The organism is Geothermobacter hydrogeniphilus (assembly GCF_002898515.1).
GTDB lineage: Bacteria > Desulfobacterota > Desulfuromonadia > Desulfuromonadales > Geothermobacteraceae > Geothermobacter_A.
Genome location: NZ_PPFX01000034.1, coordinates 1 through 42,271, shown reverse-complemented (window position 1 = coordinate 42,271; position 42,271 = coordinate 1). Strand labels below are relative to the sequence as shown.

Here is a 42,271-nt window from a genome sequence, read left to right as displayed (position 1 = left end):
GCCTCCAGCCTCCAGCCTCCAGCCTCCAGCCTCCAGCCTCCAGCCTCCAGCCTCCAGGCGCGAAGCGCGAAGCGCCTGCCTAATCCCCTTCCTTGGGGTTGAGCGGTGCCTTCATGTCACGTGGCCGCACCATCCAGAAATAGGCCAGTTCCTCGCGGTAGTTGTCGAGGATGTGGCGCGCTTTGGGGCTGCGGGTGCGGTTGTGGAAACTGGTGAGGATCTTTTTCAGGTAGAGTTTCCCTTCGTTGTCCTCGTCGACATCGATGCGCCGGGCCTCGACCAGTTCGCTGTTGAGCTTGTCAATGAAGTTCTTCTGCCGGTCATAGATGAACGCGACCCCGCCGGTCATTCCGGCGCCGAAGTTGATGCCGGTCTCGCCGAGGATGACGACGGTGCCGCCGGTCATGTATTCGCAGGCATGGTCGCCGGTTCCTTCCACCACCGCCAGGGCGCCTGAGTTGCGCACCGCGAAGCGTTCGCCGGTGGTCCCGGAAATGAACAGCTTGCCGCCGGTGGCGCCGTAGAGGCAGGTGTTGCCGGCGGCGGCGACGCCCGGGTAGTAGTTTTTCGGGATGATGATAATCCGTCCGCCGCTGATCCCTTTGCCGACGTAGTCGTTGCCGACCCCGTCGAGCAGGATGCTGACGCCGTGAATCAGGAAGGCGCCGAGCGACTGGCCGGCGACGCCGTCCAGCTTGAGGGTGACCGCCTCCTTGGGCAGCCCCCGGTCGCCGTAGTATTTGGCGATCTCACCGCTGATCAGGGCGCCGATCGAGCGGTTGGTGTTGAACACCCGGCGCTCGATGACGATCTCTTCCTGCGGGTTCTTGATCACCGGGTAGATCTCTTTCAGGATCTGTTTCTCGAAGGTGTTGTCGTCAAAGGGGGGATTGGAGCGGGTCTTGACATTGACGCCGGGGACAACGCGCAGCAGCTCGGAAAAATCGAACTGCGAGGCTTTCGGTGAGTCGCTGACCTTGAGCAGGTCGGCGCGGCCGATGATTTCATCGAGGGAGCGATAGCCGAGTTCGGCAAGGATCTCCCGCACATCCTCGGCGACGTCACGCAGGTAGCTGACCACCTTTTCGACCGTGCCGACGTAGTGGGCGCGCAGGTTCTCGTCCTGGGTGGCAACGCCGACGGTGCAGCGGTTGAGATGGCAGACGCGCAGCAGCTTGCAGCCGAGCATCACCAGCAGGGTGGTGCCGAAGCCGTAGAACTCGGCGCCGAGCAGCGCCGCCTTGACCACGTCGCGGCCGATTTTCAGTCCGCCGTCGGTCTGCAGCTGCACCAGTTCGCGCAGGTTGTTGGCCTTCAGGCTCTGGTTGGCCTCGGCCAGACCCGGTTCCCAGGGATTGCCGGCGAACTTGATCGAGGTCTGCGGTGCCGCGCCGGTGCCGCCGTCGCTGCCGGAAATAACGATCCGGTCGGCGTAGCACTTGGCCACCCCGGCGGCGATGGTACCGACTCCCTCGCTGGAGACCAGCTTGACGCAGATGCGCGCCTCGGGGTTGACCTGCTTGAGATCGAAGATCAGCTGGGCGAGATCTTCGATCGAGTAGATGTCGTGGTGCGGCGGTGGTGAGATCAGGGTGACGCCGGGGATGGTGTAGCGCAGCGAGGCGATCAGCGGTGTTACCTTTTCGCCCGGCAGCTGCCCGCCTTCGCCGGGCTTGGCGCCCTGGGCGACCTTGATCTGGATCTCCTCGGCGCTGCGCAGGTAGGCCGGGGTGACGCCGAACCGGCCCGAGGCGATCTGCTTGATCCGGCTGTTGTGAATCGATTTCAGGCGTTCCGGGGCTTCCCCCCCCTCACCGCTGTTGGAGCAGCCGCCGAGGATGCCCATCGCTTCGGCCAGCGCCATGTGTGCTTCCGGGGAGATCGAGCCGAGGGACATGGCGGCCGAATCGAAGCGCCGGGTGATCGCTTCGACCGGTTCGACCTGGTCGAGGGGGATCGGTTGGCGGTCGCTGGAAAATTCGAGAAAATCGCGGATGAACTGCTGGCCGCGCTGTTCCAGCATCTGTCGCACCCTAAGATAGTCCTCGCGTCTGCGGCTGGCGGCGTAGGTGTGCAGGCCGGTGATGACGCGGGCATGAAAATCGTGGTACTCGCCCCCCGGGTTGTTGCGGTTGACGCTGCCGACCGCCAGCGGGTAGACCGGCAGCATGTGGTTGCGGGCAAACTCCCGGTCATGGACCCGGCGGATGCGTTCTTCGATGGCGGCGAAATCGAGACCGGGAAGCAGGGCGCTGGAGGCCGGAAAACAGCTTTCCACCACTTCGGTCGAGAGGCCGATGATGTCGAACAGGGCCGCGTTGCGGTAGCTGGTGACGGTACTGATGCCCATTTTCGAAATGATTTTCAGGATTCCCCTGGTCAGGGCTTCGTAAATATTTTTCAGGCCGATGCGGGTTTCCCGCGGGCTGGCATTCTGGCGCCGCAGTTCCTGCAGCCCGGTGGCATAGGCGAGCCAGGGATAGATGGCGACGGCGCCGTAGCCGATCAGCACGCAGGCATCGTGGGGGTGGGTTACCTCGCCGGTGATCGCCACCAGGCTGGCGAGGTGGCGCAGGTTTTCGGCCAGCAGCCTCCGACTGAGATAGCCGACCACCATCGCCATCGGCATCAGCCGGGTCTGCTCATCGAGGCAGCGGTCATCGAGCAGCACCACCCGCACCCCCTCGTCACGCACCGCTTTGCAGACCTGGTCACCCAGGGCATCCAAAGCGCCCCTGAGATCCTTTTTAAATCCGGTGGAGAAGCTCTGGTGTCGGTACATTGGTTCGAAGCGCGGCCTGCTTGGATCGCCGAAGGAGAGCAGGGCGTCGAAGATGTCCCGCGACAGGATCGGTGAGATGCTTTTCAGCCGGCCGGCCCTCTCGGGGGTTTCGATCAGCGGGTTGCCGATCTCGCCGATGCCGATGGTGGTCGACATCACCACCTTTTCCCGGTAGGGATCGATCGGCGGGTTGGTGACCTGGGCGAATTTCTGCCGGAAGAAGTGGCTGAACTTGCGCTGGACTTCGGAAAAGGCCGCCATCGGGGTGTCGTCCCCCATCGACCCGGTCCCTTCCTTGCCAAGGCGCAGCATCGGCTTGAGAACCTGCTCGACCGTCTCGTTGGTGACATTGTGATAGCGCTGCAGCCGGTCGAGATCCGGGTAGCTGTAGTCGGAGAGGTCCTCGAACTGCAGTTCGATGAATTCCTGCAGGTAGTAGGTGCGGTCGGTCAGCCATTCACTGTAGGGCTGGGAGTTCATCAGGTAGCGGTCGATGTCGCGGGTGAAGAAGATCTCTCCTTGTTCAAGGTCGGCGGCGATCATCTCGCCGCTCTGCAGCCGACCGCGGGCCTTAACCTTGTCCGGCGGAGTGCCGAGGACGCCGTACTCGCTGGTCAGCAGCAGCTTGTCATCGCTGGTGATGACGTACTTGGCCGGCCGCAGGCCGTTGCGGTCGAGCACACAGCCGACATAACGGCCGTTGCTGAGGCAGACCCCGGCGGGGCCGTCCCAGGGTTCCCAGGCGGCCGAGGTGTACTCGTAGAAGGAGCGCAGCCTGGCCGGCATGTGGGCGACGTTGTGGCGGGCCGGCGGAATCAGCATCCGGACCGCCTTGAAGAAGTCAACGCCGTTGATCAGCAGGAATTCAAACATGTTGTCAAGGCTGGCGCTGTCAGATCCCTCCGGTTGCAGGATCGGCAGCAGGCGTTGCAGTTCCTCATCGGAGAAGACCGGGCTGTGCATCGCCGCCGACTTGGCCAGGGTGTTGATCCGGTTGGCTCGGATCGAGTTGATTTCACCGTTGTGGGCGAGGTTGCGCAGCGGTTGGGCGAGGCGCCACTGCGGCAGGGTGTTGGTGGAGAAGCGCTGATGAAAAAGGACGAAGCTGGACTTGAATTCTTCCTGCCCGAGGTCGGGGTAGAGTTCTTTCAGGTAGGCCGGCATCACCAGCCCCTTGTAGGAGATCAGGGTGCGGGAGAAACTCGGGATGTAGAACCGGTCGTCGTTGCCGAGTTGGTGTTCGGCCTCCTTGCGGGTCAGGTAGAGCAGCGCGTCGAAGCGGCGAGTGGCGATCAGTTCGGCGGGGATGACAAAAGCCTGGACGATGTTCGGCAGCCGTTCCCGGGCGTAATCGCCGAGGGCTTCAGTGTTGATCGGAACCTCGCGGAATAGCACCACCTGCAGGTCATTACGGGTGCAGATTTCGCTGAAGACCGCCTGCTGGGACTGCGGATCGGAGAGAAACAGGGTGGCGATGGCAAAGCTGTCCGGCAGGGAAACACCTTCTTCCCGGGCCGCCCGGCGCATCAAATCGACCGGCAACGAGCAGAGCAGCCCACAGCCGTCGCCGGTTTTGCCGTCGGCGGCGACCGCTCCGCGGTGAACCATCCGTTCCAGGGCGCGGATGGCATCTTCGATCAGTCCATGGCTCGGCCGGTTGCGCAGATTGGCAACCAGACCGACACCGCAACTGTCCTTGAATTGTTCAGCCAGGTTCATTGAAATCCTCAGGAAAAAGAAAGGAAGAGAATCGCGTGCCCGATGCCGGGATGCCTGACCCGAGATGTTCGCAAAAGGTCAAAAATCACGCTCAGTTGAGTTGCCCCTGATTCAGGTTGAAAGTATACCGCAGAAATGAAACCTTTGGCAGGTCAGCTTTCAAGGGTGTTCAGAAAGCGACCCAAATTAAGATTTTCCCCGGTTTATGCCGAGGGCGAATGGAGTTACAGCACTCAGCCGGAACGCCTGCCGGATTTCATCGTTTGAATGATGTTCTGCGGGAGATAGAACTGGCGTTGCTTAATCATCGGATCGATCAGGGGCGAGACGGCTGAAGGTCAAGTGTCGGGAACGGCATCCCGTTGACCCTGATGATTCCAGGCCTGCTGCCAGTTTGCGCGGATCGTGCCATAGCTGAGTTTGCCCGGCAGCCGACAGTGAATCTCACCGCTGGTCAGGGTTTCGAGTTCGGGGATCAGCCCCAGGCACTGGCAGGGACGCTGTTCTTCATCCAGTCTGCAGCCCCGCTTGCCGAGGAAAACACAGCCCTGCTCATTGCTGCGCGGCGCCGGTACCGGTACCCCGCTGTAGTCCCGCAGCTGCAGGCCGAGGTCCGCGATCCGTGTCCGCAGTTTCTCAAGGGACGGCAGGTGGCCGGCAAAAAAGAGCGCCGCGAAGCGTTGCGGATCGGCCCAACAGCCGGGATGTCCCTGGCAGCAGAGCCCACCGCACTGGCGGCAGAGCTGCGGATCGAGATGAATCTGCATGCGTTCCCGGTTCACTGTCTGTTCCTGCTGTTGCGGCGGCGGCCCGTTCCCCGTTTCCCCCTCCTTCTTTGCTCCCCTCCAGCATTCGTTTCGCTGAATTGACGCGCCAGCCGCTCCAGCCCCGCCGCGTGCAGGCTGCGGACGATCTTCGGCAGCTCTTCCGGTCGGTACCAGAACAGCATCCGGTGCTGCTCCTGCCGTCGGTGGTCGGTTGTGGCAGAGGTGATCGGCCGGCCGCTGTGGGGATCGATGCCGGTGGCGTACATTTCCGAGGCCAGGGTCATCGGCGTCGGGGTGAACAGCTGCACCTGTTCGACCCGGTAGCCGAGTTCACGGGTCTTCAAGGCCAGTTCAGCCATCTCTTCCAGTCCGCAGCCGGGGTGTCCCGAGATCAGGTAGGGGATCAGCTGCTGGTTCAGGTTATGTTCGCGGCAGATCTGCTCGAAACGGCGCTTCAGTTCCCGGAACATGGCGAAGGAGGGTTTGCGCATCAGCGCCAGCACCGTATCCGAGGCGTGTTCCGGGGCGACCTTGAGACGTCCGGAGACATGCCGGGTCACCAGCTGCTTCAGGTATGCGGCGTGGTCGGCGGCAAGGCCTTTGTCGTCGGTGGGATGCATGAACAGATCGTAGCGCAGGCCGGAGCCAATATGGACGTGGCGTACCGCGGGGTGGCTGGCGACCTTGCGGTAGAGGTCGATCAGCGGCCGATGGCGGGTGTCGAGGTTGGCGCAGACCGCCGGGTGCAGGCAGCTCGGGCGGGTGCAGTGACGGCACGGTTCAAGATCCTTCCCCTGCATGCGGTACATGTTGGCGCTCGGGCCGCCAAGGTCGGAAAGGGTGCCGTTGAAGCCGGGGCGGGCGGTCAGCTGCTCCAGTTCGGCCAGGATCGAGGCCTCGCTGCGGCTGGTGATGAATTTTCCCTGGTGAGCGGAGATGGTGCAGAAAGAACAGCCGCCGAAACAGCCGCGATGCAGGGTGATCGAATCCTTGATCATCTCGAAGGCGGGAATTGTCTTCCCCCGGTAGCGCGGGTGCGGCAGCCGGGTGTAGGGCAGGGCGAAGCTGCGGTCCAGTTCCTTTTCGTTCAGGAGAGCGGCCGGCGGGTTGATGACCAGCATCTTTTCATTGACCCGCTGCAGGAAACGCACCCGGCTCTGCAGGCGGTTACTCTCAGTTTCTATCCGGGCGAAATTTTTTGCCTGCAGTTTTTTGTTTTTCAGACAGTTTTCGTGGGACGCCAGTTCTTCATCCCGCCAGTTGCGGCACCGTGGTATGGCGTCCACGGGACGCAGCAGGGCGGTTTGTTCGAGAGTGTCGAGACGCTCGAAGGGAACGCCGCGCTGCAGCAGCCGGACGATTTCGGTCAGCGGTTTTTCGCCCATGCCGTAGACCAGCAGGTCGGCGCCGCTGTCGGCGAGGATTGTCGGTTTGAAGCTGTCGGACCAGTAGTCGTAATGCGTGACGCGCCTGAGACTCGCCTCGATGCCGCCGATCACCACCGGGGTTTCGGGATAGAACCGCTTGAGGATGCGGCTGTAGACGCTGACCGCGTAGTCGGGTCGCATCCCGGACCGGCCTCCGGCGGTGTAGGCGTCGTCGGAGCGTCGCCGGCGGTTGGCGGTGTAGTGGTTGACCATCGAATCCATGCAGCCGGCGGTAACGGCGAAGAACAGCCGGGGGGCGCCGAGCTTACGGAAGTCGCGCAGGTCGTCACGCCAGTTCGGCTGCGGCAGCACCGCCACCTTCAGCCCGAGATCTTCCAGCAGCCGGCCGATGACCGCGCCGCCGAAACTGGGGTGGTCGACGTAGGCGTCACCGGAGACGATGATCACATCGGCCTGTTGCCAGTCGCGGGCCTGCATCTCGGCCCGGCTGGTCGGCAGCCAGGCACTGAGGGGAATATCGCGGGGGATCTCGGTCATCGGGAGATGGGTTCGCTTGATCGCATTTTTTCAAGATACCCGGCCGGCGCCAGAGGGGTCAAGGTGAATGGCGTGGTCGAGGTCTCTGGAACCTTGTCCTTTGGACAGTCATTGTGAGGAGTGACCTGGAGGGGGCAATGAAGGCTGTCCCGCTCTGTCGACCCCCTGCTCGCTGTTCTACAGGGGGGATTGAGGGGGGGGGGGCTGCTCAGCCCTCATCGTCAATTCGCAGCTCTATCACCGGCGGGATGGCCTCATTCTCCAGGCTCTCCCTCATCCGGGTGACAAAAGGTGGCAGTTGCAGTCCGAAAAAGACTTCGGGCTCGGTCGGCAGTTTTTCGATCCCCAGTTCGACCAGCATCCGGGCGTTGTCCGGTTCGCCGCCCGCCAGCTTGAGGAATCCGGCGGCGATCTGGATCAATCCCTGGAAAAAAAGACCATTGACCGTTTCGCGCCCCTCCGCCAGCCAGACCTGCTCGAAAGCGGTATGGGCTTCCCAGAAATAGCCGTGGTTGAAAAGGTCGACGCCATAGAGATAGGGTTCACAGCCGGGCCAGTTTCGTTGCGAACAGGAGAGGGGGATCGGTTCGGGCAGCCCGTAGCTGTGACCGCGCGGGTCGCGGGTCGGGTGCGGGGTCCGGTCGAGCCGGTGACGGTAGGCGGGGAAGGGCTGGTCCGAGTAGCGTCGCATGGCGGTCTCCTGAAATCAGTCCTGAGTTTCACCAGAAGCATACCAATTATCAGGGCGGGTGGTTTGCCGTCCATGAAAATGTCTTGATTTCCTGGTCGAGGCTGGTAACCTGCGGCGGTGCTGTCAACCTACCTGAAGCTCTTCGCCGCCGCCTTCTTCTGGGGTGGGACCTTCGTCGCCGGCCGGTTCCTGGCTGCTGACGTCCATCCGGCGACGTCGGCTTTCTTCCGCTTCCTGTTCGCCTCGCTGCTGCTGGTGGCGGCCACCCGGCGTCTGGAGGGACGGCTGCCGAAACTCGACCGCCGGCAGCTGCTGGCCGTCAGCTCGCTGGGGCTGACCGGTATCTTTGCCTACAACCTCTTCTTCTTCAACGGATTGACCGAGATCGGTGCCGGTCGGGCGGCGCTGATCATCGCTCTCAACCCGGTCGCCATCACCCTCTGTTCGGTCCTGGTCTACCGGGAATCCCTGCCCTTCAGCCGGCTGCTGGGCATCCCCCTGTCGATCTTCGGCGCCATGCTGGTCATCACCCGGGGCAACCCGGAGCTGATCCTTCAGGGCGGCATCGGTCGCGGCGAGTTGCTGATTTTCGGCTGCGTTCTCTCCTGGACGCTCTACTCGGTGATCGGCAAGACCGCCATGCGGGGGTTGTCGCCGCTGGCCGCCGTCTGCTGGTCGTCCCTTGCCGGGACTCTGTTGCTGCTGATTCCGGCGCTGCTGCAGGGCAGCTTCGCCGAAGCCCTCGGGCTCGCCTTCTCCTCCTGGCTGAGCATCGGCTATCTCGGCCTGTTCGGCACCGTGGTCAGTTTCCTCTGGTACTTTCAGGGGATTGAGGCCATCGGTCCGTCGCGGGCCGCGGTCTTCATCAATTTTGTCCCGGTCAACGGGGTGCTGCTTGCCACCCTGCTACTCGGTGAAGCCCTCAGCCCGTCGCTGCTGGTCGGCGGCATCCTGGTTGTCACCGGTGCCTGTCTGGCCAATGCCCCCCGTCCCCTGTTCCGGCGCTGTAAATAATCCTTCTCTCTTTTTTTTGACAAAGCCCGGCTCACTGCTAAGATTTACTGGAATAGTCAGGAATACAGGGGAGGGGTGGCTGAACTGACGACAGTTTCCCGCCTGGCGAACTCTTTTCCTCTTGACGAATTCAACCTGTTGCCGAACCCGGCAGATGGGACTTCATATTCCGCGACGGGTTCACACCTCGATACACCCGTGAGGAGGCAGAAAGATGAGACGAACATTTTCCGCAATCGCCATGCTGTTGGCAAGTAGTGCGTTTCTTTTCGGTTGTGCCGCTCAACAGGCCGGGATGGCGCCGATGACTTTCAACCCGGCGACTTTTGAGGCTGGTAAGTACCAGCCCAAGGTGAACAATGCGCTGTTCATCCTGGACAGTTCGATGACCATGGCTATGGAAGGAAGCGGCACCAACTTCCAGGATGCCAAGGGGGTGATCGGCGGGATCAATCGCAGCCTGCCCGCCGACCTTGGTTTCAATGCCGGGTTACGCCATTTCGGTCTCCATTCAAAGCAGATGGCCGCTGAAACCGAGTTGATCTATGGACTTGCCCGATACAGCCGCAGTGGTTTGCAGCAGGGTCTCGATGCTGTCAAGGAGGCCGGCGGCAACAGCCCGCTGGCGGAGGCCCTGATGGCGGCCGGGCAGGATCTCGGTGGAGCTGGCGGCAAGAATGCCATCGTGGTGGTCAGCGATGGACTGCAGATGAGTGACGCCCCGGTTGCGGCCAAAAAACTGGTTGAGGCCTTTGGCGGCAATCTCTGTATTCATACCATCGCTGTCGGTGGTTTCCCCCAGGGGGAAAAGGCCCTGCAGCAGGTCGCGGCAGCCAGTAGCTGTGGTTCGTCACAGACCGCGGCGAGCCTCGCCGACTCCGGGGCCATGGCGGCTTTTGTTGAAAAGGCGTTCCTGCAGCGCAAAGCGGCTCCGGTGGATGGGGATGATGATGGCGACGGCGTACCCAACAGCCGTGACAAGTGCCCGAATACACCGCGTGGAGAATTCGTCGATGAGGACGGCTGCAGCCTGAAGCTGACCCTGCACATCAATTTCGATTTCGACAAGGCTGAAATCAAGCCGGAGTTCAAGGCCGATCTCGATCGGGCGGCCGCCTTCATTCGTGAGCACAGTCAGGTGCCGTTCATCCTGATCGCCGGTCACACCGACCATACCGGGAGTGCGGAGTACAATCAGAAACTCTCCGAGGCTCGTGCCAGGGCCATTCGTGATTACCTGATTGCCAATTATGGGATTGACAGCAAGCGGCTGCTCTCCAGGGGCTACGGCAAGAGTCGGCCGGTTGCCGACAACAAGACCAAGGAAGGGCGCTATCAGAATCGGCGGGTGGAGATTATCTGCTGTGTTCTGCCGCCCGAGTAGGAGACTGATGTTGACGGATCAAAAAAGCAGGGGCCTTCGGGCCCCTGCTTTTTTGATGGCGTGAGGACGCCGGCTTTTTCATCAACTCTGCGTTGCTGCCCCGCTTCGCTTGTGCGACGTGGCTTCCGCTACGCCTCCGCGCTCAGCGAGGCAGCGCCTTGATTTGATAAAAAATCCAGCGTCTTGGAACTGTGGTGTGGATGGGGCTGGTTGTGATAAGTGAAACGTGCCATTGCAGCCTGCAGTCGAATTCTGTACACTCGGCGTGAATTTTCGGACGAAGGATCTGTGATGATACTTGGATTTGCCGGCAAGGCCGCCTCGGGGAAAACCACCGCCGCCCACCATCTTGCTCCCCTGCTTCAACGTGAAACGCTGATTGTGCCGATGGCGATGCTGCTGCGCGACGAGGTCGAGGGTTTTCTGCGTCAGGTTGGCGCCGTCGACCATGTGCCCCTGGTCTACGGCAGCCAGGAGGATAAGGTTCGTACCTTTTATATCGATCAGGAAAAAGCCCTTGAGGTTTGCCCGCCTTGGGCGGATTTTATCCGTATCAACAGTGCCATCCAGGATCGTCCGGGACAGACGGCCCTGACCGTGCGCCTGATTCTGCAGTGGTGGGGGACCGAATACCGCCGCGCCCGGGAGCCCGATTACTGGACCCGGGCCTGGACGCGGAAGGTGCGTGATTACGATCTCGACAGGGTTCACATCCTGGTCGATGATGTGCGTTTCATGAACGAACTGCGCTCCATCCGGGAACTTGACGGCAGGATTATCAAGATCGAGCGTCCTGGCTACGCCGCCGCCGGAAATCACGCCAGTGAAACCTCGCTCGACGGTTTCGACGCCTGGGACGACATCATTCTCAATGACGGCAGTCTTGAACTGTTCAAGTCCAGGGTGGCCGAGTTGCCTCGGGTTCTGTCCATTGACAGCTGATTCCGGGAACGGGGCATCCGTGAGAAAACCGCCGGCAAATCATTTCAGCTCTCATGATCTGATCGTCATCGGCGGCGGTCCCGCCGGGATCTTCGCCGCCGGCTTTGCCGCTCTCAACGGTGCCCGGGTGATGTTGCTCGAAAAGAACCGACGCTGCGGCGCCAAGCTGCTGATCACCGGCAAGGGACGTTGCAACGTAACCCACGACGAGGATGATCCGCGGCACTTTGCCGAGGCGTTCGGGCGCAATGGCAAGGCCCTGCTGACGGCTCTCTATGCCTTCGGGCCACGGGATGTTGTCGATTTTTTCAGGCAACGCGGACTGGACCTGAAAACCGAGCGGGGCGGGCGGGTTTTTCCGGCCCGTGGCGGGGCGGTCGATGTGCAGCAGATCCTGGACCGCTTTCTGCGTGACTGCGGAGTCGAACTCCGCACCGGCTGCGAGGTCAGGCGCCTGCAGGTGGAGGATGGCCGCATAAGCGGGGTGGTGACCGGCCGCGGTGTTTTCCGGGCGGCCCGCTACCTGGTTGCCACCGGCGGGCTCTCCTATCCCGAAACCGGCTGTACCGGTGACGGTTACGCCTGGGCTGAAGCGAGTGGTCACCGACTGGTCAAACCGGAAGCGGCATTGATGCCGATTCGGCTGGCCGAAGACTGGACCGGGGAATGGTGCCGCCTCAATCTGAAAAATATCCGCATCGTCGTCCTGCTCGACGGCTCGCCGCTCGATGAACGTTTCGGCGAGGCTTTCTTCACCCGCACCGGCATTGGCGGGCCGATCATCCTCGATATGAGTTCCGCTATCCGCGAGGCTTTGACAAAGGGGAAAGTTTCGCTGGAGGTTGATTTTAAACCGGCGGTCAGTGAAGAGTTGTTCGACAAACGCCTGCAGCGCGAACTTGCGGATCATGCCAACAGGGATTTCCGCAATGCCCTCGGCAAGCTGCTGCCGCGCGACATGATCCCCCGTTTCATCCTGCTTTCCGGCATCGATCCCGGCAAGAAATGCCACTCCGTCACCCGCGCCGAACGTCGGGGGCTGCTGGAGTTGTTCAAGCGCCTGCCGCTGCGGGTCACCGGTCACGAAGGGATGAAGAAGGCGATCGTCACTTCGGGCGGCGTTTCTCTCAAGGATGTCGACATGCGCAGCCTGCGCTCGAAGAAAATCGAGAACCTCTATTTCGCCGGCGAAATGCTTGATATCGACGGGCCGACCGGCGGTTTCAACCTGCAGGTCTGCTGGTCGACCGGCTACCTGGCCGGAGTCAGCGCCGCCCGGATGGAATCCTGAATCCGGATTGATTCAGTACATTCTTCGGCCAGCCTGCCGAGGGTTTTTACGCGCTTCCCACGCCTTGAAGAAATAGTCGACCGTGTCGATGCCTGGCGGCAGCTCGACCCAGATCGCGGCCCCGCCGGATGGAAAGCCGGCCCGGGTTTCAGCCGGGAAATGGCGGTGCAGGCTGAGCAGCAACGCTTCCATCTGGTTGTGGATAGCCCCGCGCAGGCGGCGCAGGTGGCGCTCGAAGTAGCCTTCACGCAGGAAGGCGGCAATTGCCATCTGAGTGGGAGAGGCGGTGCAGATGTTGGTCGTGGTTTTAAGGTCCAGGGCCTTGCCGTAGTGGCGGCCGGGAATCATCCAGCCGACCCGGTAGCCCGGCGCGATGGTCTTGGAGAAGGAGGAACAGTAAATCACCTCGCCCGCGTCATCGAAACTCTTGCAGCATCGCGCCCGCCCGGCACCAAAGTAGATTTCGCCGTAGACATCATCCTCGATCAGGGGAATACTCCGTTCGCCGAGCAGACGCACGATCTCTTCTTTGCGTGTGTCCGTGGTCAGACTGCCATCGGGGTTGTTGAAGTTCGGAACCAGGATCGCCGCGCGGATCTCAAAGCGTTCGATGGCGCGGTGATCTGCTTTTCGACCCTGCGGTAGCGGAATTCATTGTGGTCCATCTCTGTCTCCCGAAAAACTGTTATGTTTGTTTTTTATGTTATCTGTATCTGTTTTGTAAACAGTTTTCGGGTTTGAATGGAGCATTCCAAAACCGGGAGGTGTTATGAAAACAGTTGGTCTGTTGGGCGGCATGAGTTGGGAATCGACCCTTTTGTACTACCAGATTCTCAACCAGGGAGTGCGTGAACGACTCGGAGGATTACATTCGGCCAAAATCATCATGCACAGCGTTGATTTCGCCGAGATTGAGCAGCTGCAGGTCAGCGGCCGCTGGCAGCAGGCGGGAGCAATGCTCGGTGCCGCCGCCCGGGGACTGCAGCAGAGCGGCGCCGATATGGTGCTGATCTGTACCAACCTGATGCACAAGGTGGCGCCGCAGGTCGCAGCCCGGATCGATGTACCGTTGCTGCACATCGCCGATGCCGTCGGTCGCGATTGTTTGGCCAGGGGCGTGACCAGGGTCGGCCTGCTTGGTACCCGTTACACCATGGAGGAAGGTTTTTACCGGGATCGACTGCGGGAGGGTTTCGGAATCGAGGTGGTCATCCCCGAAGAGGAAGAGCGGGAACTGGTGCATCAGGTTATCTTCGCGGAGCTCTGTCGCGGGCAGTTCACCGACTCCTCGCGTCGAGCCTACCTGCAGATTATCGACCGGTTGCGCGGACTCGGAGCGCAGGGAGTTGTTCTCGGTTGTACTGAAATCCCGCTGCTGATCAGGCCGGAACACACCGACATGCCGTTGTTCAATACCACCGAACTGCACGCGCGTTATGCCCTGGAGCGGATGTTCGCCGACGAGTGAATTGCTGACCGCTGATGAGGCAGGAAAAACCGGCAAAAAGGGCCGGTGCTGTTTGTTCACTGCACTGACCCTTTTTGCCGGCAATATGTTTTTCAGAGTTCCTTGGGCATGCAGACGTTGGCCGCATCGTGGACCTTGACACCGCAGTTGGTGCAGGCGAAACGGGGGTTTTCAAATATCTTGTCGACTTCGGGGTTGCGTTCCTTGCCGGCCAGCTGGCAGGCGTGCAGGTCGCAGTGTTCTTCGGGGTTCTGGCAACTGAATTCAGTCATGCTGTTCTCTCCCTTGTCAGTGTTTGCGGTCGGCGGGCTCCAACCTCTGAAGGTTGGACTGAACACCATTATAACCGAAAAGCACGCTTGTTGCCGATGACGAATCCCCGGCTGCTGTGATAGGATAGACTCCTCTATCCCCTACCGGTTCGAGGCGACTGTCGATGGTCAATCTGCTCCGCAATAACCCCCTGACTCATTTTTCACGTGGTTTCTTCTACCCCTTCGCCGGTGGGCGCTTCCTGATGAAGACGCCGCGATTGTGGAAATATGTACTGATTCCCTTTCTGATCAACACGGTGATTTTCTCTCTGGCCGTCTGGCTGGGGCTCGATTTTTTCAACAACCGGGTTGAGACGATGATTCCGAGCGGCGATGCCTGGTACTGGGCGACGCTTTATTACTTTCTCTGGCTGGTGGCGGTGGTGCTGACGGCGGTGCTGGTCTTCTTTTCTTTCACCGTGGTCGGCAACCTGATTTCGTCACCCTTCAATGATCTGTTGTCGGAGAAAACCGAGCTGGCGATTCGCGGAAAGGCTGAAGGTGTACCCTTTTCACTGCGTGAAATCGGGCGTATCCTGGTCGACGAATGCAGGAAACTGGTCGTTTTTGTCATCGGCATGGTGCTGCTGCTGCTATTGAATTTCATCCCCGGGTTCGGCACTCTGCTTTACTCAGTTCTCTCCTTCCTGTTCACCGTCTATTTTCTCGCCATCCAGTACACCAGTTATGTTTTCGGCCGCAAGGGACAGGGGTTTCGTGAACAGCGCCGCTTTATCGGCGGGCGCATGTTCATGGCCTTCGGCTTCGGTACCGGGGTTCTCTGCCTTCTGGCCATCCCTTTTCTGCAGTTTTTCTGTATCCCGTTGGCGGTGGTCGGCGCAACCCGGATGTGGTGTGACCAGCTTTCACCGACCGGGCCAGGGGAGGTTCTATGAAAGAAATTGCCCTGCAGGCGGCAGTCGCGGGGGGGAAGGTGCTGCTGGAGAAATTCGGCCGGACCCTGCAGATTCGTCACAAGGGTGAAGTCGACCTGGTGACTGACGCCGACCAGGCGGCCGAAGAGATGATCGTCAATGTCATCCGGGGTATTTTCCCGCGCCACGACATCCTTGCCGAGGAGGGGGATTATGGTGTCCGGAAATCACCGTACCAGTGGATTATCGACCCGCTTGACGGCACCACGAACTTTGCCCACGGGTTGCCCTGGTGGACGGTTTCCATCGCCCTGGCAGTTGATGGTGAGGTCGTGCTCGGTGTTGTCTACAACCCCGCGATGGGCGAGTTGTTCATCGCGGAAAAGGGACAGGGGGCCAGGCTCAATGACCGGCGGTTCCAGGTCTCAAAGACTGACCAGCTTGACCAGGCATTGCTGGCAACCGGATTCCCCTATGACCGGAAACAAAGCCCGGTCAATAATTACGATCACTTCGTTGCTTTCCAGCAGGCCGCCCAGGCCTGCCGTCGTCCCGGAGCGGCCAGCCTTGACCTGGTTTATACCGCCTGCGGTCGTTTCGACGGTTACTGGGAGATGAAACTCAAACCCTGGGATATCGCCGCCGGTCAGTTGATTGTCCGCGAGGCAGGGGGGCGGGTGAGTGATTTTTCCGATGCGCCGCTCGATATTCACGGTGCTGAAATTCTTGCCAGCAACGGCCTGCTGCACCAGGCGATGCTGGAGATTCTCGCCCGGGGGAAGCGTCCTTGAACGGGGCGAGGTGGGCAAGAACGATCCTGTCGCTGGTTTTTCTCCTGCTGTCGACTTCGTTCTGCTGTGCCGCTCTGAATGCCTCACAGAACAACCAGCTGGGTGTTGAGGCCTATCGGGTCGGTGATACCGCCAGGGCATTGGACTACCTGCGTCAGGCCCGGCAGGACCAGCCCTACGATGAGCAGATTCGAAAAAACCTCGCCGTCGTTCTGTTGGCCCGCGGTCATGAACTGCTGCGCCAGGGGAGATATCGTCAGGCCGGTGCCCTTTTTCATCAGGGGCAGGAACTGGCGCCGGACGATACCCGCTTTCTGCTCGCCCGGGCTCACGCCCTGATGGCGGAGAAAGCCTACGCCGAAGCCGAGGTGGTTCTCAACGAAGCTCTCGGCATCGATGATCAACAGGCGGGGGTGTGGCAGCTTCTCGGTCGGGTTGACTATCTCACCAATCGCCTGGAGAAGGCGATCGACGCCTGGAGAAGGGCTCTGGAACTGGACCCGGGAAATACGTCTCTCCAGGCGATGTTGGCCAAGGCCCGGCGGGAGGCCCAGGTCGAGTCGGGTATGGAACAGAGCTACACTTCCAGCTTTGTCCTTTCCTACGATGCGGCCGGCGATCCAGATCTCGGAGCTGAACTGCTCGATGTTCTTCACCAGGCCTATGTTGAACTTGGGGGGAACCTGGATGTTTATCCCGCCAGGCAGATTCCGGTGCTGATTTACACGCGTGCCGACTTCTCCCGCATTACCGCCTCGCCCGACTGGGCCGCGGGCCTTTACGACGGCAAAATCCGTATCCCGCTCGGTGGCGTGAAGCAGGTTTCCGCCCCCCTACAGGCGGTACTGTTCCATGAATACACCCATGTTGTCGTGCGGGAACTGGCCGGGAATCGTTGTCCGACCTGGCTCAACGAAGGTCTGGCCGAACTGGCCGGACGCGGGCGTTTTAATCCCCCCCTGCGGACCCTGGAACAGGCGCCGGCATTACTTGATTTCAACTCCCTGACCGGCAGCTGGAAAAATCTGCCGGCTGCCGAGATACGCCTGGCTTACGAACAGAGCTATTCTTTTGTCCGTTACCTGGTGAATGATTACGGCTGGTTTCAAATCGGGGATATCCTGCGGGATCTCGGCGCGGGAGCCCCCGCGGATGACGCCTTTGCCCGGGTTTTTGGATCCTATGGCCTGAGCCTGGCGGAATTGCAGCAACAGTGGAAACAGGATCTCGGTCGTTAGAACCACGATCAGAGAGACGAGCAAAAAGATTTTGAACAGGGGTTTGCCCGGATGGTCGGTCGTTGTATAATGGGAGAACCTCTGGGACTTCACTGATCGTTGGTCGCCCATGTCCGTGTTCGGAATCAAGGTCGTGGGCACAGCCGCAGCAAGGAGGATGTATGCCCCAGTTCAACCCTGCAGGAATCAATGACCCCCGCCCCGGATTGAAACAGCGCAGCGACAGCATCGACAGGGCCATCGACATCATGGACCGGCATGCCGCCGAGATGTCGGCAGTCGAAGCGGAAGTCCTCGAAGAGATGCGCAAGTGGGACCGGGAGTACAAGGATGAACGCCTGCACAGTGTGCCGCGGGCGCGCAAGCACCTGCGCTGATGTTGACAACTGAATGTAGATGAAAAAAACGGGCCCTGATTTTCAGGGCCCGTTCCAGTTTGTTGTCGGATTCCTTCGTTCGCCGGGATGTCAGGCGTTCCCGCCTGCCGGCGGCTGCATCTCGTCTTCAGGTGGTTCTTCGTTCTTGATCGTGACAATTTCCTCTTCGAGTCCTGCCGCGGCCTGGCGCATGCTGCCGAGGCCCTTGAGCATGTTCATGACATCCGGATGTTCCATGACATTGTCGTTGCCGTTCTGGTACAGGTCGTCGATTTTTTTACCAAGATCGGTGTGAGCGGTGGAAATCTTCTTGTGCAGTGAGGTCAGATCGATCTTTTTCTGCACAATCCGTTTGTACTGATTGGCGCGGAAGGTCGCGCTGTTCCAGGTTTCGACCGTGGCTCCCCAGAACTTCTCCATGGTTTTGCGTTCGTGTTGGTGGTCACTCTCAGGGGATGTCGGTTGCTGCTGCTGTTCTTCTTCTTCTTCTTTCATGACGTATCCTCCCGGGTCTGGGTGTTCATTCAGCATAGCAGCCACCGGGAAGACGTCAAGGCAGCCGCAGATCGCGAGATTTGCTCTTGTTCAGGCTGTGGGGATGGTCTAAACTCCTTAGTCTGATACAGACAATGGTCAAGAGTGTTCAATCTGTCCGTCAGGAGGGAAATTTCATGGTTAGAGAACCGGGTACAACACCTTTTCAGGTTGATTTGCGACGTCATCTGCGGGAACACGAGGAAGATCGGGACCTGACCAGGGTCATCTGCGAAATAGCCACCGCCTCGCGTTACGTGATCAACGCCATCCGCACCGGCGACCTGGGGGTTGCCGGTACGTCAAACCTCTACGGTGAGGAACAGTTGGCTCTTGATGTTCTCTCCGACCGGATCCTGCGCAAGCGGCTGATCCATTCCGGGGTGATTTCCACCATCGCCTCCGAAGAGACCGACGAGATCATCAATGTCAACCTGAACGGCAAGTATTCGATTACTTACGATCCTCTCGATGGCTCTTCCCTGGTTGATGTCAACCTTGCTGTCGGAACCATCATCGGTATTTACCGTGGCGACAACGTGTTGCAGCGCGGCCGCAACATGGTTGCCGCCATGTACATCCTCTATGGTCCCCGCTGTACCCTGGTCTACTCGACCGGCAGCGGCGTTCATGAATTTGCCATGAACTCGCTGATGGAATACACTCTGATTCAGGAGCATGTGAAGATGCAGCCGGCCGGAACCATCTATTCTCCCGGTGGGCAGCGCAACAAGTATTCTCCCGGAGTGGAAAAGTTCATCTCATCTCTGGAGGTGAAAGGTTCCAAGTTGCGCTACAGCGGCGGCTTTGTTCCGGATATCAACCAGGTGCTGATCAAGGGGCAGGGAATTTTCATGTATCCCCACCTTGAAGGCGCTCCGAACGGCAAGTTACGTTTGCTCTACGAACTGAATCCCATGGCTTTCATCATGGAACAGGCCGGGGGGGCTGCCTCCAATGGCCGGGAGCGGATTCTCGATATCGAACCGGAAGGAATTGACCAGCGGTCACCGGTTTTCATCGGCAGCAGGGAGGATGTGGCGATGGCCGAGAAGTTCATCGCCGAATTCGGCTAGGAGGCTGTCGGACTATCCATGAACTGGCTGCAAATCCGCGCGTTCGGCCCATATCCCAGCTCGATTGCAGCCTCATAGCCACTGCTATGAGGCTGCAATCGAGCTGAAATCTGTGCTCAAACGCTCGAATTTTCGCTTCAGTCTGTATAGCCCGACAGCCTCCTAGGCTGATTAAAAGACCTTTCCAAACAAAAGAAAGCCCGGAGCATCCGCTCCGGGCTTTCTTTGTTCTGCAGTGCCGGCCGGTTTTCAGGCCATGGCGGCTTTAACCTTCTCGAAGCCCATATTGTAGGCTTTTTCGTTGAGGTCCTTGAAGGCCTCGGGAACCCGGGAGAGAACCGCCTTGAGGCCGGACTCCTTGGCAACGACGCCGGTCAGGGCGATCATCGCTCCGAGGGCAACCACATTGGCGACGATGGCGCGGCCGATTTCTTCCTGAGCGGTGCGCATGATTGGTACCCGGACCACCTTGAAATCGCCCTCGGGGACGTTGGGTACGAAATCTTCGTCAAGCAGCAGCAGACCGCCGGGCTTGATGCCGTTGGCGTACTTGTCGCAGGCTACCTGGGTCATGGCGAGGCAGGCATCGACGATCGTCGCTTTCGGGTAGTCGATGGGACCATCCGAGATGATAACTTCCGACTTGGAGGCGCCGCCACGGGCCTCGGGGCCGTAGCTCTGGGACTGGACGGCACTTTTGCCCTCCACGATGCTGGCCGCCTCGGCCAGGATGATTCCGGCGGTGATCAGGCCCTGACCACCGGCACCGGAAAACCGAATTTCATAACGTTCAGCCATGGTTCAATTCTCCTTCAGCTGGGATCAGGCGCCTTGCGCCTTGGCAATAACCTGGGCGTACTGCTCGGTGTACTCAGGACGTTCTTCCTTGTAGAGAACACCGGTGAGGACCTTGCCTTCAAGTTGCTCGGGGGTCATTTTGGCGGCTGCGGCCACCGGAACAGCGATGTCCTTGAGACGCTTCATCATGTCGACCACGGAGCGGAACTTGTTGCGGCGGCCATAGGTGGTCGGGCAGTCATCGAGGATCTCGATCACCGCCGTACCCTTGTGGCGGATGCCTTCGGCAATCAGCTTATCAATCTGGGTAGCGTGAAAAGCGGTGCCGCGGGCGACGAAGGTGGCCCCTGCGCCGATCGCCAGCTTGCTGATATCGAAGGTCGGATCGGGGTTGCCGTAGGGGGTGGTTGAAGCCATCGCCCCGGTCGGTGTGCAGGGCGAGAACTGGCCGCCGGTCATGCCGTAGATATTGTTGTTCATGACGATATAGGTGATGTCGATGTTGCGGCGGCAGGCATGGATAAAGTGGTTGCCGCCGATGGCGGTGCCGTCGCCGTCGCCGCCGACCACCAGCACGGTCATTTCCGGTTTGGCCATCTTGACGCCGGTAGCGAAGGCTGCGGCCCGGCCGTGGGCGGTGTGCAGGGTGCAGGCGTCGAGGTAGCCGGGCAGGCGGCTGGCGCAGCCGATGCCGGAGACCACGGCGGTATTTTTCAGATCCAGTTCACAGCTGTCCATAGCCCGGATCAGGCCCTTCATAATGATCCCATGACCGCAACCGGGGCACCAGATATGGGGGAGCTTGCCCGGACGGATTGACTTCTCGTAATCGTATGCCATTACAGCACCTCCTTCACCCGGTCGATAATTTGGCCGGGATTGATCGGCTCACCATCAACGCGGCCGATGTGGCTGACGAGACAGGCACCCTTGGCAACGCGTTCGACTTCACGGACCATCTGTCCGAGGTTCATTTCCGGGCAGACAATCGCCTTGGCCTGTTCGGCCAGTTCCGCGACCCGTTCATCCGGGAAAGGCCAGACAGTGATGGGACGGAACAGGCCAGCTTTGATGCCTTCCTTGCGCAGTTCATTGACCGCGTAGCGGGCGCTGCGGCTGGTCGAGCCGTATGCAAACAGCACCACTTCGGCATCTTCGAGCTGGTATTCCTCGTTCTTCAGGATGTCGTCGAGGTTGTCCATCACCTTGGCGATCTGCCGGCGTTCCTCGGCGTCAACCAGTTCCGCCTTGGTGGTCGGGAAGCCGTCCGCCGCCTTGTTCAGGCCGGTGACATGGTAGCGGTAGCCACTGCCGAAGGATGCCAGCGGCGGAATCTGTCCCTGGCTGTCATCGTAGGGTTTGTAGTCTTCGGGGCTGACAGTCGGTGCTTCGCGATCGATAACTTCGAGTTCGCCTGGTTCAGGGAAGGTGACCGGCTCACGCATGTGGGCGCAGATTTCATCGAGCTGCAGTTGGACCGGCATGCGGTATTTTTCGGCCAGATTGAAAGCGCGGACCGTCTCCTCGTAGATCTCCTGGCAGGAGGCTGGAGAGATTGCGATGGCGGCATGGTCGCCATGGGTGCCCCACATCGCCTGCTGCATATCGGACTGGCCGGGGCCGGTCGGCATGCCGGTTGAAGGACCGCCACGCTGGACATTGACGATGACGCAGGGGACTTCGGCGATGCAGGCATAGCCGATCAACTCCTGCTTAAGGGACATGCCCGGACCGGAGGTGGCGTCGAGCGCTTTGGCGCCGGTCAGGGCCGCGCCGATGAGCGCTGCGGTCGCACCAATTTCGTCTTCCATCTGGATAAATTTGCCGCCGACTTTCGGCAGTTCGTTGGACAATACCTCGGCCACTTCGGTCGAGGGAGTGATGGGATAGCCGGCGAAGAAGTTGCACCCGGCGTACAGCGCGCCGTGGGCACAAGCCTCATTCCCCTGCATCAGAGCAACTTTTTTAGCCACTGGTCGAAACCTCCTCTAGTGGTTAGGCAATTTTTTCGACTTTGATAGCGAAATCCGGGCAGCGCAGTTCGCACTGCATGCAGGCGATGCAGGCATCCGGATTGGCCACCTTGACGGTAAAGGCGTCCATGGCCAAGACCTTGGTGGGGCAGAACTCCACGCAGATGCTGCAGCCTTTGCAATATTTCTCGATGACCTCGAGCTTACCTTTGGCCTTGCTCATTCCTGTCTGTCTCCTTTTTGTAGATGGCTCCGGCGGAGCGGGTCAAAACGGCGGAATGGTACCACAAACGGCGGATTTGAAACAAGAAATAGTGTCTGCGTTATGCCGCTTTTCAGGCAGATTGAAGGGTTGTTACAGCCTGATTGAAATTTCTCCGCGCGGAAAAGCAAAGAAGGGCAATGTAACCATTGCCCTTCTTTGCGGTTTTCAACGTCAACAGGGCATCAGAGGCCGAGGCTGTCGACCAGACCCTTGACCGCGTTGACGGAATTGTCGAACTGGGCCTGCTCTTCGGCATCGAGGCTGAATTCGATGATTTTTTCGACCCCGCCGGCGCCGAGAACACAGGGGACGCCGACATAGTAGCCGTCAACACCGAACTCGCCGTTGAGCATGGCGCAGGTCGGCAGGACCCGTTTCTGGTCCTTGAGGATCGACTCGGCCATGGCGATAGCCGAGGAAGCCGGGGAGTAGAAGGCACTGCCGGTCTTCAGCAGGGCGACAACTTCGCCGCCGGCACCCTTGGTGCGCTTGACCATGGCGTCCATGACTTCTTTGGCTTTTTCGGCGCTGCCGTATTTTTTTTCCAGCAGTTCCATGACCGGAATGCCGTTGACCGAGGCGTAACGGATCAGCGGCACCATGGTGTCGCCGTGGCCGCCGAGGGTCATGGCGTTGACATCCTTGACCGAAACACCCAGTTCCCAAGCGATGAAGGCCTGGAATCGGGCCGAGTCGAGTACGCCGGCCTGACCCATGACACGGTTGGACGGGAAACCGGTAACCTTGCGGCAGAGGGTGACCATGGCGTCGAGGGGATTGGAGATGACGATAACGAACGCGTCGGGAGCATTGTCACGGATGCCTTCGGCAACCGAGGTCATGATCTTGGAGTTGACCTCGATCAGGTCATCGCGGCTCATGCCGGGTTTGCGCGGCAGGCCGGCGGTGACGATGACGACGTTGGCGCCGGCAATATCCTTGTAGTCGTTGGCGCCCTTGAGTTCGACGTCGAAGCCGTCAACCGGGGACGCTTCAGCGATATCGAGCATCTTTCCCTGGGGCATGCCTTCAACGATGTCGAACATGACGACATCGCCGAGTTCACGCAGCGCGGCGAGTTGAGCGAGAACACCACCGATTTGACCACCACCGATCAATGCAATTTTGGGTCTAGCCATTTTTCTCTCTCCTTTGGGATTTATTTCGCCGGCCCCAGAGGGGCCGGCACTGGTGCGAACAGGGCTGAAATCCGGAGCCGGAAATGTCAGCAGTGCCCACAGTATACACGGCTCCGGGGGCTGTCAAGAGATTGCGTCGATAATGGCGTTGAGTGTGGCGCTGGGCCGCATCGCCGCCTCGGTTTTGGCCTCATCGGCGTGATAATAACCACCGATGTCGACCGGCGCTCCCTGGGCAGCCAGCAACTCGGCATCGATCTTCTCGACGTTCTTCTCCAGTTCGGCGGCCACCTCGGTGAAGCGGGCCTTGAGTTCCGCATCCTTGTTCTGGGTGGCCAGTGCCTTGGCCCAGTAGAAACCGAGGTAGAAGCTGCTGCCGCGGTTGTCGAGTTCGTTGACCTTGCGTGACGGCAGTTTCTGGTTTTCCAGGTAGTTCATGATCGCCTGGTCGAGGGTTTCGGCCAGCACTGTGGCTTTCGGGTTGCCGTGCTTGTCGGCGATCATCTCCAGCGAGGGGACCAGCGCGCAGTATTCTCCGAGGGAATCCCAACGCAGGTGCCCTTCTTCAAGGAACTGCTGAACATGCTTGGGGGCGGAGCCGCCGGCGCCGGTTTCGAACAGGCCGCCACCGGCCAGCAGCGGGACAATGGAGAGCATCCGGGCGCTGGTGCCGAGTTCGAGAATCGGAAACAGGTCGGTCAGGTAGTCGCGCAGCACGTTGCCGGTCACCGAGATGGTGTTCAGCCCCTTGCGGACCCGCTCGCAGGAGAATTTCATCGCCTCGATCGGTGCCATGATGCGGATGTCGAGGCCGCTGGTGTCGTGATCCTTGAGGTACTTTTCAACCTTGGCGATCATCTGGGCATCGTGGCCGCGTTTTTCGTCGAGCCAGAAGATGGCAGGTTCGCCGCTGGCTTTGGCGCGGGTGACCGCCAGTTTGACCCAGTCCTGGATCGGGATATCCTTGGCACGCGACAGGCGCCAGATATCGCCGGTTTCGACGGCGTGTTCCATCAGCACGTTGCCGGAGGCGTCGAGGACTCGAACGGTTCCGTCGAACGGAATTTCAAAAGTGGTCGGGTGGGAACCGTATTCCTCGGCTTTCTGTGCCATCAGGCCGACATTGGCGACGCTGCCCATGGTGGCCGGATCGAAAGCGCCGTTCTTTTTGCAGTCCTCCAGGGCCACCTGGTAGAACTGGGCGTAGCAACGGTCGGGGATCATCGCCTTGGTGTCATGCAACTGGTCGTCGCGGCCCCACATTTTTCCGCCGTCACGAACGACGACCGGCATCGAGGCATCGATGATGACGTCGTTCGGAACATGCAGGTTGGTGATTCCCTTGGCCGAGTTGACCATCGCCAGTTCAGGCTGCTCCTTGTAGACCGCTTCGATGTCGGCCTTGATCTCGGCCTGTTTCGCTTCCGGCAGGTTCGGCAGACGGCTGTAAAGATCGCCCAGCCCCTGGTTGGGGTTGAAGCCGATCTCTTTCAGGGTGTCGGCGTGTTTGCTCAGGGCTTTTTCGAAGAAGACCGAAACCGCGTGGCCGAACATGATCGGATCGGAAACCTTCATCATGGTCGCCTTGAGGTGCAGAGACAGCAGGACCCCCTGCTCTTTGGCATCGGCAATCTGCTCGGCGTAGAAGGCGCGCAGGGCCTTTTTGCTGATGAAGGAGCCGGAGAGAATCTCGCCGTCCAGTGAGGTGAGACCGTCCTTGAGGATGGTGGTGTTGCCGTCTTTGCCGGCCAGCTCGATCTTGAAATCGCCGCCCTTGTCGACAGTCACCGACTTTTCATTGGCGTAGAAATCGCCGTCATTCATGTGCGCAACATGGGCCTTGGAATCGCTCGGGAAGGGTTTCATCATCCGGTGGGGGTTCTTCTGGCCGAACATCTTGACTGAGGTGGCGGCACGACGATCGGAGTTTCCTTCACGCAACACCGGGTTGACGGCGCTGCCGAGGCACTTGGCATACCGGGCCTGGATGGCTTTTTCTTCTTCAGTCTTCGGCTCTTCCGGGTAGTCCGGCAGGTTGTAGCCCTGCGACTGAAGTTCGGCGATTGCTTCCTTGAGTTGCGGTACCGAGGCACTGATATTCGGCAGCTTGATGATGTTGGCTTCCGGCTTTTTGACCAGGTCCCCGAGGAACGCCAGGTTGTCCGCGATCTTCTGTTCTTCGGTCAGGTTGTCGGGGAAGGTTGCGAGGATGCGGCCGGCCAGCGAGATGTCGCTGGTTTCGACGTCGATACCGGTGCCCTTGGTGAAGGCTTTGACAATCGGCAGCAGCGAATAGGTCGCCAGTGCCGGAGCCTCGTCAATTTTGGTCCAGATAATTTTTGATGCCATGTCTCTCTCCTTGGTAAGTCTGGTCTTGGGTGGGCCCGTGGCCACATGGAAGACTGAATGACCTGTTAAACGACGTTTTTTTCGTCTTTCGGGTAGAATGGATGCAGTTGCCCACTGTTCTCGAAAGAGTGTATACAGTATACAAGGGTTTTGGACCTGTCAAGGGGAAATCAGCCCCCGCGTCACTACCTCAAACGGCATTTCGGAGGAAGCTTCGGCGACGGTCGCTCGGAGCGGTGAAAAGGGGGCTTCTTAGGGAAGTCAGTTGGTTGGAGCCAGTTTCCCGGGCAGGGGATAAATGCCGCTGGTACGGGCTTCCGCCCGCGCCGCGTTCTTGTCGTCGGTGGTGAGTTTGCGGGGAACGATCAATTCCTGGCCCGTATAGATTTTGCGCGGGTCCGTGATCTGGTCGCGGTTCGATTTGTAGAGCAGGGGCCAGAGCAGTTCGTCGTTATAGACTTCGGGTCGGGCGGCGATCTGCCACAGGGTTTCGCCGGCTTTGACCGTATAGTGGTTGACGGGGGCGGGCGGCTCCGGTTTGGGTTTCGGCTTCGTTTTGGCGGCCCGACGGTGTTTCTTTTTCTGCGCCGCGAGTTCCCGTTGGCGACGCAGTTCCTCAAGCTGTTTCTTTTTCAGGCGTTCCCGTTCAATGTGGGCACGTTTCTCCCTTGCCGTTGCGGCCGCCAGTTTTGCCTGCGCTTCTGCCGTCGAAAGAATATCACGGGCCGCTTTGTATTCACCTCGATCGCTGAGTCGTTCAGCATTGCGCAACGCCGCGCGGGCCGCCTGGTAGTCATCCCCGGCCAGTTCCATCGCGCCGGCGGCATAGGCCCTGGCGACAGCCTGGCGGGCGGCTGCCAGTTCCGCCTGCGGCGGCTTGGCGCACCCCGCCAGCAGGATGATCAGGGATACGATTGCGGGCAGCAGCTTTCGAAGTGGTCGCAGCATGGGCATTGTCAGCCGGTGATGAGGAAGCGTCCCCCCGCCGGGAGAGGGGGACGCCGCATGGTTCAGGATTTAGCGCGCGCCGCCAGCCGGATGCCGAGGTCGCGCAGCTGGACCGGGTCGACTTCTCCGGGGGCCTCTGACAGCAGGCAGGTTGCCTTCTGGGTTTTCGGGAAGGCAATCACGTCGCGGATCGAGTCGGTGCCGGCGAGGATCATGGTCAGCCGGTCAAGGCCGAAGGCGATGCCGCCGTGCGGGGGAGCTCCGTAGCTGAGCGCGTCGAGCAGGAAACCGAATTTGAGCTGCGCCTCTTCGTCATCGATACCGAGCAGGTTGAACATGCGCTGCTGGATCGCCTGATCGTGGATACGGATCGATCCGCCGCCGATTTCGCTGCCGTTCAGAACCAGATCGTAGGCCTTGGCCCGGACCTTTCCCGGATCGCTGTCGAGCAGCGGGATGTCCTCATCGAGCGGCGCGGTGAAAGGATGGTGGACGGCAACATGGCGCTTCTGCTCTTCGTCCCATTCGAGCAGGGGAAAATCGGTAATCCAGACGAAACGGAAGTCGCCCTTTTTGACCAGGTCCAGTTTCTGTCCCAGGTGCTGACGCAGGCGGCCGAGAGCCTGGTTGGTGGTGGCCGGTTTGTCGGCGACGAACAGCAGCAGGTCGCCTTCGGCGGCACCGAGAGCCTGCTCGATTGCCCGCAGTTCCTCGGGCTGGAAGAACTTGGCGATCGGCGACTGCCAGCCGTCGGCGGTCATCTTCACCCAGGCCAGGCCCTTGGCACCGTAATTGGCAACGAATCCGGTCAGATCATCCAGTTCCTTGCGTGACAGGCCGGAGCCGCCCTTGACATTGATCGCCTTGACCATGCCGCCGCTGCCGGCCACGTCGGCGAAGACCTTGAACCCGCAGCCCCGGACGATGTCGGTGATTTCGACCAGTTCGAGGTCGAAGCGCAGGTCGGGGTTGTCGACGCCGTAGCGGTCGATCGCCTCAGCGTAGGCCATGCGCGGCATCGGCAGGCTCAGTTCGACGTTGATCGTTTCCTTGAAGACACGGGCGATCATGGCTTCCATAATGTCCATCACGTCGTCGCGGTCGACAAAACTCATCTCGCAGTCGATCTGGGTGAACTCCGGCTGCCGGTCGGCGCGCAAATCCTCGTCACGGAAGCATTTTACAATCTGGGCGTAACGGTCGAAACCGGACACCATCAGCAGCTGTTTGAACAATTGCGGAGACTGCGGCAGGGCATAGAACTGACCGGGACTGACCCGGCTCGGCACCAGGTAGTCGCGGGCGCCCTCCGGAGTACTCTTGGTCAGTACCGGGGTTTCAATGTCAAGAAACCCCTGTTCGTCGAGGTAGTTGCGCACCGTGCGGGTGACCTGGTGGCGCATCATCAGGCAGCGCTGCACCGTTGGTCGGCGCAGATCAAGATAACGATACTTCAGTCGCAGGTTCTCGGCGACATCGGTATATTCATCGAGCATGAAAGGCGGGGTCTTGGCCTGGTTGAGGATGCGCAGTTCGGAAATCTCGATTTCGACCTCGCCGGTCTTCATCTTCGGGTTGACCGTCCCTTCCGGACGATGAGAGACGGTGCCGATGGCGGCGATAACCCATTCATTGCGGACCCGGTCAGCCTTGGTGTGCGCTTCCGGGTCGCGATCCGGGTCGAGGGCCAGCTGGACGATGCCGGTCCGGTCGCGAAGGTCGATGAAGATCAGCCCGCCGTGGTCGCGGCGGCGCTGCACCCAGCCCATGATGCAGACCTTGTCGCCGATATGATCGGCGCGCAGGTCGCCGCAGTAATGGGTGCGTTTCCAGCTGCCAAGAGTGTCGTTCACGGAATATGTCCTCCGAAAGAGTCGATATGTTGGGTGCAGCCGCCCTTGCGGGCGAATTACTCATTATAAAAAATGCCCGTTCAGGGCGTCAAGACCAATGGCAGGACGAGGGCAACGCCGCAGATGGACGTTTTTCATCGACCTGTCAGGTGAAAAGTGTCCGCAGGGTATCGATGTCGAGACGAACCTCCTGCTGGCTGCCGTCGGCCATGGTGCGCAACTGGGCGCTGCCGCGGGCCAGCTCATCCTCGCCGATAATCAGCACTTGCGCTGCTCCGAGTTTGTCGGCCCGGCGCAACTGGGCCTTGAGACTGCGGCCCTGGTAATCCATTTCCACTTCGATTCCGGAACGCTGCATAAGCGACATCAGCCGGAAAGCCTCGTCGGCCGCCGCTTCGCCGAGTCCGGCGATGAACAGGGCGGGAGCGGGATGCTCCCGGTCGGCAGTCTCCTTGAGCAGCACCAGGCGCTCAAGTCCCATGGCGAAGCCGATACCTGGCAGGTCGGGGCCGCCGAGTTGCCTGATCAGCCCGTCATAGCGTCCTCCGGCGGCAACAGCGCTCTGGGAGCCGAGGCGGTTGGTCAGCAGCTCGAAGGTGGTTTTGCAGTAGTAATCAAGACCGCGGACCATGCGCGGGTTGACGGCAAACGGCAGCCGCAGATTTTTCAGGTAGCGGCGGACCCGGGCGAAATGGTCCTCGCACCCGCCGCAGAGGTGATCGAGCACCGAGGGTGCGTCGAGGGTTGCCTGGCGACAGCCGGGAACCTTGCAGTCAAGGGTCCGCAGCGGGTTGTTGCGATAGCGACGACGACAATCGTCACACAGACTGTCGAGTCGTTGTTCGATGAACGTGACCAGGGCCTGGCGGTAGCCGGGTCGGCATTCGGGACAGCCGAGTGAGTTGATCTGCAGCTCAACGTCATCGATGCTGACTTCATCGAAATAATTCACCAGCATGGCCAGCAGCTGGGCATCGATTTTCGGATCGTCGACACCGATGACCTCGGCGCCGATCTGGTGAAACTGGCGGTAGCGCCCTTTTTGCGGACGTTCGTGACGGAACATGGGGCCGCAATAGTAAAGCTTGGCGATCGGGTCGGCGGCATGCAGCTTGTGTTGGATAAAGGCGCGCATGACCGGCGCCGTGCCCTCCGGACGCAGGGTCAGCGAATGCCCCCCCTTGTCGGTGAAGGTGTACATTTCCTTTTCGACAATATCGGTGGCTTCGCCGATGGAACGGCAAAAGAGTTCAGTTTTTTCAACCACCGGCACACGAATTTCACGGAACCCGTAAGTGGAAAAAACCCTGCGGGCCGTCTCTTCCAGTTCCTGCCAGACCGGGCTGTCGGCAGGCAGGATATCATTCATCCCTTTGACGCCTGTGATACTCACGTGGTTCTCCTTGCTGAGCGGATGGACCTGAGCCTGAATCAGGCTGAAAACAGGCCGCCCGCCTGGTGGCGGGCGGCGGGGCACTATCATCGTCGCAGCCGGGCTGCTTGTCAAGTCTGATGCTTTCGCAAAAAAGCATCAAGGCTGTCGGCTAAGCTCTGTCGCAACCGGTTTCGTCCTCGGCGGTAAATCGCAGGCCGTCGACACGGTAGACATCAACCGGGTGTTCCTTGCCTTTCAAGGTCATCGGCGGCATGGCGGTTGCCTCCACCTGGTCCCGTACCCTCTCCCAGGTCGCGGCCGAGATGAGGATTTCACCGGGCCCTGCCAATCCCTGCAGGCGGGCGGCGACATTGACGTTGTCCCCGATGACCGTATATTCCATTCGCCGGGCCGAGCCGATGTTGCCGGCGACCACCGGGCCGGTATTGATGCCGATACCCATTTCCAGGGCCGGCAACCCCTTTTCCGTCTGCGCGCGGTTGAAATCGATGACCGCGCGCTGCATGTCGAGGGCGCACTGCACCGCCCTCAGCGGATCGTTGCCGAGGCTGATCGGAGCTCCGAACAGGGCCATGACCGAGTCGCCCATCAGTTTGTCGACCATGCCTTCGTTGTCGACGACGATGTCGATCATGGTGGTGAAGTAGGCGTTCAGCAATTCGAGAATCTGTGCCGGCGGGAGCCGTTCGGCAAGAGTGGTGAAGCGGCGGATATCTGAAAAGAGGATGCTGACCTCTTTTTCTTCCCCGCCGAGCTTGATGTCATCCCGATGTTCGAGAATGATCTTGGTCAGGGGCTTGCTGAGGTAGCGTTCAAAGGTGTTCTTGATGAACTCTTTTTCCCGCAGGCTGGCGGCCATGTCGTTGAACGCCGTGGTCAGAACGCCGATTTCGTCACGCCGCTTCAGGTCAATGTGCTGATCGAGATTCCCTTCGCCGATGGCCTTAACCCCCTTGACCAGGGCCAGTACCGGGCGAATGGAAAATCCGGCGAGAATAAAGGCGGCGATTGAACCGGCAAAGAGTGCCACCAGGGCCAGCAGCGCCATTCGGTAACGCATGGCGAGGATTTCATTGCGGATGGGGGTTTCAGACAAGCCGAGGTGTATCTCCCCCAGCAGCACCGGGGTTTCTGCCACCGAGTAGACCGGAACCTGCAGGTCAAGAACGGCATCTCTGCTGCCGATAATACGGATGACCCGGTAGCGTTCGCCCTGTTTGACAACTTCATTTCGAGGGCTGGACGTGAAGTTTCTGCCGACCCTGCCCACGTCATCGGCGGCGCGGATTTTCCCTTTGAGGTCGACCACCAGCGCGTAATCGATACCGGGAGCCTTGCGGGCATTTTTGACCGCCGAAAAGAGATACAGGTCATCTCCGGTCAGCAGCGGGTCTTCGGCATTGAAGGCAATCGCCCGGGCAATGCCGAGTCCTTTGTCGATGTTTTCACGGTAGAGGGAGTGACGGATATTCTGTTCCAGCAGCACGACCACGGACAGCATCAGCAAGCCGCCGAAAAGTGCCAGCAGCAGGGCGAACTTGAAACGCAGACTGGCGAAAAGACCGGTATCAGCCATTGCTGAACGCCTTGAGCTGGGCCAGCTTGCGCTCGGCTTTTTCGATATTGAGACGGGCTTTTTCATGTTGCGGCTGCAGGGTCAGGACCTGTTGCCAGCGGGTGATGGCATCCCGGTAGTGGCCGCTGGTATAAAGTTCGATGCCTTCCAGATAGAGTTGCTGGGCATCTTCCGGTTCCAGCCCCTCTTTCCGAATCGTTTTCAGCCGCTGCAGCTGTTTCCCGGCGGCGGTGTCGTAGGGGTCAATGCCGCGGGCTTTTTCCAGGGCCCTGGCGGCGGTCATGTAGTCGCCCTGATCAATGGCACGGGTGGCTTTGGCGACCAGCTCGCGGAGCTGTCCGGCGAGAGCCTTGCGGCTCTGCTTGAGTCCGGAGACCGCCTGCGGGTTGCCCGGGTCGAGATCCAGCACCCGGCGGTAGCTGGTCAACGCGGCCTGGTATTGGCCGGCTAAATTCTGCGCGCTGGCGGTTGCCAGGTTTCTGCGGACACGTAACGCGATATCGGTTTCCAGCTCCCGGCGCCGATCGGCGATGGTCCTGTCGTTCGGGGCCACTGCTTCGGCTTTGGCGAGCAGGGTGCGGGCCTTGTTCAGTTGACCGGCCTCACTTGCGGCATGGGCGGCTTTCAGCAGTTTGCCGACCTTCCGGTCTGCCGTTTTTTTCATCTCGGCCAATTCTGCCTTCAACTGCGGGTTCGGTTTGAGCTGCAGGGCTTTCCGGTAATGGCGGTGCGCCACTGAAAATTGTCCCGCCTGGCGGGCTCGCCTGGCCCAGTGCAGTTCCTCGGAGACCAGTGAACTGACCAGCGCTTCGGTGCGTTCGAGGCCGGCATTGGCAGTCCGGTTCTGCGGGGAGATGGTCAGGGCCTGTCGGTAAACACGACGGGCCTCACTCAGCCGTCCGTCCTCAAGCGCCCGCTCTCCTTTGTCAATCAGGTTGTCCACTTCGATCTTACGTTGTTGCTCCAGGTCAGCCATCCCCCGGCGGGCTGCGGTATTGTCCGGTTCGAGTTGCAGCACCTGACGGTAAATATCGCCCGCTTCACGGTCCGACCCGGCCTGTTTCAGGCTGGCCGCATCAGCCAGCAGGGTTCTGATCTGTTTGTCCAGTGCAGCCAGCGCCTGTTGCTCAAGTTTCAGACCGGCTTCATTTGCCGGCGTCAGATTGAGTCCTTGCCGGATGGTTTCCAGGGCCTGTCGCGGATGACCGGCCTGCAGGGCCTCCTGCCCGGCGGCAAACCGGCGCGAACTTTCCTTTTGCAGGTCCTGACGGCTCTGGTCGAGGTAGGAGCGGGCCATGCCGTGTCCCGGATTGATGCGCAGGGCGGCTTCCAGTTTCCTGATCGCCTCCGGCAGGTTCCCCTGACGATACAGCGCGCGGCCCTGCTGGAAGTAAGTTTCCGAGGCGCCCTGGTCGGCTTTCTGCAGGTTGAGATTGGCGCCGACATGGGTCGGGTCATGTTCGAGGACCTGCAGGTACTGTTCGCGGGCCTGTGGATACTGTTTCAGGGCCAGGTGGATATTGCCGGTCAGGTAGTGGGCCTGGGTTTCGGTATCGGGCGACCGGCCCAGGAAATCGGCTGCCGGCCGCGCTTTTTCAGGTTCCCCGGCATCCAGCAGGGCGGCCGCGCTGTTATAGACCATGGCGGTCAGGCTGCTCTGCATATCGTCCGGGATCGTTGCCGCGGAACGGGTTAACAGGTCGATGGCGGCCGGGTAGTCCTGGCGCTGGTAGGCGAGATAGCCGAGATAGTAGCCGCACAGGGCACTGTCGGGTTCGAGTTTCCGGGCCTGGAGAAAGAATTGGCGGGCGGCGTCAGGCTGTTTTGTTCCCAGGGCCTTGAGCCCTTTGTTGAAACGGATACTGTAGAGGGCGGTGCGGGCAATGTTGTCATCGGGCTGTTCCTTCAGAACGTTCTGCCATTGTTCGGCGGCCTTGTCCGGCTGCCCCTGTCCGAGATAGAGGTCGCCGAGCAGCCGGCGCGCCTCGGTCGTGTTTTCCGCACGGGTGATGATGCGGTGCAGCAGGCGGATCGCGTCCGCGGGTTGATCGGTGTCGATGTAGATAAGAGCGAGATTGAAGTAGAGGTTGGTCAGCGGGAAGAGGTCGGGTTGCTTTGCCGCCCCGAGGTCTTCGGCGCGTTCGAGATAGAGCAGGGCACTGTCGGCGTCGCCGAGGCGGGTATGGGCGAGGGCGAAATTATAATTTGCCTCAACCGAATCGGAGAACCCGGGATAGGCGGAGCGGAATTCCGTAATCGCATCCCGGTCGCGTCCTTCGATCAGCAGGGAGACTCCCAGATAATAGTGCAGCGACAGATTGTCCGGATCGACCGTGAGGGCCTGCCGATAGCGTTGAATGGTTTTTTCGGCGAGGGACGAGGGGGCGATTTCGACAGCCGGAAGGGGTGGTCCCGCCAACAGCAGAAACAACAGGCAGAAGCCGGATATCCTTAACATGGTCAACGATCGAGGTCGCCCGCGCCGCGGGTTACGTTACGGACCTTTTTACCGAGGTACATGGCCTTGTCAGCCAGTTCGAGAACCGCTCTTTTGTCCTGGGCGTCTTTCGGGTACGTGGCATAGCCGACACTTGCGGTGAGCTTGAAATCCTGTCCGATTTCAGCCAGGAAGATGTGTTGCTCAATGGTGCGACGAACCCGTTCCGCCACCACCGGTGCCCCTACGAGGCCGGTTTCGACAAGCAGCGCGGTAAATTCATCGCCGCCGTAGCGGAAGGGAACATCCACCTCGCGGATGCATTTGCGCAGCAGCCCGGCCACCTCCTTCAGAGCTTTGCTGCCCGAGAGATGGCCGTGGGTGTCGTTGACGGCCTTGAAACGGTCGATGTCGAGAAAGATGATCGAAAATTCGAGGCCGTAGCGTTCGGACCGACGGATTTCCTGTTCGAGGACGATATCAAGATAGCGCTGGTTGTAGAGCCCGGTCAGATCATCGGTATAGATCAGTTCCCGTGCCCCCTGGTAGCGATAGGCGTTGTCGAAGGCGATCCCCGCCTGTTCGGCGAGAAAATAAAGGTTTTCTTGCGGCAGCGGATCCGGCAGAGGCCGGCCTTCGGCATTGACCAGGACCAGCATCCCCTTGATCGCCTTCTGGCTGCGCAGCGGGAAAAGGCAGCAGTCGCGGACGTCCGGCGGCCAGTCGGCACCGGGCGGGATATCTCCGGAGGTCAGGATGCGCGGCTGGTCGAGGTCGGCAAAGTGCCCGCGCAGGAATTCGGCCAGGGATTTGGCCTGGAATTCTTCGATCTGCTGGCAGCCGAAAAGTCTTTCGACCCTGTTGCTGTTGCCGAGAAAGGCAAAACCCCGACTGGGACCGATTTCCTTGGACAGAGAGACAACGGTCTGGGCGAGTAATCGCTCGATTTCCAGGATGCCGGCCAGGGACTGGCCCTTCTGGAACAGTCGGATCTGGCTTTTCAGCAGGCTGTTTTCATCCAGCAGTCGACGTTGTTCAAGACAGGTTCTTACCAGGTGCCTGAGTTCTTCCGGGTTGAAGGGTTTGATCAGGTAGTCGCGGGCACCGTTTTTCAGGGCCTGGATAGCTGTTTCAAGGGTGGCGTGGCCGGTGGCGAGAATAACATCGGCAGGATTTTCCATGGCGCGGGTTTGGCGCAGGACTTCCAGGCCGTCGAGACCGGGCATAATCATATCGGTCAGTACCAGATCGATGCCTCCCTGACGAATGCGGCCCAGCGCGGCATCTCCCGATTCGACGGTTTCGACCAAGTATCCGTCTTCAGTCAGAATTTCAGCATAGAGGCGGCGAAAAAAGAGTTCATCATCAACCACCAGAACAGTCGGGCCCGGCATCAGGTTTCCCTCCAATCAAGAGCCCTGACGCTAGCAAAATCCGGCATTTATGTCAAATCCTGAATCAGTGGGGTGTGGCGGGTTGGTCGGTCAACGCGCGACTCGGTCCGAATTCTCAGGCGGGTGTGAACTGAACCGCCCCCGAGACCAGAATTGCGCCTTCCAGCCATGGCCTTCGCTGCGGCAGCGGACAGTATGCATCAGATCGGTGCGCAGCAGCGGCACGCCGTGCTTCCGGTAGAGATCGATCACGATGGTGCTGGGCAGCTTGTAGCTGTTGTGGTACCCGGCCGAAACCAGGGCCAGTTGCGGATTGATCCGTTCGAGTAACGCGTTCGGCGCGGAATGCCGGCTGCCGTGGTGGGGCAGTTTCAGCAGGGTGATGCGGGACTCCGGCAGGGTTTCGAGCAGGCGGTGAATGCCGCCGGCCTCCAGGTCGCCGGTAAAAAGAACGCCGTCGTTGCCGAACTCCTGGCAGAGAACCAGGGATCGATCATTGGTCGATTTTGCATCCTGCCGCGGAACCCAGATGCGCAATGGCTGCCGTGCGGGAACTGTTACCTGGTGCCAGCCGGGTGGCAGGGTCACGACTTCGGTTGATGGCTGCAGTGCAGCGGTGATTTCAGCCGGCAGCCGGTCGCTGGTCAGGGCCGAGATGAAACGTCGCACCGGGATTTTTTTCAGTACTGCCGCCAGGCCTCGATAGTGGTCCGGATGGGGATGGGTCAGGATGACGGCATCGAGCCGGTGGATGCCGAGCCGGCCGAGAGCCGGTGCCAGCAGGCGTTCACCGACATCGAAGGACCGGCTGCGCAGCCCGCCGCCGTCGATCAGGATCCGGCTTCCGTCCGCTCGGGTCAACAACAGCGACTCCCCCTGGCCGACGGCGAACGCGGTCACGGCGAGGTCGCCCGGGGGGGAGGCCAGGGCCGGGTTCAGGAGCAGCAGGCCGCCGGCCAGCAGGCTGAATCCGATTCGCTGTCGACCGTGGCTGATGAAGACGATTGCCAGAATCAGTGCCAGACCGGCAGCCAGCTGCCAGGGGTCAGGGAACCAGGGGGTCGGGGAGAGCAGCGGCCAGCGACTGACCTGTTCCCCCATGTCCAGGGTGGTCTGCAGCAGTCGGCCCGAAAGTTCGGCGGCCTGATCGCTGCCGGGGAGCTGCAGCAGGTGCCCCAGCAGACCCGCCAGTCCGACCGGCAGAGCGACAAAGCCGATCAGGGGGATGGCGAACAGGTTGCTGACCAGACCGGCGGGAATGAACTGGTGGAAGTGGAGTCCGACCAGGGGGGCGGTTGTCAGGGTGGCCGCCAGGGTGGCCAGAGGAACATCGATAATCTTCCGGGCCGGGCGCGGCAGGCGGGCGGTGAACCTCTTCCAGCGCGGTACCAGCAGCAGGATGCCGCCGACCCCGGCTGCCGAAAGCTGCAGGCCGGGTTCGTAGAACGCAAGCGGTTGCACCAGCAGCAGGCAGAGCAGGACCAGTTGCAGCAGGTCAAGAGGGCGTTGGCGTTCGCCCCTGAGGAGCAGCAGCGCCGCCAGGCTGAACATCAGCAGGGCCCGCCAGGTGGAGAGGGCTTCGCCAGTGTAGAAGGTGTAGAGCGCAAGCGGAAGAATCAGCAGGGCCGGCAGCACCCGGGCCGGAGCCTGCCAGAGCAGCAGCCGGGTCGAGCGGCGGTAGAGGAAGAGGCCAAGCTGATAGAGCAGCCAGGCCAGCAAGCCGAGATGGAGGCCTGAGATCGCCAGCAGGTGGGCCAGGCCGGTGCGGCTGATGCGGTCGCGTAGTTGGGGGGAAAAGTCACTGCGGTCGCCGAGCAGCAGCGCCTTGACCAAGGGCGCCTGCGTTGCCGGCAGCAGCTGGTCCAGCCAGTCCGCCGCGGCCTGCCTGTTGCCGGCCAGGCGCTGTCGCCAGCCGCGGGAACCGTTGTCGGCCCAGCGCACCAGGCCGGTTCCGTCGTGCAGGTAGCCGGTGACCCGGATGCCCTGGCTCGCCAGATGGCGTGGATAGTTGAATTCACCGGGCATGCCAAACTGGCGCGGACGGCGCAGGCGGCTCCTGAACTGCACCCGCGACCCCGGCGGCGGGCCTTGTTCAAGGTTGTCGACGTAAAGCCGCAGATGCCCACGGCAGCTGCGATTGCCCTGGTCGTGGAGAACCACCTGGCCGAGATCGAAGGTCCAGCGCCCGCGGCTGTTACGACTGCTGCGCAGCAGCCGGGCGGAAAGGATGTGTGGCTTCCCGTCGGCCAGCCGGCGCAGATCGTTGCTTTCCGTCGGTGGATTCAGGGCGTGTTGATAGAGGAGGGGGGCGGCGGTGCCCAGGGCCAGGCAGAGCAACCAGGGGGCCAACCTCTGTCGGCGGGCGACCAGGCTGACGACAACGAGGAACGTCGGCAGTGCCGGCCACCACGCGGGCAGGTCGAAGAGCGGGGCCAGGAACAGACCACCGCAGAGGCTGGCCAGCAGCGGGGAAATCACCGCCGATCAGCGTGGATTGACCAGCAGCGCCAGCAGCGGCAGCAGACGGTCCAGGTCGGCGAAGTGGATGGTTTCGCCGAGGCTGCGCAGGCCGCTCAGGTTGAGAAAGTCTTCGCCGGACGATGCCAGCGGTGTCAGGATAAGGGTGTCAACCCCGGCGCGTGGCGGCAGGGCCAGGTCCAGCCGGTGGGAGCGGCTGGCGAGAAAGAAGCTGGGGCCCTGTCGGGTCGCCAGGTAGGGAGGGAAGTCCCAGTTCAGTTGATAGCTGTCATCAAGCATTGTTTTGATTGATGCTCCGGCCATGGCACGCAACGCCAGGCGGTAGACACCGGCCGTGGGCGGGGTGAAGGTCAGGCTCAGTTTCGATCCCGCGGCCCCGGCCCGCACCCACGCTTGTCCGCTCGGCGCTCCCAGGTGCCTGGCGCTGGTTTTTTCGGCCGACGCGGGCAGGGTCATCTGTTCCGCTTCAACCTGAATCTCTTGATCGAGCGGAGGGAGATCGTCAAGCAGGTCGAGCAGTTGTATCGTTGTTACCGCCAGAACCTCGGGGGTCAGCGGCCGGTCAAGCTGCCAGCCTCCCGGCGGTTCGATCGGAGTCAGATTGGCGGCCTTCAGCTCGATGTAATCGATTCCACCGTCCGGCGGCAGGGCTACCGAGATCTCCTGCTGTCCGGCGGTCAACTCGACGTCGCCGAGTTCGACCTGCCGAAAGTGTTCGCCGCCGTCGGCTTTGAACTGTTGACCGCCGATGGTCAGTTGATGACCGGGAAGCCGCAGGGTGACACTGACCCGGTAACGACCGCCTATCGGCAGCAGAAAGGGCAGCCTGGCGGTGGTCGGGGTACTGATTCCACTGACCCAGCCGCTGCCGCTGAATGGCCCGTAACTGTGAAGGTTTTTGACCGATACCGGTTCCGTCGACGGTACCGCCTGTTCGGCCTCAATGCGAAATCGGCGCCTGCCGCTGACGATCGCCAGGTAGTCGGCATCTTCGGGTTCGTCCGGTAGACCGAATCCCCAGCCGAGTCCCTCGATCAGGTTTTTCAGCCAGTCGCGCTGGGTCGGAACGGGGGTGTCGACCGCGGCGGGAGGTGGCGCAACGGCTGTTTCGGGGGAGGTAGCGGGTTTGTCCGCGGCGGCCAGGGCGGCAGACGACCCGGCGCAGATCAGGGTGAGAAGGACGGAAAGCAGGGTGACGATTCTGATCACGAAAAGCTCCTCCGAAGAAATGGCGGCCTGAAATCCGGGACAGGCGAGAATCGGCTCGGCTACTACCCATGTATCATATCGCCTGCGGTTTGCAAAGCGGATCGCGGTTCTTTGCCGCCAGGGTGGCGGTGAACATCCACTCTTCTGCCATCGTTTGTCCGGGGATGGCTTCTGTGTCTGGATGCCGTCGATTTTTCCGGATTATCCGAAGCTTTCAGGGGGCGTTCACTGTCGCCGTTCGGCTCAGGTCCGGCTGGTAACAACTGGCTGAAACCGACGGCGAGCAGGCTGCAGAGAAAAAAGAGTTCAAACATGGCGGGCCTCCTTTTGTATCCTTTCGGACAGTCTCTGTCAGTATCGTGACGGAATATGTCACACCATTGAGCGGAACAGCTCTTCGGGCCCTGTTTCGCCCCCGGTTTTCAGATTGACAAAGCTTTTGACGATCGTATACAGTATGCAATATTTCTGATCCCTTCGATGCTGCACAGAGGCAGGCCATTTCAGCGTGTATCGGGGAACCGGTTCGACACACTTATCTGCGGCGGCGTCCGGCCGCCGGAACATTCCTTGGAGGAGAGAGCATGATTGAATCCTATCTGCGCCATGAAGAAGAGCGCAATGCGCTGGGTATTCCCGCATTGCCGCTGAATCCCGAACAGACCGCCCAGCTTTGTGAACTGCTGCAGAATCCGCCGGCCGGCAAGGAGGAGTTTCTGCTGAATCTCTTCACCGAGCGGGTCTCGCCGGGCGTTGATCCGGCGGCCGAAGTCAAGGCCGGGTTCCTCGCCGAAATCCTGCAGGGTGTCAAGTCGTCCCCGCTGATCAGCAAGTCTCAGGCCATCAAGATCCTCGGCACCATGATCGGCGGCTACAATGTCCAGCCGCTGATCGGCGCGCTGAGTGATGCTGAACTGGCCGATGAGGCCGCCTGCGCGCTCTCCGGACTGACCTATGTCTACGATGCCGCCGCCCAGGTGCTGGAACTGGCCAAAAGTCATGACGCCGCCAAAAAGGTGGCCGAGTCCTGGGCCGCCGCCGAGTGGTTCACCAGCAAGCCGGAGATGCCCGAGACCATCACCGTCAAGGTCTTCAAAGTGGAAGGTGAAATCAACACCGACGATTTCTCCCCGGCCGGTGACGCCTGGAGCCGCCCCGATATCCCGCTGCACGCCCTGGCGATGGGCAAGACCCGCTTTCCCGGCGGCATCGAGGAGATCGCCACGTGGCGCGCCGAAGGTCACCAAGTCGCTTTTGTCGGCGACGTGGTCGGTACCGGGTCCTCCCGCAAGTCGGCCTGCAACAGTGTCCTCTGGCACATCGGCGAGGACATCCCGGCGGTACCCAACAAGCGCCGCGGTGGCGTCATCATCGGCGGCGTCATCGCGCCGATCTTTTTCAACACCGCCCAGGATTCCGGCGCCCTGCCGTTGCGCATGGATGTCACCAAGATGAACATGGGCGACATCATCACCATCAACACCGCCAAAGGGGAAGTGACCAACGAGGCCGGTAAGGTGGTTTCGACCTTCGAGATCAAGCCGAATACCGTTCCCGACGAATTCCGTGCCGGTGGCCGTATTCCACTGATCATCGGCCGCAGCGTCACCACCCAGGCACGGGAGGCGCTCGGCATGGACGAAATCAACATCTTTGCCCAGCCGGACAATCCGACCCCGAAGGCGGGTCAGGGCTATTCGCTGGCGCAGAAGATGGTCGGACGCGCCTGCGGCGTTGAGGGGATTCTGCCCGGCACCGCCTGTGAGCCGAAGATGACCACTGTCGGTTCCCAGGATACCACCGGCCCGATGACCGCCGATGAATTGAAAGAGCTGGCCTGCCTGAAATTCCAGTCGCCGATGTTCATGCAGTCCTTCTGCCACACCGCCGCCTACCCGAAACCGGCCGATGTCAAGATGCACAAGAACCTGCCCGGCTTCATTGCCGAACGGGAAGGGGTCGCGCTGCGCCCGGGCGACGGCGTCATTCACTCCTGGCTGAATCGTCTGCTGGTTCCCGATACCGTCGGTACCGGTGGTGATTCGCACACCCGTTTCCCGGTCGGCATCAGTTTCCCGGCCGGTTCCGGACTGGTCGCCTTCGCCGGCGCTCTCGGTTTCATGCCGCTCGACATGCCGGAATCGGTGCTGGTGCGCTTCAAGGGTGAGTTCAACCCCGGCATCACCCTGCGCGACGCGGTCAACGCCATTCCCCTGTGGGCCATCAAGCAGGGGCTGATGACGGTGCCGAAGAAGAACAAGATCAATGTCTTCAACGGTCGCATCCTGGAGATGGAAGGGCTGCCGAACCTCTCCGTCGAGCAGGCTTTCGAACTGACCGACGCCGCTGCCGAGCGCAGTGCCGCCGCCGGTTGCATCCAGCTGTCTGAAGAATCGGTCTGCACCTATCTGCGTTCCAACATCGCCCTGATGGAGAAGATGATTGAAGAGGGCTATCAGCACGCCGGCACCCTGCGCAGGCGGATTGAGGATGTCAAGGAGTGGCTCAAGGATCCCAAGCTGCTCAGGGCCGACAGCAATGCCGAGTATGCCGCCGTGATCGAGATCGACCTGGCTGAAATCACCGAACCGATCCTGGCCTGCCCCAACGATCCGGATGATGTCAAGGTCCTTTCCGAGGTCGCCGGTACCGAGATCAACGATGTCTTCCTCGGTTCCTGTATGACCAACATCGGCCATTTCCGGGCTGCCGCCGAGATCTGGCGTGGTCAGAAATTCAATCCGAGTGTCCGCACCTGGGTCTGTCCGCCGACCCGCATGGACCAGGCCAAGCTCAAGGAAGAGGCTGTTTTCTCGGTTTTCAGCGCCATGGGCGCCCGGATTGAGATTGCCGGCTGTTCTCTCTGCATGGGCAACCAGGCGCGGGTTCCGGACGGCGTAACCATGTTCTCGACCTCGACCCGTAACTTCGACGACCGGATCGGCAACGGTGCCAAGGTTTACCTCGGCTCCGCTGAACTCGGCGCCGTCACCTCGACCCTCGGCAAACTGCCGACCCCGGACGAATATCTCGCCGTCTACAACGAGAAGGTTGCGCCGAAGAAGGATGAAATCTACAAGTACTTGCAGTTTGACGAGATGGACGGCTATGGCAAAAACGCCTGACGGTTTTTGCTTGTGATGCCTGACAAGGCCCGAAAGGCCGCCCCTGACCCTGGGGCGGCCTTTCGTTTGTGCGCCAGGCATGGCGCGTAGCGCCTTGACTGGCGCTGTTCTGGCAACTGTGGTGGTTGCCGGATGACTTGGGG

33 protein-coding genes are annotated in these 42,271 nt (G+C 60.7%); 11 read left to right on the top strand and 22 right to left on the bottom strand.

What is annotated here, in order from left to right:
• Positions 1 to 79 precede the first annotated feature (79 nt).
• The 4 genes from gltB to C2E25_RS13270 all read right to left on the bottom strand — a co-directional run bounded on the left by gltB (position 80) and on the right by C2E25_RS13270 (position 7,884).
• Positions 80 to 4,501 carry a glutamate synthase large subunit gene (gltB, locus tag C2E25_RS13285; protein WP_103116215.1) on the bottom strand — a complete coding sequence of 1,474 codons (4,422 nt, stop codon included), beginning with the start codon at positions 4,499 to 4,501 and terminating at the stop codon, positions 80 to 82.
• A gap of 338 nt (positions 4,502 to 4,839) precedes the next feature.
• Entirely contained in the window at positions 4,840 to 5,283 is a 444-nt protein-coding gene (locus C2E25_RS13280; RefSeq protein WP_103116214.1) for a hypothetical protein, read from the bottom strand.
• Positions 5,280 to 7,193 (bottom strand): YgiQ family radical SAM protein, encoded by a 1,914-nt coding sequence (locus C2E25_RS13275; RefSeq protein ID WP_103116213.1) that lies wholly within the window; start codon positions 7,191 to 7,193, stop codon positions 5,280 to 5,282. The genes C2E25_RS13280 and C2E25_RS13275 overlap by 4 nt, the downstream gene beginning before the upstream one ends.
• Positions 7,194 to 7,401: 208 nt before the next feature.
• The gene (locus tag C2E25_RS13270) at positions 7,402 to 7,884 is read right to left on the bottom strand and encodes a DUF309 domain-containing protein (protein ID WP_103116212.1); all 483 of its coding nucleotides are present in this window, start codon (positions 7,882 to 7,884) and stop codon (positions 7,402 to 7,404) included.
• Between the two features lie 117 nt (positions 7,885 to 8,001).
• On the opposite strand from C2E25_RS13270, the gene C2E25_RS13265 reads away from it, so the two are divergent.
• The 4 genes from C2E25_RS13265 (at position 8,002) to C2E25_RS13250 (ending at position 12,515) form a co-directional block, all read left to right on the top strand.
• Entirely contained in the window at positions 8,002 to 8,898 is an 897-nt protein-coding gene (locus tag C2E25_RS13265) for a DMT family transporter (protein WP_233189430.1), read from the top strand.
• Between the two features lie 214 nt (positions 8,899 to 9,112).
• Positions 9,113 to 10,282, top strand: coding sequence for an OmpA family protein (locus tag C2E25_RS13260; RefSeq protein ID WP_103116211.1), 1,170 nt, complete (start codon positions 9,113 to 9,115; stop codon positions 10,280 to 10,282).
• Between the two features lie 291 nt (positions 10,283 to 10,573).
• Positions 10,574 to 11,224, top strand: coding sequence for a hypothetical protein (locus C2E25_RS13255; RefSeq protein WP_103116210.1), 651 nt, complete (start codon positions 10,574 to 10,576; stop codon positions 11,222 to 11,224).
• 19 nt (positions 11,225 to 11,243) lie between these two features.
• Entirely contained in the window at positions 11,244 to 12,515 is a 1,272-nt protein-coding gene (locus C2E25_RS13250; RefSeq protein ID WP_158247264.1) for an NAD(P)/FAD-dependent oxidoreductase, read from the top strand.
• Between the two features lie 12 nt (positions 12,516 to 12,527).
• Here C2E25_RS13250 and C2E25_RS13245 read toward each other — a convergent pair whose 3' ends face one another.
• Entirely contained in the window at positions 12,528 to 13,097 is a 570-nt protein-coding gene (locus C2E25_RS13245; RefSeq protein ID WP_269845115.1) for an aminotransferase class I/II-fold pyridoxal phosphate-dependent enzyme, read from the bottom strand.
• 187 nt (positions 13,098 to 13,284) lie between these two features.
• On the opposite strand from C2E25_RS13245, the gene C2E25_RS13240 reads away from it, so the two are divergent.
• Positions 13,285 to 13,983: an aspartate/glutamate racemase family protein gene (locus C2E25_RS13240; RefSeq protein ID WP_103116208.1), complete on the top strand. Its 699-nt coding sequence runs from the start codon at positions 13,285 to 13,287 to the stop codon at positions 13,981 to 13,983.
• 92 nt (positions 13,984 to 14,075) lie between these two features.
• Here C2E25_RS13240 and C2E25_RS13235 read toward each other — a convergent pair whose 3' ends face one another.
• Complete coding sequence (locus C2E25_RS13235; protein ID WP_103116207.1) at positions 14,076 to 14,255, bottom strand: hypothetical protein; 180 nt, start codon at positions 14,253 to 14,255, stop codon at positions 14,076 to 14,078.
• Positions 14,256 to 14,419: 164 nt separating this feature from the next.
• Between C2E25_RS13235 and cysZ the strand changes: the two genes are divergently transcribed.
• From cysZ to C2E25_RS13215, 4 genes are all read left to right on the top strand, one after another.
• A complete protein-coding gene (cysZ, locus tag C2E25_RS13230; RefSeq protein ID WP_103116206.1) occupies positions 14,420 to 15,193 on the top strand; it encodes a sulfate transporter CysZ in 774 nt (257 codons plus the stop codon).
• The gene (locus tag C2E25_RS13225) at positions 15,190 to 15,963 is read left to right on the top strand and encodes an inositol monophosphatase family protein (protein ID WP_103116205.1); all 774 of its coding nucleotides are present in this window, start codon (positions 15,190 to 15,192) and stop codon (positions 15,961 to 15,963) included. Before cysZ ends, C2E25_RS13225 begins: the two co-directional genes overlap by 4 nt.
• Positions 15,960 to 17,201: a tetratricopeptide repeat protein gene (locus C2E25_RS13220; RefSeq protein WP_103116204.1), complete on the top strand. Its 1,242-nt coding sequence runs from the start codon at positions 15,960 to 15,962 to the stop codon at positions 17,199 to 17,201. Before C2E25_RS13225 ends, C2E25_RS13220 begins: the two co-directional genes overlap by 4 nt.
• 161 nt (positions 17,202 to 17,362) lie before the next feature.
• Positions 17,363 to 17,578 (top strand): hypothetical protein, encoded by a 216-nt coding sequence (locus C2E25_RS13215; protein ID WP_103116203.1) that lies wholly within the window; start codon positions 17,363 to 17,365, stop codon positions 17,576 to 17,578.
• Between the two features lie 90 nt (positions 17,579 to 17,668).
• On the opposite strand, the gene C2E25_RS13210 is transcribed toward C2E25_RS13215, so the two are convergent.
• On the bottom strand, positions 17,669 to 18,073 hold the full coding sequence (locus tag C2E25_RS13210; RefSeq protein WP_103116202.1) for a hypothetical protein: 405 nt from the start codon (positions 18,071 to 18,073) through the stop codon (positions 17,669 to 17,671).
• Between the two features lie 176 nt (positions 18,074 to 18,249).
• On the opposite strand from C2E25_RS13210, the gene C2E25_RS13205 reads away from it, so the two are divergent.
• Entirely contained in the window at positions 18,250 to 19,188 is a 939-nt protein-coding gene (locus C2E25_RS13205; protein ID WP_103116201.1) for a class 1 fructose-bisphosphatase, read from the top strand.
• A gap of 249 nt (positions 19,189 to 19,437) precedes the next feature.
• Here C2E25_RS13205 and C2E25_RS13200 read toward each other — a convergent pair whose 3' ends face one another.
• From C2E25_RS13200 to C2E25_RS17335, 15 genes are all read right to left on the bottom strand, one after another.
• Positions 19,438 to 19,986, bottom strand: a complete 549-nt coding sequence (locus C2E25_RS13200) for a 2-oxoacid:acceptor oxidoreductase family protein (protein WP_103116200.1) — start codon at positions 19,984 to 19,986, stop codon at positions 19,438 to 19,440.
• Positions 19,987 to 20,010: 24 nt separating this feature from the next.
• Positions 20,011 to 20,826: a 2-oxoacid:ferredoxin oxidoreductase subunit beta gene (locus tag C2E25_RS13195; RefSeq protein ID WP_103116199.1), complete on the bottom strand. Its 816-nt coding sequence runs from the start codon at positions 20,824 to 20,826 to the stop codon at positions 20,011 to 20,013.
• Positions 20,826 to 21,959 carry a 2-oxoacid:acceptor oxidoreductase subunit alpha gene (locus C2E25_RS13190; RefSeq protein ID WP_103116198.1) on the bottom strand — a complete coding sequence of 378 codons (1,134 nt, stop codon included), beginning with the start codon at positions 21,957 to 21,959 and terminating at the stop codon, positions 20,826 to 20,828. The genes C2E25_RS13195 and C2E25_RS13190 overlap by 1 nt, the downstream gene beginning before the upstream one ends.
• Positions 21,960 to 21,981: 22 nt before the next feature.
• Positions 21,982 to 22,182: a 4Fe-4S binding protein gene (locus C2E25_RS13185; RefSeq protein WP_085011498.1), complete on the bottom strand. Its 201-nt coding sequence runs from the start codon at positions 22,180 to 22,182 to the stop codon at positions 21,982 to 21,984.
• Positions 22,183 to 22,406: 224 nt separating this feature from the next.
• Complete coding sequence (gene mdh, locus C2E25_RS13180; protein WP_103116197.1) at positions 22,407 to 23,363, bottom strand: malate dehydrogenase; 957 nt, start codon at positions 23,361 to 23,363, stop codon at positions 22,407 to 22,409.
• A 123-nt stretch (positions 23,364 to 23,486) separates the two neighbouring features.
• The gene (locus C2E25_RS13175; protein ID WP_103116196.1) at positions 23,487 to 25,712 is read right to left on the bottom strand and encodes an NADP-dependent isocitrate dehydrogenase; all 2,226 of its coding nucleotides are present in this window, start codon (positions 25,710 to 25,712) and stop codon (positions 23,487 to 23,489) included.
• Between the two features lie 261 nt (positions 25,713 to 25,973).
• On the bottom strand, positions 25,974 to 26,660 hold the full coding sequence (locus C2E25_RS13170; RefSeq protein WP_158247263.1) for a LysM peptidoglycan-binding domain-containing protein: 687 nt from the start codon (positions 26,658 to 26,660) through the stop codon (positions 25,974 to 25,976).
• A gap of 62 nt (positions 26,661 to 26,722) precedes the next feature.
• On the bottom strand, positions 26,723 to 28,513 hold the full coding sequence (aspS, locus tag C2E25_RS13165) for an aspartate--tRNA ligase (protein WP_103116194.1): 1,791 nt from the start codon (positions 28,511 to 28,513) through the stop codon (positions 26,723 to 26,725).
• Positions 28,514 to 28,658: 145 nt separating this feature from the next.
• Positions 28,659 to 29,882, bottom strand: a complete 1,224-nt coding sequence (gene hisS / locus C2E25_RS13160; RefSeq protein ID WP_233189431.1) for a histidine--tRNA ligase — start codon at positions 29,880 to 29,882, stop codon at positions 28,659 to 28,661.
• A 175-nt stretch (positions 29,883 to 30,057) separates the two neighbouring features.
• Positions 30,058 to 31,485 carry an adenylate/guanylate cyclase domain-containing protein gene (locus C2E25_RS13155; RefSeq protein WP_158247262.1) on the bottom strand — a complete coding sequence of 476 codons (1,428 nt, stop codon included), beginning with the start codon at positions 31,483 to 31,485 and terminating at the stop codon, positions 30,058 to 30,060.
• Positions 31,478 to 33,943 (bottom strand): tetratricopeptide repeat protein, encoded by a 2,466-nt coding sequence (locus tag C2E25_RS13150; protein WP_103116191.1) that lies wholly within the window; start codon positions 33,941 to 33,943, stop codon positions 31,478 to 31,480. Before C2E25_RS13150 ends, C2E25_RS13155 begins: the two co-directional genes overlap by 8 nt.
• 2 nt (positions 33,944 to 33,945) lie before the next feature.
• On the bottom strand, positions 33,946 to 35,316 hold the full coding sequence (locus C2E25_RS13145; protein ID WP_103116190.1) for a diguanylate cyclase: 1,371 nt from the start codon (positions 35,314 to 35,316) through the stop codon (positions 33,946 to 33,948).
• A 90-nt stretch (positions 35,317 to 35,406) separates the two neighbouring features.
• Complete coding sequence (locus tag C2E25_RS13140; RefSeq protein WP_103116189.1) at positions 35,407 to 37,794, bottom strand: DNA internalization-related competence protein ComEC/Rec2; 2,388 nt, start codon at positions 37,792 to 37,794, stop codon at positions 35,407 to 35,409.
• Positions 37,795 to 37,800: 6 nt separating this feature from the next.
• Complete coding sequence (locus C2E25_RS13135; protein ID WP_103116188.1) at positions 37,801 to 39,003, bottom strand: hypothetical protein; 1,203 nt, start codon at positions 39,001 to 39,003, stop codon at positions 37,801 to 37,803.
• Between the two features lie 62 nt (positions 39,004 to 39,065).
• On the bottom strand, positions 39,066 to 39,317 hold the full coding sequence (locus C2E25_RS17335; protein WP_146032973.1) for a hypothetical protein: 252 nt from the start codon (positions 39,315 to 39,317) through the stop codon (positions 39,066 to 39,068).
• 270 nt (positions 39,318 to 39,587) lie between these two features.
• On the opposite strand from C2E25_RS17335, the gene C2E25_RS13130 reads away from it, so the two are divergent.
• Positions 39,588 to 42,128 carry a bifunctional aconitate hydratase 2/2-methylisocitrate dehydratase gene (locus C2E25_RS13130; RefSeq protein ID WP_103116187.1) on the top strand — a complete coding sequence of 847 codons (2,541 nt, stop codon included), beginning with the start codon at positions 39,588 to 39,590 and terminating at the stop codon, positions 42,126 to 42,128.
• Positions 42,129 to 42,271 lie beyond the last annotated feature (143 nt).

Bases quoted from the DNA above. Each gene is read 5' to 3' on its own strand.
- C2E25_RS17335 (WP_146032973.1), bottom strand. From the start codon at position 39,317: ATGTTTGAACTCTTTTTTCTCTGCAGCCTGCTCGCCGTCGGTTTCAGC.
- C2E25_RS13185 (WP_085011498.1), bottom strand. From the start codon at position 22,182: ATGAGCAAGGCCAAAGGTAAGCTCGAGGTCATCGAGAAATATTGCAAA.
- C2E25_RS13240 (WP_103116208.1), top strand. From the start codon at position 13,285: ATGAAAACAGTTGGTCTGTTGGGCGGCATGAGTTGGGAATCGACCCTT.
- C2E25_RS13235 (WP_103116207.1), bottom strand. From the start codon at position 14,255: ATGACTGAATTCAGTTGCCAGAACCCCGAAGAACACTGCGACCTGCAC.
- C2E25_RS13170 (WP_158247263.1), bottom strand. From the start codon at position 26,660: ATGCTGCGACCACTTCGAAAGCTGCTGCCCGCAATCGTATCCCTGATC.
- C2E25_RS13155 (WP_158247262.1), bottom strand. From the start codon at position 31,485: ATGGCTGATACCGGTCTTTTCGCCAGTCTGCGTTTCAAGTTCGCCCTG.
- C2E25_RS13175 (WP_103116196.1), bottom strand. From the start codon at position 25,712: ATGGCATCAAAAATTATCTGGACCAAAATTGACGAGGCTCCGGCACTG.
- C2E25_RS13150 (WP_103116191.1), bottom strand. From the start codon at position 33,943: ATGTTAAGGATATCCGGCTTCTGCCTGTTGTTTCTGCTGTTGGCGGGA.
- C2E25_RS13275 (WP_103116213.1), bottom strand. From the start codon at position 7,193: ATGACCGAGATCCCCCGCGATATTCCCCTCAGTGCCTGGCTGCCGACC.
- C2E25_RS13200 (WP_103116200.1), bottom strand. From the start codon at position 19,986: ATGGCTGAACGTTATGAAATTCGGTTTTCCGGTGCCGGTGGTCAGGGC.
- cysZ (WP_103116206.1), top strand. From the start codon at position 14,420: ATGGTCAATCTGCTCCGCAATAACCCCCTGACTCATTTTTCACGTGGT.
- C2E25_RS13225 (WP_103116205.1), top strand. From the start codon at position 15,190: ATGAAAGAAATTGCCCTGCAGGCGGCAGTCGCGGGGGGGAAGGTGCTG.
- C2E25_RS13210 (WP_103116202.1), bottom strand. From the start codon at position 18,073: ATGAAAGAAGAAGAAGAAGAACAGCAGCAGCAACCGACATCCCCTGAG.
- C2E25_RS13145 (WP_103116190.1), bottom strand. From the start codon at position 35,316: ATGCCGGGCCCGACTGTTCTGGTGGTTGATGATGAACTCTTTTTTCGC.
- C2E25_RS13205 (WP_103116201.1), top strand. From the start codon at position 18,250: ATGGTTAGAGAACCGGGTACAACACCTTTTCAGGTTGATTTGCGACGT.
- C2E25_RS13260 (WP_103116211.1), top strand. From the start codon at position 9,113: ATGAGACGAACATTTTCCGCAATCGCCATGCTGTTGGCAAGTAGTGCG.
- C2E25_RS13130 (WP_103116187.1), top strand. From the start codon at position 39,588: ATGATTGAATCCTATCTGCGCCATGAAGAAGAGCGCAATGCGCTGGGT.
- C2E25_RS13270 (WP_103116212.1), bottom strand. From the start codon at position 7,884: ATGCGACGCTACTCGGACCAGCCCTTCCCCGCCTACCGTCACCGGCTC.
- hisS (WP_233189431.1), bottom strand. From the start codon at position 29,882: ATGAATGATATCCTGCCTGCCGACAGCCCGGTCTGGCAGGAACTGGAA.
- C2E25_RS13255 (WP_103116210.1), top strand. From the start codon at position 10,574: ATGATACTTGGATTTGCCGGCAAGGCCGCCTCGGGGAAAACCACCGCC.
- mdh (WP_103116197.1), bottom strand. From the start codon at position 23,363: ATGGCTAGACCCAAAATTGCATTGATCGGTGGTGGTCAAATCGGTGGT.
- gltB (WP_103116215.1), bottom strand. From the start codon at position 4,501: ATGAACCTGGCTGAACAATTCAAGGACAGTTGCGGTGTCGGTCTGGTT.
- C2E25_RS13195 (WP_103116199.1), bottom strand. From the start codon at position 20,826: ATGGCATACGATTACGAGAAGTCAATCCGTCCGGGCAAGCTCCCCCAT.
- C2E25_RS13215 (WP_103116203.1), top strand. From the start codon at position 17,363: ATGCCCCAGTTCAACCCTGCAGGAATCAATGACCCCCGCCCCGGATTG.